Annotated in this window: 52 protein-coding genes and 3 pseudogenes (1 of these 55 cut by a window edge); 32 read left to right on the plus strand and 23 right to left on the minus strand. The window is 67.8% G+C overall.

Translation table 11 applies throughout. The features are described 5' to 3' along the window. Positions 1-383: response regulator (locus FMQ63_RS13050; protein WP_141276626.1), on the minus strand; the 383-nt coding region annotated here is incomplete at its 3' end. A 170-nt stretch (positions 384-553) separates the two neighbouring features. Here FMQ63_RS13050 and FMQ63_RS13055 point away from each other — a divergent pair. From FMQ63_RS13055 to FMQ63_RS13080, 6 genes are read left to right on the plus strand one after another with little or no spacing between them, the layout of a single operon-like run. Continuing rightward, the gene (locus tag FMQ63_RS13055; protein WP_011554146.1) at positions 554-1,036 is read left to right on the plus strand and encodes a chemotaxis protein CheW; all 483 of its coding nucleotides are present in this window, start codon (positions 554-556) and stop codon (positions 1,034-1,036) included. Then, a complete protein-coding gene (locus tag FMQ63_RS13060) occupies positions 1,033-1,407 on the plus strand; it encodes a CheW domain-containing protein (protein WP_020478840.1) in 375 nt (124 codons plus the stop codon). The genes FMQ63_RS13055 and FMQ63_RS13060 overlap by 4 nt, the downstream gene beginning before the upstream one ends. Positions 1,408-1,412: 5 nt before the next feature. After that, on the plus strand, positions 1,413-2,666 hold the full coding sequence (locus FMQ63_RS13065) for a methyl-accepting chemotaxis protein (protein ID WP_141276628.1): 1,254 nt from the start codon (positions 1,413-1,415) through the stop codon (positions 2,664-2,666). Positions 2,667-2,699: 33 nt separating this feature from the next. Beyond that, positions 2,700-5,033 (plus strand): hybrid sensor histidine kinase/response regulator, encoded by a 2,334-nt coding sequence (locus tag FMQ63_RS13070; RefSeq protein ID WP_141276630.1) that lies wholly within the window; start codon positions 2,700-2,702, stop codon positions 5,031-5,033. Positions 5,034-5,070: 37 nt separating this feature from the next. Beyond that, complete coding sequence (locus tag FMQ63_RS13075; protein WP_011554142.1) at positions 5,071-6,075, plus strand: protein-glutamate methylesterase FrzG; 1,005 nt, start codon at positions 5,071-5,073, stop codon at positions 6,073-6,075. Continuing rightward, entirely contained in the window at positions 6,069-7,850 is a 1,782-nt protein-coding gene (locus FMQ63_RS13080; RefSeq protein WP_011554141.1) for a protein-glutamate O-methyltransferase, read from the plus strand. The genes FMQ63_RS13075 and FMQ63_RS13080 overlap by 7 nt, the downstream gene beginning before the upstream one ends. A gap of 27 nt (positions 7,851-7,877) precedes the next feature. Here FMQ63_RS13080 and FMQ63_RS13085 read toward each other — a convergent pair whose 3' ends face one another. Both FMQ63_RS13085 and FMQ63_RS13090 read right to left on the minus strand, forming a co-directional pair. After that, the gene (locus tag FMQ63_RS13085; RefSeq protein WP_011554140.1) at positions 7,878-8,198 is read right to left on the minus strand and encodes a polyhydroxyalkanoic acid system family protein; all 321 of its coding nucleotides are present in this window, start codon (positions 8,196-8,198) and stop codon (positions 7,878-7,880) included. A 104-nt stretch (positions 8,199-8,302) separates the two neighbouring features. Further along, a complete protein-coding gene (locus FMQ63_RS13090; RefSeq protein ID WP_011554139.1) occupies positions 8,303-9,769 on the minus strand; it encodes a deoxyribodipyrimidine photo-lyase in 1,467 nt (488 codons plus the stop codon). Between the two features lie 159 nt (positions 9,770-9,928). Between FMQ63_RS13090 and FMQ63_RS13095 the strand changes: the two genes are divergently transcribed. The 3 genes from FMQ63_RS13095 (at position 9,929) to FMQ63_RS13105 (ending at position 13,089) form a co-directional block, all read left to right on the plus strand. Next, on the plus strand, positions 9,929-11,416 hold the full coding sequence (locus FMQ63_RS13095) for a hypothetical protein (RefSeq protein WP_225909307.1): 1,488 nt from the start codon (positions 9,929-9,931) through the stop codon (positions 11,414-11,416). Between the two features lie 68 nt (positions 11,417-11,484). Then, positions 11,485-12,630 (plus strand): DUF1015 family protein, encoded by a 1,146-nt coding sequence (locus FMQ63_RS13100; protein WP_026114238.1) that lies wholly within the window; start codon positions 11,485-11,487, stop codon positions 12,628-12,630. A gap of 183 nt (positions 12,631-12,813) precedes the next feature. Then, the gene (locus tag FMQ63_RS13105; RefSeq protein ID WP_225909306.1) at positions 12,814-13,089 is read left to right on the plus strand and encodes a hypothetical protein; all 276 of its coding nucleotides are present in this window, start codon (positions 12,814-12,816) and stop codon (positions 13,087-13,089) included. 1,093 nt (positions 13,090-14,182) lie between these two features. Here FMQ63_RS13105 and FMQ63_RS37395 read toward each other — a convergent pair. Beyond that, positions 14,183-15,499, minus strand: coding sequence for a hypothetical protein (locus tag FMQ63_RS37395; protein WP_011554134.1), 1,317 nt, complete (start codon positions 15,497-15,499; stop codon positions 14,183-14,185). Positions 15,500-15,685: 186 nt separating this feature from the next. Here FMQ63_RS37395 and FMQ63_RS38690 point away from each other — a divergent pair. The 3 genes and pseudogenes from FMQ63_RS38690 to FMQ63_RS13115 form a co-directional block, all read left to right on the plus strand. Further along, a pseudogene (locus tag FMQ63_RS38690) lies at positions 15,686-16,141 on the plus strand (AAA family ATPase); the annotation flags it as partial. A 96-nt stretch (positions 16,142-16,237) separates the two neighbouring features. Beyond that, positions 16,238-19,816 (plus strand): SIR2 family protein, encoded by a 3,579-nt coding sequence (locus tag FMQ63_RS13110; protein ID WP_225909978.1) that lies wholly within the window; start codon positions 16,238-16,240, stop codon positions 19,814-19,816. Positions 19,817-19,945: 129 nt separating this feature from the next. Continuing rightward, the gene (locus FMQ63_RS13115; protein ID WP_225909305.1) at positions 19,946-20,305 is read left to right on the plus strand and encodes a winged helix-turn-helix transcriptional regulator; all 360 of its coding nucleotides are present in this window, start codon (positions 19,946-19,948) and stop codon (positions 20,303-20,305) included. Between the two features lie 18 nt (positions 20,306-20,323). On the opposite strand, the gene FMQ63_RS13120 is transcribed toward FMQ63_RS13115, so the two are convergent. The 3 genes from FMQ63_RS13120 to FMQ63_RS13130 form a co-directional block, all read right to left on the minus strand. Beyond that, complete coding sequence (locus FMQ63_RS13120; protein ID WP_011554131.1) at positions 20,324-21,730, minus strand: IS66-like element ISMxa3 family transposase; 1,407 nt, start codon at positions 21,728-21,730, stop codon at positions 20,324-20,326. A gap of 243 nt (positions 21,731-21,973) precedes the next feature. After that, entirely contained in the window at positions 21,974-23,218 is a 1,245-nt protein-coding gene (locus FMQ63_RS13125; RefSeq protein WP_011554130.1) for a cytochrome P450, read from the minus strand. A 58-nt stretch (positions 23,219-23,276) separates the two neighbouring features. Further along, positions 23,277-24,914: an FAD-dependent oxidoreductase gene (locus FMQ63_RS13130; RefSeq protein ID WP_020478326.1), complete on the minus strand. Its 1,638-nt coding sequence runs from the start codon at positions 24,912-24,914 to the stop codon at positions 23,277-23,279. 350 nt (positions 24,915-25,264) lie between these two features. On the opposite strand from FMQ63_RS13130, the pseudogene FMQ63_RS13135 reads away from it, so the two are divergent. Next, positions 25,265-25,800: pseudogene (locus tag FMQ63_RS13135) on the plus strand (efflux RND transporter permease subunit); the annotation flags it as partial. 82 nt (positions 25,801-25,882) lie between these two features. Here FMQ63_RS13135 and FMQ63_RS13140 read toward each other — a convergent pair. Continuing rightward, on the minus strand, positions 25,883-26,899 hold the full coding sequence (locus FMQ63_RS13140; protein ID WP_020478327.1) for a nitrous oxide reductase family maturation protein NosD: 1,017 nt from the start codon (positions 26,897-26,899) through the stop codon (positions 25,883-25,885). 289 nt (positions 26,900-27,188) lie between these two features. On the opposite strand from FMQ63_RS13140, the gene FMQ63_RS13145 reads away from it, so the two are divergent. The 7 genes and pseudogenes from FMQ63_RS13145 to FMQ63_RS37400 all read left to right on the plus strand — a co-directional run bounded on the left by FMQ63_RS13145 (position 27,189) and on the right by FMQ63_RS37400 (position 29,921). Further along, on the plus strand, positions 27,189-27,704 hold the full coding sequence (locus tag FMQ63_RS13145; protein ID WP_141276634.1) for an amidohydrolase family protein: 516 nt from the start codon (positions 27,189-27,191) through the stop codon (positions 27,702-27,704). Continuing rightward, positions 27,705-27,899, plus strand: a complete 195-nt coding sequence (locus FMQ63_RS13150; RefSeq protein ID WP_011554126.1) for a hypothetical protein — start codon at positions 27,705-27,707, stop codon at positions 27,897-27,899. A gap of 42 nt (positions 27,900-27,941) precedes the next feature. After that, a complete protein-coding gene (locus tag FMQ63_RS13155) occupies positions 27,942-28,256 on the plus strand; it encodes a hypothetical protein (protein ID WP_011554124.1) in 315 nt (104 codons plus the stop codon). 4 nt (positions 28,257-28,260) lie between these two features. Continuing rightward, positions 28,261-28,626 (plus strand): IS66 family insertion sequence element accessory protein TnpB, encoded by a 366-nt coding sequence (gene tnpB, locus FMQ63_RS13160; protein WP_011554123.1) that lies wholly within the window; start codon positions 28,261-28,263, stop codon positions 28,624-28,626. Positions 28,627-28,672: 46 nt separating this feature from the next. After that, positions 28,673-29,263, plus strand: coding sequence for an IS66 family transposase zinc-finger binding domain-containing protein (locus FMQ63_RS13165; RefSeq protein WP_011554122.1), 591 nt, complete (start codon positions 28,673-28,675; stop codon positions 29,261-29,263). A gap of 26 nt (positions 29,264-29,289) precedes the next feature. After that, positions 29,290-29,760 (plus strand): annotated as a pseudogene (locus tag FMQ63_RS37895) (transposase); the annotation flags it as partial. Between the two features lie 53 nt (positions 29,761-29,813). Continuing rightward, entirely contained in the window at positions 29,814-29,921 is a 108-nt protein-coding gene (locus FMQ63_RS37400) for a PQQ-dependent sugar dehydrogenase (protein ID WP_011554121.1), read from the plus strand. Positions 29,922-29,998: 77 nt separating this feature from the next. Here the strand turns inward: FMQ63_RS37400 and FMQ63_RS13175 are convergent, their stop codons facing one another. The 8 genes from FMQ63_RS13175 to FMQ63_RS13215 all read right to left on the minus strand — a co-directional run bounded on the left by FMQ63_RS13175 (position 29,999) and on the right by FMQ63_RS13215 (position 40,281). Then, complete coding sequence (locus FMQ63_RS13175) at positions 29,999-31,288, minus strand: mechanosensitive ion channel family protein (protein ID WP_020478328.1); 1,290 nt, start codon at positions 31,286-31,288, stop codon at positions 29,999-30,001. A gap of 48 nt (positions 31,289-31,336) precedes the next feature. Beyond that, positions 31,337-31,726: a dihydroneopterin aldolase gene (locus tag FMQ63_RS37900; RefSeq protein ID WP_196942294.1), complete on the minus strand. Its 390-nt coding sequence runs from the start codon at positions 31,724-31,726 to the stop codon at positions 31,337-31,339. 325 nt (positions 31,727-32,051) lie between these two features. Beyond that, positions 32,052-32,990, minus strand: a complete 939-nt coding sequence (locus FMQ63_RS13190) for a pirin family protein (protein WP_011554117.1) — start codon at positions 32,988-32,990, stop codon at positions 32,052-32,054. A 60-nt stretch (positions 32,991-33,050) separates the two neighbouring features. After that, the gene (locus FMQ63_RS13195; protein ID WP_011554116.1) at positions 33,051-33,986 is read right to left on the minus strand and encodes a LysR family transcriptional regulator; all 936 of its coding nucleotides are present in this window, start codon (positions 33,984-33,986) and stop codon (positions 33,051-33,053) included. Positions 33,987-34,036: 50 nt separating this feature from the next. Then, positions 34,037-34,348, minus strand: coding sequence for a hypothetical protein (locus tag FMQ63_RS13200; RefSeq protein WP_225909304.1), 312 nt, complete (start codon positions 34,346-34,348; stop codon positions 34,037-34,039). Positions 34,349-34,393: 45 nt separating this feature from the next. After that, complete coding sequence (locus tag FMQ63_RS13205) at positions 34,394-35,791, minus strand: DUF1552 domain-containing protein (protein ID WP_026114235.1); 1,398 nt, start codon at positions 35,789-35,791, stop codon at positions 34,394-34,396. A gap of 5 nt (positions 35,792-35,796) precedes the next feature. Continuing rightward, positions 35,797-38,124 carry a DUF1588 domain-containing protein gene (locus tag FMQ63_RS13210; protein ID WP_011554114.1) on the minus strand — a complete coding sequence of 776 codons (2,328 nt, stop codon included), beginning with the start codon at positions 38,122-38,124 and terminating at the stop codon, positions 35,797-35,799. Positions 38,125-38,616: 492 nt separating this feature from the next. Next, positions 38,617-40,281, minus strand: coding sequence for an Ig-like domain-containing protein (locus tag FMQ63_RS13215; RefSeq protein ID WP_011554113.1), 1,665 nt, complete (start codon positions 40,279-40,281; stop codon positions 38,617-38,619). 225 nt (positions 40,282-40,506) lie between these two features. Here FMQ63_RS13215 and FMQ63_RS13220 point away from each other — a divergent pair, with 225 nt between their 5' ends. Beyond that, positions 40,507-40,887, plus strand: a complete 381-nt coding sequence (locus FMQ63_RS13220; protein ID WP_011554112.1) for a DUF4190 domain-containing protein — start codon at positions 40,507-40,509, stop codon at positions 40,885-40,887. Positions 40,888-41,007: 120 nt separating this feature from the next. Continuing rightward, on the plus strand, positions 41,008-41,661 hold the full coding sequence (locus tag FMQ63_RS13225; RefSeq protein ID WP_011554111.1) for a hypothetical protein: 654 nt from the start codon (positions 41,008-41,010) through the stop codon (positions 41,659-41,661). A 77-nt stretch (positions 41,662-41,738) separates the two neighbouring features. Here the strand turns inward: FMQ63_RS13225 and FMQ63_RS13230 are convergent, their stop codons facing one another. Genes FMQ63_RS13230 through FMQ63_RS13240 form a run of 3 tightly spaced genes read right to left on the minus strand, consistent with a single transcriptional unit; the run spans position 41,739 to position 44,573 of the window. Continuing rightward, a complete protein-coding gene (locus FMQ63_RS13230) occupies positions 41,739-42,851 on the minus strand; it encodes a hypothetical protein (RefSeq protein ID WP_011554110.1) in 1,113 nt (370 codons plus the stop codon). A 1-nt stretch (position 42,852) separates the two neighbouring features. After that, complete coding sequence (locus FMQ63_RS13235; RefSeq protein ID WP_011554109.1) at positions 42,853-43,689, minus strand: ABC transporter permease subunit; 837 nt, start codon at positions 43,687-43,689, stop codon at positions 42,853-42,855. Then, on the minus strand, positions 43,686-44,573 hold the full coding sequence (locus tag FMQ63_RS13240) for an ABC transporter ATP-binding protein (RefSeq protein WP_020478330.1): 888 nt from the start codon (positions 44,571-44,573) through the stop codon (positions 43,686-43,688). Before FMQ63_RS13240 ends, FMQ63_RS13235 begins: the two co-directional genes overlap by 4 nt. 299 nt (positions 44,574-44,872) lie before the next feature. On the opposite strand from FMQ63_RS13240, the gene FMQ63_RS13245 reads away from it, so the two are divergent. From FMQ63_RS13245 to FMQ63_RS13275, 7 genes are all read left to right on the plus strand, one after another. Continuing rightward, entirely contained in the window at positions 44,873-45,082 is a 210-nt protein-coding gene (locus tag FMQ63_RS13245; RefSeq protein WP_043613047.1) for a hypothetical protein, read from the plus strand. A 64-nt stretch (positions 45,083-45,146) separates the two neighbouring features. Then, positions 45,147-46,115: a porphobilinogen synthase gene (gene hemB, locus FMQ63_RS13250; RefSeq protein WP_225909303.1), complete on the plus strand. Its 969-nt coding sequence runs from the start codon at positions 45,147-45,149 to the stop codon at positions 46,113-46,115. Positions 46,116-46,307: 192 nt separating this feature from the next. Continuing rightward, complete coding sequence (locus FMQ63_RS13255; RefSeq protein ID WP_225909302.1) at positions 46,308-46,697, plus strand: hypothetical protein; 390 nt, start codon at positions 46,308-46,310, stop codon at positions 46,695-46,697. After that, the gene (locus tag FMQ63_RS13260; protein WP_011554104.1) at positions 46,694-47,341 is read left to right on the plus strand and encodes an RDD family protein; all 648 of its coding nucleotides are present in this window, start codon (positions 46,694-46,696) and stop codon (positions 47,339-47,341) included. Before FMQ63_RS13255 ends, FMQ63_RS13260 begins: the two co-directional genes overlap by 4 nt. Further along, positions 47,326-49,515 carry an ATP-grasp domain-containing protein gene (locus FMQ63_RS13265; protein WP_011554103.1) on the plus strand — a complete coding sequence of 730 codons (2,190 nt, stop codon included), beginning with the start codon at positions 47,326-47,328 and terminating at the stop codon, positions 49,513-49,515. The genes FMQ63_RS13260 and FMQ63_RS13265 overlap by 16 nt, the downstream gene beginning before the upstream one ends. Before the next feature lie 110 nt (positions 49,516-49,625). Beyond that, positions 49,626-50,978, plus strand: a complete 1,353-nt coding sequence (locus tag FMQ63_RS13270) for a P1 family peptidase (RefSeq protein WP_011554102.1) — start codon at positions 49,626-49,628, stop codon at positions 50,976-50,978. Positions 50,979-51,020: 42 nt separating this feature from the next. Next, complete coding sequence (locus FMQ63_RS13275; protein WP_002636551.1) at positions 51,021-51,140, plus strand: hypothetical protein; 120 nt, start codon at positions 51,021-51,023, stop codon at positions 51,138-51,140. A gap of 31 nt (positions 51,141-51,171) precedes the next feature. On the opposite strand, the gene FMQ63_RS13280 is transcribed toward FMQ63_RS13275, so the two are convergent. Further along, positions 51,172-51,645, minus strand: coding sequence for a hypothetical protein (locus FMQ63_RS13280; protein ID WP_020478332.1), 474 nt, complete (start codon positions 51,643-51,645; stop codon positions 51,172-51,174). A gap of 109 nt (positions 51,646-51,754) precedes the next feature. Between FMQ63_RS13280 and FMQ63_RS13285 the strand changes: the two genes are divergently transcribed. Genes FMQ63_RS13285 through FMQ63_RS13295 form a run of 3 tightly spaced genes read left to right on the plus strand, consistent with a single transcriptional unit; the run spans position 51,755 to position 54,591 of the window. Then, the gene (locus tag FMQ63_RS13285; protein ID WP_011554100.1) at positions 51,755-52,912 is read left to right on the plus strand and encodes an AI-2E family transporter; all 1,158 of its coding nucleotides are present in this window, start codon (positions 51,755-51,757) and stop codon (positions 52,910-52,912) included. Between the two features lie 60 nt (positions 52,913-52,972). Continuing rightward, complete coding sequence (locus FMQ63_RS13290; RefSeq protein ID WP_216608423.1) at positions 52,973-54,028, plus strand: hypothetical protein; 1,056 nt, start codon at positions 52,973-52,975, stop codon at positions 54,026-54,028. Positions 54,029-54,078: 50 nt separating this feature from the next. Next, the gene (locus tag FMQ63_RS13295; protein WP_011554098.1) at positions 54,079-54,591 is read left to right on the plus strand and encodes a hypothetical protein; all 513 of its coding nucleotides are present in this window, start codon (positions 54,079-54,081) and stop codon (positions 54,589-54,591) included. 16 nt (positions 54,592-54,607) lie between these two features. Here FMQ63_RS13295 and FMQ63_RS13300 read toward each other — a convergent pair whose 3' ends face one another. The 3 genes in view from FMQ63_RS13300 to FMQ63_RS13310 are tightly spaced (each overlapping or abutting the next) and all read right to left on the minus strand, a layout consistent with a single transcriptional unit that may run on beyond the window. Continuing rightward, positions 54,608-54,943 (minus strand): antirepressor protein CarS, encoded by a 336-nt coding sequence (locus FMQ63_RS13300; RefSeq protein WP_011554097.1) that lies wholly within the window; start codon positions 54,941-54,943, stop codon positions 54,608-54,610. After that, positions 54,940-55,605: a carotenogenesis protein CarR gene (locus tag FMQ63_RS13305; protein WP_011554096.1), complete on the minus strand. Its 666-nt coding sequence runs from the start codon at positions 55,603-55,605 to the stop codon at positions 54,940-54,942. Before FMQ63_RS13305 ends, FMQ63_RS13300 begins: the two co-directional genes overlap by 4 nt. Next, positions 55,602-55,687: the 3' end of an RNA polymerase sigma factor gene (locus FMQ63_RS13310; RefSeq protein ID WP_020478333.1), read on the minus strand. It continues 466 nt past the right edge of the window; only the last 86 of its 552 coding nucleotides appear in the window; its start codon lies off the right edge, out of view — the gene reads right to left on this strand; its stop codon occupies positions 55,602-55,604. Before FMQ63_RS13310 ends, FMQ63_RS13305 begins: the two co-directional genes overlap by 4 nt.

Consider the following 55,687-nt stretch of genomic DNA (forward strand, 5'->3'; position numbering starts at 1 on the left):
GCGGTGGGGATGCTCAGGGCGGGGGGGCCAATGAGACCCATGACCCCGCCGAGCACGGCTTCGAGCCCACCGCTCTTCAGGATGTACCCGTCCGCCCCCGACGCCTTCGTCTTTCCGTCCAGCTCCGCCTCGGAGATGTCGGAATAGAGGACCAGCTTCGCGGTGACCTTCTTCTGCCGGCGGAGGTACTCCACGACGTCGTCGCCGAACATCTCCGGCATGTTGACGTCCATGAGGATGAGCGAAAACGGCCCCTCGGCGAGCTTCAGCTCGAGGCTGGCAAGGTCCTGCGCGCCGCTCGCCTGGTAGCCGGCGGCGGTGAGCGCCCGGACGGTGAGCTCCACCAGCATCGGGCTGTCATCAATGACCAGTACGCGCGACATCGTCCTCCTCAAGGGCTTCGCGGTAGAACCCTACACCTTTGGTGCAGCGCGGACCATCGAAACGGCGACCAGACGGGCTGGTCGTCAGGTCCTCTTGACCGCTATTCATCGCCTCCGGATACTTTGGCGCCTTGACCACGACCTCGACTCCCCTCCAGCGAGCACTCCGGATGGCTCCGGACCGCGCCTTGGCCGCCCAGGCCCGGCCGGAGCAGGAGTTCTTCTGCTTCCGCGTGGGCGACCTCCGCCTGGGCGTGCCCAGTGAGAACGTGCTCGAAGTGCTTCGGGCCGGTCTGCTCACGCCCTTGCCCCGGACCCCGTCCTTCATCATGGGCGTCACCGGCCACCGGGGCGAGGTGCTTCCGGTGCTGGACCTGCTGCGCTTCCTCTCCAAGGGAGAGGCCCGCATCGGCCCGCGCACCCGCCTGTTCGTCGGCGTCACGGGCAGCTACGTGGCCGGCGTCGTCGCGGATACGGTGCTGGGTCTGCGCCGCATTCCCGTGGCGGACATCCTCCCTCCGCCCCTGGGCGGCGACGCCGCGGCCGAGCACCTGCTGGGCGTGGTGCAGGCCAGCGGCAATCAGGAGGCCATCAACCTCCTCAACTTCTCCAAGCTGCTCCAGACGGCACGGCAGCGGGCGGTGGCGCGGTGAACGACGACGCCTTCCATGAGAAGGAGGAGGAGGTGGACCTCCTCTTCTTCGACATCGGCGCCACGCTCTACGGCACGGATGCATCCCAGGTGCTGCGCATCGACCGCGCGCTGCCGGAGGACCTCACGCTGGCGGAGCTGGGCCTGCCTCACCGAGGCAACCGCGCCATCGTCTTCGACACCCCGGAGGGTGAAGCCCACCTCAAGGTGGACGCCGTGCACGGCGTGCGCTCCATCCCCGTCAATTCCTTGCGCCGGATGCCTCCCACGGCCGGCGCCGCAGCCTACGCAGTCGGTGTGTGCCTGGAAGAGGCCCGCACCGTGTTGCTCATCGATCTGGTCGAAACCGCAAGGACTCAAGGAAGGCACTGAGACACATGTCCCTGGACACCCCCAACGAGAAGCCCGCTGGCAAGGCTCGCGCCCGGAAGGCCCCCGCCTCCAAGGCCGGCGCCACGAACGCGGCGTCGACCTCTTCCTCCACCAAGGCCATCACCGACACGCTGCTGACGGTGCTGTCCGGCAACCTGCAGGCCCGCGTGCCCAAGGAGCTGGTCGGTGAGTCCGGCGTGGAGCTGGCGCACCTGCTCAACCAGGTGCTGGACCAGTTCGCGGCCTCCGAGCACCGCAAGCATGTGGCGGCGCAGGAGATCGACCAGGCGTTGGATGCGCTCATCGGCCTGGTGCGCGAGGGCGACCTGTCCCGGTGGAACACCACCACCGAAGACCCGCAGCTCGGGCCCCTGCTGGAGGGCTTTGGCAAGGTCATCGAGACGCTGCGCACCTTCGTGCGGGAGATCAACGAGGCGGCGTTGAGGCTGTCCTCGTCCGCCAACCAGGTGCTGGCGGCCTCCACGCAGCATGAGACGTCCTCCACGGAGCAGGCGGCGGCCATCCACGAGACGACCGCCACCATGGAGGAGCTGAAGCACGCGTCGGCGCAGATCGCCGAGAACGCGGGCAGCGTGGCGCGCGTGGCGGAAGAGACGCTGGGCGCGGCGCGCGCGGGCCGGGGCGCCATTGGCGAGTTCATCCAGGCCATGCAGCAGATCCGCAGCGACGGCGTCGCGGTGGCGGACTCCATCGCGAAGCTGTCCAAGCGCGTGGAGCGCATCGGCACGGTGGTGGAGGTCATCGACGAGATCGCGGACCGCTCCGACCTGCTGGCGCTGAACGCGGCGCTGGAAGGCAGCCGCGCGGGTGAGGCCGGCAAGGGCTTCTCCATCGTCGCGGCGGAGATGCGGCGTCTGGCGGAGAACGTCCTGGACTCCACCAAGGAGATCAAGAACCTCATCACCGAGATTCGCGAGGCCACGGCCGCCGCGGCCGGCGCCGCCGAGGCGTCCAAGTCCGCCACGGAGTCTGGTGAGAAGCTGGGCGCGGTGGCGGCGCAGGCGGTGGAAGGCATCCTCGCCGGCGTCCAGGAGACGAGCGACGCGGCCCGCGTCATCAACCTCGCCACGCAGCAGCAGCGCACGGCCACCGAGCAGGTGGTGGCCTCCATGGCGGAGATCGAGGACGTGACGCGCCAGACGACGCAGGCCTCGAAGCAGGCCACGGGCGCGGCCGCGGAGCTGACGCAGTTGGCCGGACGGCTGGCCGACCTCATCAAGCGGTTCAAGGCCGACTAGCGCTTCCTGGAAGGGGAGGGGCGTACGCCGGCCATGGACACCGAGGCTCTCAAGAAATCCCTCCTGAAGAAGTTCCAGGAGGTCACCGCCGACCGCCTCCAGAAGATTCAGCTGGGGGTATTGGACCTGGAGAAGGAGACCGCGGACCAGGCCGCGGAGGACGTCGCGCGCGAGCTGCACACGATGAAGGGCGAGGCCCGCATGTTGGGTCTGGCCGCCATCGGGCAGCTGGCGCACGCCGCCGAGGACGTCCTGCGCGCAGAGCGCGAGGGCAAGACGGCCACCGAGGTGGCCACCGACGTCCTGCTCAGGGCGTGCGACGTCCTCTCCGATCTCAACGAAGACCTGTCCGGCGCCAACACGGGCAACCCGGCCAGCGAGGAGATGGTCCGCATGCTCGCGGAAGTCTCCGGACAGACGCCGCCCGCCATCGCTGGCGCACGGCCCGTGGCGCCGCCTCCTGCACCGCCGCCGGCCCCTGTCGCCGCGCCCGTGGTGACACCGGCAGCCGTCGCCGCGCCGCCCGCGCCGGTGCAGGCTCCGGTGGCTCCGCCCCCGACGCAGGCCCCCGTGGCCGAGCCGGGGGCGCACGCCGCCGCAGCCGCGCCTCACCCGGCTGCCGCGCATGGCCGTGACGAGGAGGCCCCGAGCGCCGCGAAGTCCGCGGTGGCCGACCGGAGCATCCGCGTCAACGTGGAGGTGCTCGACGCGTTGGGGTTGCTCGCGGGCGACCTGCTGGTGGAGAGCGCCCGCGGCCGGCTGCGCAGCTCGGAGACGGAGGCGTTGTTCGAGCGCTTCAGCCGCCTGGGGGACCGCTTCCTCCGGCTGGCGGAAGAGATCGACATCTCGAACGAGGTGCGTGAGCAGTTGGACCGCGTGGAGAGCGACCTCCACATGCTGCGCGACGACGCGTTCCGCTTCGTGCGCCGCAACGACGACGGCATCAACACGCTGCACGGCAACCTGGCGAAGATGGCGGACCACGTGGCCGAGGCCCGGCTGGTGCCGCTGTCCACCGTGTTCGACGCCTTCCCGCGCGCCGTTCGCGAGATGTCGCGCACGCAGGGCAAGGAAGTGGACCTGGTCATCGAGAACGCCGACATCGGCGTGGACCGGTCCATGCTGGGCGACGTGCGAGACGCGCTGGTGCACCTGCTGCGCAACTCGGTGGACCACGGCGTGGAGTCCCCGGACACGCGCCAGCAGTTGGGCAAGCCGCTCAACGGCCGCATCCGCATCCGCGTGCGCGTGGACGGCGACATGCTCCACATCGAGGTGGAGGACGACGGCCGCGGCATCGACCCGGAGCGGCTGCGTCAGGCGGCCATCTCCAAGCGCCTCATCAACGCGGTGCAGGCCGCCGCGCTGTCGGAGCGCGAGGCCATCGAGCTCATCTTCCGCCCCGGCTTCTCCACCCGCGACCAGGTCAGCGAGCTGTCTGGCCGTGGCGTGGGCATGGACGTGGTGAAGCGCAAGGTGGAGACGCTGGGCGGCTCGGTGGGCGTGAGCAGCCGAATCGGCCGTGGCTCCACCATCACCCTGCGCCTGCCGCAGTCGCTGGCGTTGATGAAGGTGCTGCTGGTGCGCCTGGGGGACGACGTCTACGGCATGCCCGCCGCGGACGTGGAAGCCGTCATGCGCGTCAAGCCGGATGACCGGCTGGAGATCTTCGGCACGCTGGCCGTGCGGCACCGTGGCAAGCCCACGGCGCTGGTGGCGCTGGGGCCGCTGTTGGGCCTCAACGGCGGCAATCGCTTCGACAAGCCACCCGCGGTGGTGGTGCGTCACGGCGAGGACCACGCGGCGCTGGTGGTGGACGGCTTCGTGGACGAGCGCGAAGTGGCCGTGAAGCCTTGCGGCGGCGAGTTCCTCAAGGCCGCGCCCTTCATCGCCGGCACCGCGGCGCTGGAGGACGGGCGCATCGCCGTGCTGCTCCATGTCCCGGACATCATGGCGGAGGTGCGACGGATGGCCCGCCCCGTCACCCAGGCCCCCGCCGCCAAGCGCCTCCGGGTGCTGCTGGTGGACGACTCGCCCATTGCCAGCGCTACGGAAGGGGCGCTGGTGAAGGCGCTGGGGCACTCGGTGGAGGAAGCCCAGGACGGCGAAGAGGCCTACGTGAAGGTGCAGAACAACACCTACGACCTCATCCTCACGGACGTGCAGATGCCCAAGCTGGACGGGTTCTCGCTGGCGCGGCGGCTCAAGTCGACGCCCGCGGTGGCTCGCATTCCGGTCATCATCCTGTCGTCGCTCGCCTCGCCCGAGGACAAGCGGCGCGGGTTGGATGCCGGCGCGGACGCGTACCTCGTCAAGGGCGAGCTGGGCGTGGAGGTTCTCGCGCAGGCCATCGACCGGCTGACCTGAGGAGCCAGGCTTGGGCGGTGGCGCGGTAGTCGCAGGAATGGCGTTTCGGGTGCTCATGGTGGGCAAGGGGCTGCGTGCGCTCGCGGCCCGGGGCCTGTTCGATGGGGAATCCCTGGTGCCCGTGGGGCCGGCGGAGGTGGACTTCGCCGGCGCCCTGGTGGCCGTGCAGCGGCACTTCCCGGACGTGGTGCTGGTGGACCTGAGCGCGCTGGACGCGCTGCCCGCCATCGAGCACGTCATGGTGGAGCGGCCCGTGCCGGTGCTGGCGTTGCACCCCGGCGTGTTGTCCGGCCAGGAGGCCTTCCAGGCGATGGTGGCGGGCGCGCTGGACGTGCTGGAGCGTCCGGCGAACCCCGGGCCCGAGTTCTGGACGCACGTGTCGCGCAAGCTGGTGCTGCTGGCGCAGGTGAAGGCGGTGCGGCAGGTGCAGACGCGGCCGCCACCGCAAGCGGCGCGTGAGGCGAAGCCGCCTCCTCCGTATCCGCTGGTGGCCATCGCCGCGTCCCTGGGTGGCCCCAAGGCGGTGGCGCAGGTGCTGCGGATGATTCCGCGCGCCTTCCCGGCGCCCATCGCCTACTGCCAGCACATCAGCGACGGTTTCACGGAAGGGCTGGCGCACTGGTTGTCCAATGAAACGGCGCTGCGCGTGCTGGAGGCCGAGCATGACGTGCTCATGGCGCCGGGCACGGTGTACATCGCTCCGTCGGGCAGTCACCTCTTGGTCCGACCCGAGGGCAGGTTGGAGCTGGACGCGGGCCCCGCGCTTCGCGGTTTCCGGCCGTCCTGTGACATGCTGCTGACTTCAGCGGGTGAGTCGTTCGGCCCGCGCTGCATCGGGGTCATCCTGACGGGCATGGGGCGCGACGGGGCGCGAGGGTTGAAGGAGATTCGAGAGCGCGGCGGTCGGACCATTGCCCAGGACGAAGCGTCGAGCGTCGTCTGGGGCATGCCGCGCGAGGCGGTGTTGATGGGCGCGGCGCACGAGGTGCTGCCACTGAGCCGGATTGGCGCGGCGCTGATGCAGTGGGTGGATGTGTGTTGACGGCGAGCCAGAAAGTCTTGCAACAACTCGCGGCGCTGCTGCTGGAGCGCGCGGGGCTGAAAATCACGCCGGATGGCTTCCACAGCCTCCGACTGGCGCTGTCCGCGCGGATGCCCGTGCTGGGGCTGGAAGAGCCCGAGCACTACATCCAGCGACTGACGGGCGCCGGTGGCGAAGAGGAGCTGCGCTCGCTGTTGCCGCTGGTGACGGTGGGGCACACGGAGTTCTTCCGCGACGCGAAGCAGTTCCGCGCGCTGGAGAAGAGCGTGCTGCCGGACCTGGTGTCCCGTTCGCGGCGCGAGATGCGCAAGGTGTCCATCTGGTCCGCGGGCTGCGCGACGGGGGAGGAGCCCTACAGCCTGGCCATGGTGCTGGCGGAGCTGGGCGCGCTGTCGCTGGAGGTGGACCTGTGGGCCACCGACCTCAACCTGGCCGCGGTGGAGGCCGCGAAGCAGGGGCGCTTCACCTCGCGGCGGGCCATCAGCATCAACCAGGCGCGGCTGACGCGCTTCTTCAAGCCCGTGGAAGAGGGCTATGAGGCGCTGCCCGCGCTGCGTGAGTACATCCGCTTCGATGGACAGAACCTGGCGGTTCCCGTCTTCGACAAGGTGGCCCTGTCGTCGCTGGACCTCATCCTCTGCCGCAACGTCATCATCTACTTCGACCTGCCCACCATCCGCGGGTTGATGGACCGCTTCCTCGCCGCGCTGCGGCCGGGCGGGCTGTTGTTCCTGGGGTACTCGGAGAGCCTCTTCAAGGTCTACGACCGCTTCGAGATGATCGAAGTCGATGGGGCGTTCGTGTACCGCCGCCCGCTGAACGACAAGAGCATGCGGGCGCCGCCGCTGCGCATCACCCCGTATCCTGGCGAGCCCGATGTCGCCGCGCGCAGGCCCGTGCCTGCGGACGCGTTCACCGCGGACCTGCGCAAGCGGATGCTGCCCGAGGACGTCCCGTTGACGACGCGGCTGCCCGCGGTGTCAGCGTCGTCGGTGGCGGCGCCTGGCTCGCCCAGCGTGACGCTGCCGGCGCTGGGGGCCTCTTCGAGTCCGCGTTCCGTGGTGCCGGGGCGGCTGCCCGCGGTGTCGCCTCACTCGCCGCTGCCGGCCATCGCCGCGCGCTCGCGTGTCACCGCGGAGTTGCCCACGGTGGGAAGCGTGGACTCCGCCCGTCCGCGCATCACCACCGAGCTGCCGGCCGTGGCCACCACGCCGCGCGCGCCCACCGTGGAGGTGCCCGCCTGGCCCACGCTGCTGCCTCCGGCGGAGCGGCTGGCCATGGCGGTGCGGAAGATGGCGCAGGGGGATTTCTCGGCGGCCATCGCTGGCGTGCAGCGGCTGCTCGCGGACGAGCCCAGTGACTTGGATGGGCTGCTGACGCTGGGCAACCTGTTCTCGCTCACCGGCCGCATCCCCGAGGCGCGCGAGGCCTTCGCGCAGGCCATTCAGCGCGAGCCGCTGTGCGTGGAGGCGCGGGTGTTCGGCGGGGTCGCCGCGTTGCAAGCAGGGGAGTTGAGCGAGGCGCGCTCCGAGCTGAGCAAGGCCCTGTTCCTGGAGCCCACGCTGGCCATTGGCCACTACCTGCTGGCGCAGGTGCACGAGCGCACGCAGGACCATGAGGCGGCCCGCCGCAGCTACCGCAACGCCATTGCCCAGCTTCGCTTCCCGCAGCGTCCCCTCGCGGGGCACTACCCGGAGATGCCGGACTCGGCGGATGCCATCTCTCGCGCGGCGCGTTACGCCCTGGCCGCGCTGGAGGAGCAGCCCCTGCGCTGAGGCAGGGGCCGCGTCCCAGGCTTCACGTCAGTCCAGGCTGCTCTTCACCTGGTCCAGGCTCTTGCTCGGGTCGAGCACGGAGCCGAACTTCTTCTGCAGGTAGCTCTTGGCCTGGCCGCGCAGCAACATGCCAGGGTCGGTGCCCTCACCCTCGACGGCCTTGTCGGTGATGACGAACGAGGCGTCCATTTGGATGCCCATCACCTTGCCGACGATTTTCGCGCCTTCCCCCTGCCAGTCCGCCTTCACGCCGTACTTGCCGCCCCAGTACTGGAGCAGCTGATCGACGCGCTGCTTGACCTCCTCCTTGGGGAGGGAGTGGGGGATATCGAACTTCATCATTCCCATGGCTGGCTCCTGATCTCGGTGTCCCGCTTCGTGCGTTTATCCGTGCCCGAGCGGGAATGGAACCGCCGTGTCACTTTTGGGCGCGCGGATGTCAACAGGCTTGCTCACGGGCCTGCCGTCTTGCGAACGCGCTTGAGCTTCACCGGTGGGTCCTCCGGGCGGCCCCAGCGCTCCAGGTAGGGTGCCAGGTTGTACCTGGCCGCCGTGCGCAGGGAGCTCATGGGCCGCACCTTGCCCAGCACCTGCCGCTCCTGGAAAGGGCGGTCATGCAGTCCCAGCACCCACATGAAGTTGGCGACGCTCGCGGGGTCCCTGCCATCCACCGCGTACTTGTCGTTGAGGAACGCGATGCGTTGCAGCGCTTCCTGGGGGGATGGAGTCCACTCCAGGATTTTCTTCCCCCACAGCATGCGCAGGTAGTTGTGGATGCGGCCACGCTCCACCAACTCGCGCTGGGCCGCGTTCCACAAGCCGTCCGCGGTCCGCGCTGTCTCCAATTGCTTCAACGAATAGCGGTGCTCGCGCGCGTCCTTCTGGTGGCGGGTGAGTGTCTCCTTCGCCCACGGAGGCAGGGAGGCCACGGAGAGCTGCTGCGGCCCCGGCGTGTGGAAGCAGTAGTTGAAACCCAGCTCACGGCGGACGAGCAGCTCCTCCAGGAAGCCCTGCACCGAAGCATCCTGCGCGCCGCGTGCGCGGATGGCGGCGCGCGCGGCCTCTCCCGCGAAGAGGTTGCCCCAGTGGAAGAAGGGGGACAGGTTGGACTGTCGCGCCAGGCCCGGGTCGTTGCGGCCTTCGTCATAGCCCTCCAACCGTTGGTGCACGAAGGCCTGGAGCGCATCGAGGCCCGCCTTGCGTCCTCCGCGCTCCTGGATGGGCGCCACCGAATGGTCGAAGTCGAAGGCGTCCAGGGACTCGCGGGACTCGCGTGCGTCTGACGTGGCGAAGTCCGGCTCCAGCTTGCGTCCGGCCGCGGCGGCCTTCACCGCGCGGTTGGGCACGGCGCGGTCCAGGTACTCCGGCCACAGCTTCTTCAGCTTGGGCCGCAAGGTATAGGCGCCAATCTGCCGCGTGGCGATGCGCTGCATGGGCACCACGCATGACGCATCCACGGCGAACAGCGGCACGTCCAGGGCCTTGGCGGCGCCGCGCAGGTGGCCCGGGATGATGTACGTGGGGAACAGGTCCGACACGATGGCGGCGGCGCGCCGGCCGAGCTGGGCCAGCCGGGGACGGTGCTCCTTCGAGGTCCGGGGCAGCTCCAGCCAGTAGGGCAGCCCGCGCGCGGCGCAGCCGGTGGCCATGTCCATCATCCCCTCCAGGGCCCAGGCGTGGAGCCTGTCGGAGGCATGAGGGTAGTCCGGACGGATGGCCTGGTAGACGACGACGGGCAGGCCCAGGTGGTTGCCCAGACCGATGGCGGCATCCAGCGCGTGGTTCTGCTCGGCGCGATGGTTGACCATGCACCAATAGAGGACGAAGTCGCGGCGGCCGGAAGGAAGCGGGAGGTCCTTCACCACCTGGACGCGCGCCGAATCGACGCCGAGTTCGGACCACGAGAAGCCTTCAGGCATGGGGCCTCACTGATACGCGAGCCGTATTCGCGTCGCGGAGGAAAAGAAGTGCGTGGCTGTGAACGAGGGGACAGGGAAGGTCGGATGGCGCTCCAATTTCCCGCACCCGAGGACAGGTTGTGGTTTTCTGCCGTCCGGCCGGACCGAAGGAGTCCTTGCGTGTCATCATTGAGAAGCTGGAGCTATCTCCCCATCACCGCCCTCGCTCTCGCGCTGGTCCTTCCGGAGCCCGCGAAGGCGCAGGCTGACGGAACCTATCCATCCCCGGGGGCTGCGCAGCCGCCGTCTGCCCCCGCGGGTTATGCGGCCCCTCCGCAGCCCACGTATCGCCAGACGGCGCCGCAGCAGCCGGCGGATCCGTACGCGCAGCCGCCGCAGACGCAGCAGCCCGCGGACCCGTACGCGCAGCCGCCGGCGTCCGCGCAGCCCGCGGACCCGTATGCGCAGCCGCCGCAGACGCAGCTGCCGGTGGACCCGTATGCGCAGCCGCAGACGCAGCAGCCGTCAGCGGATCCGTATGCGCAACCGCCGTCGTCCACGCAGCCGGTGGACCCGTACGCGCAGCCGCCGCAGACGCAGCAGCCGGTGGACCCATATGCGCAGCCGCAGACGCCGCAGGGCTATCCCCCGGCGCAGAATGCCTATCCCCCGTCGGATGCGCGGGACCCGGCTCGCTATCCGGGCGATTCCGCGACGGCGAGCGACGCGCCCACGCTGCCTCCGGATCCGGACTCGCTTCGGACGAAGCCGCAGTCGCCGCTGACGCCGGACGACCGGGCCATGGCGAAGCGGGGCGTGCCTCCCATCGAGGACACTGGGGTGATGCTGGACGGCAGGCCGCGCCAGGGTCCGTTCCTCTCCGGTCCGGGCAGCTTCACCTTCATCGTGCACCACACGACGCTGGGCGCGCTGGGTGGCTTCTTCACGCAGGCGTTCGCCAGCGACTTCAACTTCGACAAGAGCTCGCGAGAGGCAATGCTCGCGGGCACGCTCATCGGCGCGGGCCTGGGCTTCGGTGCCTCGTCGTGGTGGCAGTTCAACAACTGGGTGGACCGCCCCATGGCCACCTTCAGCATCGCCAACTCGGTGGTGGGCGGCATGTTCACCGCGGGCCTGATGGACCTCTTCACGCAGGACGCGGGCGTCCTGACGTGGTCCGCCTTCCTGGGCGCGGAGCTGGGCGCATGGCTCACGGCGGGTATCGGCGGTGGCCAGCTTCCGCTCAACGACGGCTTGCTGATTTCGTCCGGTGCGGGCTGGGGCGCGGCCTACTCGGCGCTGCTGTTGGCCATCATCCACTTCTCCGGGACGCCCGTGTCCGGCAAGACGTGGCGGGACACGCTGCTGCTGGCTCCGGGCATCGGCGCGGGCGCGCTGGCGCTGGCCACCATGCGTTACAACCCGACGCCGTCCCAAATCGTCCGAGCCAACATCTTCGGCGGTGGCGTGGGTGCGGTGGTGCTGCTCCTCTCCGGCGTGGTGCTGGGTGGTTTCGATCAGTCCACGCCGTACGTCCTGTCGTTCCTCGGTTCGGCGGGGGCCATCACCACGGTGAGCCTGCTGTGGGAGGAGAGCGTGGACCGCTCCGCCCTGAAGATGGCTGGCCGCTCAGAGAAGGACCGGCCGTACACGAACGTTTGGTGGTAGACGCGGCTTAGCGCAACCTGGCGCGCGCCATGGCATGGCGGGGCAGGAGGCACCACCTTCCCCCCGACATGGCGCGCGTCAATCCATTTTCGGCCCTTCTTGGCTCGCTGGATTCCTCGCTGGAGCCCAGCGGCTACGTGCCGCGTGGCAATGCGGTGCCCCAGCCGTCTCACGTCCGTCCCCTCTTGGAGGCGGCCAATCCCACGGCCGAGCTGCGGCGCCTGCGGGACTCGGGCGCGCTGCTGAGGGACACACGCCCCGCGATGTATCTGGTGGAGGTGCAGGGGCCCACTGGCAAGCTCGGCGGCCCGCCGGTGCGCTTCCTCCTGTGTGCTTTGAATCCGGACGCGGGCGCCTCGCTGGAGCATGACCCTTACCGGCCCAGGGCCTGGGAGGCGGAGCCCGCTGTCACGCTGACCGCGGACGACCATGGCGTGCTGCGCGGATTGTTGGCGGAGGCTTCTGCGCGCGCCATCGTCGTGTGGGAAGGGCGCTACGGACAGAACACCCTGTCGCTGCGGCGCATCGAGCCTTCTCCCGTGTCGAAGCGGCTCCAAGCCGTGCTGGATGAAGCGCCCATGCGCCCGCTGGCGGCGTTGCATGAGCGCAGCCCGACGCTGGCGGCCGTCGTTCCCCTGTCCGACCCGGGCCTGGAGTTGCTGCCCATCCACCGCGCGCTCAAGGGCGTGGAGACCTTCAAGGAGGAGACGTTCCTCACGCTGGTGACGGCGTATGCGCGCGTCTACGAGCTGGATGAGCCCCTGAATAACCCGCGCGGTCTGGCGGTGGCGCGAGAGCGACTGGCCACGCTCATCACCGGGCACCACGCGGTGCTGCTGGTGTTGCCGGGAGGACGAGGCCGCATTCTCCGGTTCCGTCAGGGGTTGGACCTGGCGCACCTGAAGGGGGCGCCGCGCAATCCCACGCTGCGGAGCTTGGACCTGGCGTTGCTCAACGCGCTGGTGCTGCGGACCGTGCTGGGCATCAAGGACCCGGAGGCGCCGGGGCACTCGCAGGTGTACCCAGTGCAGGGCCTGGAGTCGCTGGTGCAGGGCGTCGAGTCGGGGATGTTTCAGGCGGGCTTCGCCCTCAATCCGCCGCCGCTGTGGGAGGTGCGCGCGGTGATGGAGGCGCAGGCGACGCTGCCACCCAGCACGCTTCGGGTCGAACCGTTGCCGCCGGCGGGGCTGCTCTATCTGGACCGGGAGGCCTGACCTCTTGGCGTGACGGTTCTGAGCCATGACCTGCCGGAGGACCGACCCCGGCGTGTTCCGCTTGAGCTCCAGCCTGGGCAGGGGAGACGTTGGACTCGATTTGTGGCGGTGGAGTGCACGGGCAGCTTCGCGCACGTGCTGTGCAATCCGCCGTATCGGACGCGAGCATCCGGACGCAGCAGCATGTTCATGGAGAAGGCGATTGCCCGGCACGAGCTGACATGTGAGCTCCAGGACGTGGTGCGCGCCGCGGACCACCTGCTGGTGCCGCGCGGCGCGCTGTTCATGGTGTATCCGGCGTCACGGTTCGGGGAGTTGACGTCCGTGCTCAGGCTTCACCGGATGGAGCCGCGCACCGTGCGGTGCGTGCATCCCTTGGCGGACCGGCCCGCGAAGCTGGTGCTGCATGGGGATGACGAGCACGCGTTCACGGATGAGGTGAACGCGATGTTGATGTGAATGAAGGACGCAGGGGCGCAGGGGAGCACCTGCTCGGCCGTCCACGGCTCTTCAAGCGTGCCCTGGCTGGCAAGATATTGAGCGGAGGCAGCGCAGATTTTCATGCCGGAGCCTGTTGGCAACCAGCCTCCGCCGGTGAGAGTTGGAGGCGGCGGGAATCGAAGCCGCACAGGCGGATTTGGTCCCTACTCGGACCAGAGGTTGCCCGCCCGGTTTTCCCTCTGAAAAGAGGGGTGGCCTTCCGTCCAGGTGAGTCCAGGACCGTCCATTGGATTTGGTTCTTTTTTGGTCCCTGCGGGGAACTAAACCAGCCGGAGTACAGCGCCGGATAGAACCCCGGGCATCGCGCCACCTTCGGGCCGTGGTGCCCATCCAGCGCGCTGTGGTGGTCAGCATACAAGCCCCCGCGCACTCCAAGCCAGGATGCCCGCTTGCGCCGACTGCCACCTCGGACCGTGGAGCCTGCCCAGTGCATGGTGAACGCCACGCGCGCCGAGCGCCACCTCGAAACCGTGAAGCCTGCCGGTGCGTGGTGGGCTCCACCCGCGCCAAGCACCGCCTCGGCCGTATGAAAGCCATCCCCGCTGAGCGTCACCTCGGGGCCGAAGAGATTGCCGGCGTGCATTGGCGGCCCCCTGGCGCCGCGCACCACCAGGGATCGTGGATCCCGTCCGGTGCGTAGTGGCGGCCACGGGCCCATACCGAGCCCCACCTCAGAACTGTGGAGCTTGCCTGAAGCGGGGTAGACGCTACCGGCGCCGCGCATCGGCACGGGTACCGGGAGGGTCATCCGGACGGGTACCGGCGAACTCGCGCTGCGTCAGCCCGCTCGCTTCGAACTACTCAGCGACCCGTAGCCACTCCGGCTTCACAACTCTCTTCGGCATCCGTCGAGGGATGACCGAAACCGCTCAGGTCGGCAATGCCCCGCAGCACGGCGTCCGCCGGACGGATACGGGCCACCCACCCCACGGGTGGCCCCGTGTGCCCCTGACGATGGCTTGGTCCCATGTAGCTGGCGAAAGTCCCCGTCCCCTGGCCCTATGAGACTGGAGACCGACACAAACCTCACGAGATTCCACACGCTTTAGGATTATCTCCTACGAATCGGTGGCGGAATTGATTGCTGCCCCTGTCTCCCAAAAACCAATTTCTGAGTCTGATATAAAAGCTCTGCGACATCCTGGGCCGCAAGAAATAGCTCTAGGCATCTATGAGTGAATTCAACCAGGAAAACACTTCGTTTATTCGCTTCGTCTTTGAGCCCACCCGCGTAGTAAATCACTCGCTGCTCGACACCCTCATACTTGTGAAAACCATGGGCGATGCTACTGCAAAGTGGCTCATCCCAATAGTTATGCAAGAGACGGTCGAAGACCTCTGAACCGTCCAGATATTGTGCGCGCGCATCTAGCGACTTGTCTTCATATTGAGAAAGAGTCTGGACATCTTCTCTGCGCGGAGCCATCCGGGACCAGCCTCCGCGATTGCGCACGTTGTTCCAACCGACAATGAGCGTGAGCGATTCAGAAATAATCTCATGGGAGAACAGAAACAACTGCTTAAGATCCTCGAAAGAAGTCGTAGTAACTCCCTTGCGCTCAAGCAAGTCTGGGTCTCTGCTCTGATAATAACGCAAGCCAAACACAGGAATTAAGAATCTAAAACGCTCCACAAACAACTCAGTAAGACAAAGGAACTTCTCCTCAAGCTGCTGAAGGTAACCCCTCTGATTCAGCATCTCACCAAAATCCATGAGATCTGCAATTTGGGCTGCCGAAAATTTCTTGAGCGCCTTGAATATCAGCTTGGTTATCTCTTCAAAGCGCTCGGGATTACGAATCGGGCTAATGAAGAGCAGATTCAGACGATGCACAGCCATAAGTGATTGTAATTCGTTGCTTATGGACAGCTGATTGGGTGCTAGGAACTCCAATCTCGCCTGCATGGTCAAAATTTCCCGCGCAAGCTGAGGAAGCGCCCTACTGAGCCATAGCTGATTTATGCGCTGAATCTGCGGCCAAGACGTCTTAAGGATGTGAGAAAACCGCTGTATGTTTCTACCAAACTCCTCATATCCCTTGTCGCCCATCACCGCGAATGCTTTTATAAATGGACTAAAGTCGAGAGGTGGCGCCCTTCTGTCTAACTTCTGGAGTTTCTCGGTCAGAAATTCTGGCGAGGCTTCGATGTAGAAGTCGCCTGATTCATCATCCACCAGCTTGGCATTTCGATAGTCCACCCAAAATTTGGGCTTGCTTTGGCTGACGAAAGCTGTAGCAGAGATCAAGACGCCGCAGGATCCGCAGGGCACGCGGATCGGATGCTGCTCTAGATAACCAATTTGGATGCGGATCAATGTTGTGGCTGCACAAAACTCACACTGCACAATTTGTCGGAAGACGGCCATGGCGCTGAGGACTGGCTCGGGTATTGGTTGAGATGATTCTGCCGAAAATAGGGAACTCTAGTACGCAGGAACACGGACCTCCAAGCCCCTTTGGAGGTCTAGTAGGCAGGCACAGAGGTGCAGCTCTGCTTCCTACCTCAATTGCCTAGGGCCACATTCCTCATAGCTGTAGAATACTGGGCCGCTATGCCGAAGGATATCATCGACTTCCAACTAGAGCGTGGGCGCCACGAACAACTGTTAGGGAGGCAGGATGCGCTGACCACGCTGGATTCGTTCCTGCTAAGCGGAGAATCGGCACGTGGGTGGTTGCTGGTCAAGGGAGGGCCCGGGAGAGGTAAAAGTGCGCTGCTCTCGAGTTGGCTGGGGGCTCGGGAGTTAGCGGGGCAGAGAGTTCCGCACCATTTCCTCCGCCGGGGCGTGGAGGACTGGGACCGTCCCGAGGTGGTAGTACGCAACTTAGCGGCACAGGTGGAGGCACTCTATCCCCTGCATGCCGATTTGGAGGCGAAACCCGAGTCGCGGTTGCGAGAGGTGCTGCAGCGGGTATCCACCGCAGTCCTGGTGCCACAGAGGAAGCAGCTCGTGCTGTTAGTCGATGGACTCGACGAGTTGGATGCGAGCGGTCCAAACCCACTGCCGCGCTTCCTACCGCATGCACTGCCTCCAGGGGTGAAGGTCCTGTGCTCTTCTCGCCCTATGTACCCGCACCTGAGTTGGCTAGAGGCTCGGGATAACGTGCGTACCCTCGATCTAGATGGGCAACGATGGGCGGCTTCTAACGAGGAAGTGGTGCGCGAGTACTGGGCGCACGTGGCGCCCAAATTCACACCATCGCTTGAGCCATCCTTAATGGCCCAAGCAATAAAGAATGCACAGGGAAATGTACTTCACGCGGTGAAATTGGCGGAGTGGCTGTTGGAGCAACCCGCCGAGGAACGGCGGGCGGCGATGCTGCCCAGCGGCCTGGATGCCTTCCTTGAGGATGCTTGGCAACGCATCCAAGATCAACCCATGGAAGTCCGGGGGATAGTGCTTGAGGGATTGGAGTTGGTGGCGGTAGCCCGCGAGGCACTTCCTTTATCGGTACTGGCCGATGTCGCAGAATGGAAGGGTATAAGTGCTAGGGAACAGTTCCTACGTGTGGCGCGGCCGTTCCTACTGGAGGAGTCAGGTCACTGGGGCGGGGAGAAGGCGTGGCGCCTCTTCCACAAGGCATTCCATGATTTCATTCTATCGAAGTTAGGAGAGCAGGGGGAGCTACAGCAGCACCGCCGGTTGGCGGAGAATATCTGCAAATGGTCGGTGGATGCGCCTATCAGTGGTTTTCGTAGAAATTATACTTTACGCCATGGCGTGACACACTGGCTGAAGGCACAGGAATGGCAACATGTGCGCAAGCTCTGCATGGATCTAAGTTTTTTGGAGGCAAAGTGCCAGGAGATTGGCATTTTCGCCGTCGAGGAAGACATGCCGCAGGCGGTGGATGGGGTCGGAGAACTCTACAAGACGGCACTGCGGGATCTACACCAAGCTGTTCGAGCGGAGTCTCACTGGTTACGCGAAGACGCAGCGGCCTTCCCGCGATTAATTTACAATCGACTACTCTCCCAGGGATGGAAAGCTGCACGGATTGCAGAGATGCTGCATTTTCCCGGCGGCTTGCCTGCACTCCGTCTGCGACATCCCGTGAGACTAAGGCACGGGGAGGTTCGGACACTCAAAGGGCATGATGGTCCGGTCAATGGCTGCACGGTGACACCCAGTGGGTGGGTGGTGTCGGCCTCGGACGACAAGACGCTTCGGGTGTGGGAGTTGGAAACGGGGAAGGAACTGGCACGAATGGAAGGCCATGAAGGTTGGGTGCGAAGCTGCGCAGTAATACCGGATGGGCGGGTGGTGTCGGCTTCGGATGACAAGACGCTTCGGGTGTGGGAGTTGGAAACGGGGAAGGAACTGGCACGGATGGAAGGCCATAAGGGCCCAGTCTGGGGATGCTCGGTGACTCCGGATGGACGGTTGGTGTCGGCTTCATTCGACGAGATGCTCAGGGTGTGGGAACTAAAGACGGGAATCAAACTGGCGCAGCTGGTGGGCCATAAAGGGGCAGTCAATGGCTGCGCGGTGACTGTGGATGGGCGGGTGGTGTCAGCTTCGTCCGACGGGACGCTTCGGGTGTGGGAGTTGGAAACAGGGAAGGAACTGGCGCGGATGGAGGGCCATGAAGGGCCGGTCAATGGCTGCGCGGTGACTGTGGATGGGCGGGTCGTGTCAGCTTCGTCCGACGGGACGCTTCGGGTGTGGGAGTTGGAAACGGGGAAGGAACTGGCGCGGATGGAGGGCCATGAAGAGCCGGTTAATGGCTGCGCGGTGGCAGCAGATGGCTGGGTCTTGTCGGCCTCGAACGATAAGACTCTTAGGGTATGGGAGCTGGATACAGGGAGAGAGGTAGCACAGCTGGAAGGCCATGAGGGCCCAGTCAAGAGCTGTGCTGTAACGGAAGATGGATGGGTGGTATCGGCATCGGACGATAAAACACTAAGAGTATGGGAGTTGGAGACGGCTAGACAGTCAGCTCGGCGACAAGATCATAAAGGCCCGGTGTGGGGATGCACAGCAACATCAGATGGGCGGCTAGTGTCGGCCTCTTCCGACAAGACGTTGAAGGTATGGGAGCTGAAAACGAAAAAGGAGTTGGCGCGGCTAGAAGGCCATGATGGATGGGTGAGGGGCTGCGCAGTGACAGCGAATGGGCGGCTAGTGTCGGCCTCTTCCGACAGGACACTTCGGGTCTGGAATTTGGAGGCAGGGAAGGAACTGATGCGGCTGGAAGGCCATGCCGGGCCGGTTAATGACTGTGCAGTAACGGCACGTGGGCAGGTGGTGTCGGCCTCTTCCGATAGGACACTTCGGGTCTGGGATTTGGAGACAGGGAAGGAGCTGATGCGGCTGGAAGGCCATGACGGGCCAGTGTGGGACTGTGCAGTAACGGCACGTGGACAGGTGGTGTCGGCCTCTTCCGATAGGACACTTCGGGTCTGGGATTTGGAGACAGGGAAGGAACTGGTGCGACTGGAGGGCCATGACGGGCCAGTGTTGGGCTGCGTAATGACTGCGGACGGTCGATTGGTGTCGGCCTCATCTGACAAAACTCTGAGAATATGGGAACCAACAACAGGCAAGGAACTCGCTCGACTAGAAGGCCATAGAGGGCCAGTATGGGATTGCGCGATGACGGCAGATGGAATGGTGATATCAGCTTCAGACGACAAGACGCTGGGCGTGTGGGATATCGCTTCTGGTCAACGCATTCATACATTTCATGGGATGAGTGGATTTCGTTCAGTTGCCGTCACTAGGGATACCGTTTGCGCAGGAGATACCCTAGGAAACATCTGGATGACGGAAATAGAACCGGCACGAGTCAACCAAGAGCGAAGCCCCAAAGAAAAGCTCGAATCAGGAACTACCGTGAGCGTCAAGATCCCAGCACCCGTTCTCGAAGCATATCGTTCCAATAAACTAGCCCTCTTCGTCGGCTCCGGTCTATCTCTCGGTAAAGACGTTCAAGGCGACTTCCCCACCTGGGGGAAACTCCCTGAACGACTGCTCGATGCTTGCAAGCGCTATGACTCGCTCGATGAAGAAACCATCCGGTTGAAGCACGCGCTATTTAGGAACCGCATGCGGCTCGAATCCATGCTCTCCGAACTGGGGACGCTCCGCACCAGCCTGGGTCGAGATTATCAAAATGCCCTCAATCATATTTTTCGTCCCCCCGATGCTGCTCCGGGCAAAGCACAACATGCCGTGATACAACTCGGCGTCCGCGCCATACTTACGACCAATTACGATCAACTTCTTGAGCTGACTCCAGAAATGCCCCGCAGACAACCATATACATGGAAAGATTCTGACAAGGCGCTCGCCGACCTGCGCGCTGGCCGTAAGATCCTACTCAAAGTCCATGGGACGTCGGAACATCACGATACCGTAGTTATGTCGGAAGTTGAGTACCGCGAGGCTCACTCCAACTCGGGTTATCAAGCAGTTCTACGGCATCTACTCCAAGAACATCTTTTTTTGTTTGTAGGCTACGGGATGAATGATCCGCTTGATCTTGATTTGGCGCTCAAAAGCAATGTTGAGTCATTCGGAATCACCACGCAGCGACACTATGTGTTGCTAAGAGACGCGGCAGCTAACGACCATGACCGTATTGAGCGTGAATACAATATTCGAATCATTGATTGCAGCCGCCATGAGCAAGTTCCCGAGTTCTTAGAGAGCCTCGCCGCGGCGAAGGCAATCCCGTGACTGCTTTTGAGGCCCGAGCCGCAATAGCCAAGAGGCCCAGGCCCCTACCTCGCACCTCATGGGATGCGGTAACCGTTCAGGGGTGGTGTTGAGGCCTCCGTCGCGGTGTGCAACCCGTGGCGGATGAGCATGAAAGCCCTTGGGACGCTGGAATCGAAGATTGAACGATTGGTCCACGAGCACCTGGTGGAGCAGCAACGCTTGGTAAAGGCTGCGGTGGAGCGCGCGTTCTCGGTGTTGGCTCCCGCGCCCTCCGTGGCAATGCAGCGGCGCGGGACGAGAGTCCGACGCTCTTCAGGTGCCCTCGCTGACCTCGCGGAGCGGCTGCTCGAGGCGGTGCAGGAGTGTCCGGGCGAGACGATGGCTGCCCTGGCCGCGCGCGTCGGAGAAAAGCCACGGGCGCTTCATCGGCCGATGATGCGCCTGAAGCAAGAGGGCCGTGTGCGCAGGGCGGGTGAGCGAAACGCGACGAGGTACTTCCCGATGTGAAAGAAGGCCGCGTAGCGCTCAGGGCGCGGCGAAGAGCGAGGGCGCGGGCATCCCCGTCCGGGCGGCGGTGCAGCAGGCCGTCAGGAACTCGAGCACATTCTTTTCCTGCTTGCGGGCGGTATGCGCCACCGTCATCACCCTCTCGGCGAAGAGGTTCCCCCGAGGGCTCTGGGTGCCGAAGCTTCGCTTGCGCCACAGGACGAAGGCCCGCAGCTCGCGCTCGGCATGGTTGTTGGTGGGCTCGACGCCCTCCCTGTCAACGAAAGTCCACAGCGCCGCCCGGTGCTGGAGGATGTCCTCACAGGAGCCAGAGACGTGCGGCAGCCTCGCGGCCACGGCGCGCTCAAGCAAGGCTTCCACCTGCGTGCGCACCGAGGCCATGCGCTCACGCAGCGTGTCCCGCTGCAACTCGCCGCTGCGCAGTCGTCCCCAATAGTCGAAGAGGATGCCGATGTAGTCGAGTAGCTCGCGCCCAATCGCTCCGGCTGGCCCGTCACGCTCCGAGAATGAAACGGCCTTCCTCAAGAGGTGGGCCCAGCACACCTGCCGCGCTTCCATGGCCCAGAAATTCAGCGCGGTGGCGCGGTCGCTCACGAGGACGCCGAGTTTCTGGCCGAAGAGCGGCGCAAGTGTCCGTGACTTGCTGTCCGCCAGAATCTTGAAGACGGTGGCCATTGACGAGGCGATGGTCCATAGCGTGCGCGCCAGGCCGGCCTCAAGCCACTGCGTGCCGTCCGTGTGCTTCACCGGCGCCAACAACACCCGGGACCAGGCCTCGTCCACCGCGGGCTTCACCGCCTCGCTGACGCGCGCCTCGACGGCGCTCACTGCCCCCAGCGAAATGTCGATGCCCAGCACATCCCCCAGAAGCCTCACCGCCGAGCGCCGACTCAGGTGGTAGACGCCCGTCAAAAGGCCAACGACGGCGGACAGCCGCGGGCCGAAGGCCGACGTCGGAATCGCCGCGGTGCTTGCCCACGTCTCATGCTTGCACCTGGGGCACTCCACGCCATGGCGCATCCACTGCGTGACGTGGGCCTTGAGCGGCGGCAATTCCACGGACTGGTAGCGCCGCACCCGCGTGCCACCTTCGGGCGAGAGAGGAGCCCAGCAATTCCCACACGCGGACGGGAAGAGGTGCTTGAACTCGCTCACCTTCTCCTCGGCAACAAGCGCGCGTGTCAGTCCCACGTGCCCCGGCTGGCCACCGCGCTTCTTCTCACTGCCGCTCTGCCTGCGTCGCACGGCCTTCTGCCCCGGCGTATCGCTCGACGGCGGCCGGTTCGAGTTGCCCGAATCTCGCCGCAACTGCTCCCGCAGCTCCTGCACCAGTCGAGTCAGCTCCTCGACCTGACGCTCAAGTTCCGCGATGCGCGCATCCTTGGGGTCGACCTCGGCCACGACGGGGTGTGTCCCATGTCCCACGCCGCGTCAGCGAGCGACAGGCCTCCCGCCGACTGCTGGCCTGCTCCTTCTTCAGCCGCCCATCACCCCTGAACGCTTACCGAAACCTCTAGCAGAATCGCGCCCTTACCTCGTAACCGCCCGGAATGCTCAGGAGTCGATATCCCGCCGCGTCCCGTCCTGTTCCAGCCCATTCCGCACGTTCCTGCGACATACGTGCAACATGGCGAAGCCCGTCGCCTGGTCAGCGAGCCGGGGCAGACGCTATCGCACGCCCGCCGCCCGGATGCCGTCGACCTCGACGAGGAGGTGGAGGGGACCTCGCAAGGCCGGGTTGGGCCGGTAGGGGGGCGGGTCGGCAACGAGCCTGGGGTGCTCAAGGCGGCAGGCGAGTTCGGTCAAGGCGATCTGTGCCTCCAACCGGGCAAGCGGTGCACCAAAGCAGTAGTGAATGCCACTGCCGAAGCCCAGGTGCGAGTTGTTGGGCCGGTCGGGCATGAAGCGGTCGGGGTCGTCGAAGCGCTCTGGGTCGCGGCTGCCCGCAGCGAGCATCAGCACGAGCGGCGAGCCCTGGGGAATGGTGGTGCCGGCAATGTCGATGTCGGCCAGAGTGACTCGGTCAGGCAGGAACTGCACCGGTGGTTCATAGCGCAGCAGCTCCTCGACCAGCGGGATGCTCAGCTCGGGCTCGCGGCGCAGCCGCTCGAACACGCCGGGGTGGCGCAGCAGGGTGAGCATGCCATTGGCGATGAGGTTGACGGTGGTCTCATGGCCAGCGACGAGCAGCAACGCGGCGGTGCTCAACACCTCTTCCCGCGACATCCGCCCGTCGGGGCCGTTATCCGTCAGGAACCCGGAGAGCAGGTCGCCGCCCGGCTGGCGCAGGTGGGCATCGGCGAGCGCAGCGAGGTACTGCCCCAGCTCCGCTTTCGTCCGGTCGCGCTTGGCCTTTCGCTGCTCGATCGTCCCTGTGGTGGGGTCAAGGGTCTCGACGCCCGCGTCGGCCAACTCGTGAAAGCGCGCTTCGTCCTCGCGAGGGACTCCCAGCAGCTTGCAGATGACAGTCACAGGGAATGGGTAGGCCACGTCGCCGACGATGTCGACTTGGTTCTTGCCCGCGAGCGCGTCAAGCAGGCCCGTCGTGGTCTCGACCAGCCAGGGACGAAGGGCATCAATGCGTCCGGGGGTGTGCGGCGGCCCGAAGGGCCTCATCGCCAGCTTCCGGAGCCGGTCGTGGTCGGGAGGGTCGCGCCGGATGAAGGGCTCTGGCAGCCCTGGAGGGCCCTCCTGGGGGGAGGGCGTGGCACCGGCCTGCCGGACGAGGTTGCGTATGTCGGAGCTGACCCGTGGGTCGTGGAGCAACGCGACAATCTCATCGTAGGTGCTGACGATGTACGTGCCGTCGGCCTCGCGCGCCACGGGAGTCTTCCGCAACTCGGCGTAGAGCGGGTAGGGGTTGGCCCGGTTGGCCGGGTCGAGGATCTGCTCGAAGATGCTGGCCTGTGCCATGAAGCGGTCTCCTTGAGTCCGTTGGAGGGGTGGGGTGACGCGGCTGCCGACATTCGGCTCAAAGGTGCCGGTACACCCACCGGACCCGCCGCTCGTAGGGTTCACGGCCGGTGACCATGACGGTGGCCTCGTGCTCGGACACGGCCCGTTTCGGAAATTCGGGAGGGACGGGCCGCATCTCGGCGGGCTGATGGACGGTGCGGAAGGCGGGCGGGAACGGCGCGGCTGCATCGATCAAGCCCTGGTAGAACTCCAGCCATTTGGGCTGGTCGAAAGCGACCGCGGCGGTGACACGCCCCTTGTAGCCATAGACGGCGACGAATCGGCGCTCGGCGAGTGAGCCCTGGGTGATGACGAGCGCGTCCGAGAAGGTCGGCACACCCACCGATTTGATGTTGACGCCGAATTGCGTGGACCAGAAGGTGGGGATGGTCAGGTGTGGCCAGCGGTCCGCTTCCGGGCTGAGCATGTTGTGGGCCGCAATCTTGGCCTGGGTGACCGCGTTGCCCCAGTGCTCGAGGGACAGGAACTGGTAGTCGTAGATCGGGTGAGGGACGCGGGCCACGTCCCCGGCGACGAAGATGTTCCTGGTCACCAGGCCGTTGATGTCGAACGCGTGGCAGGCCGCATCACAGGCCACTCCCCATCGAGTCACCGCCAGCCCCGAGTCGCGCAGCCACTCCACGTTGCGGATCGCCCCTAGCGCGACCACGGCCACGTCGACGTTCAGTGTCGAGCCGTCGGAGAAGTGGGCCCGCCGCAGCCTCCCGTTTGCATCCCCCTCCAGCCGCGTGACGGTGACGCCGCAGCGCAGGTCGACGCCATGGTCGCGTTGCAAGGCGGCTGCGACCGCCCCGACAACTCCGCCGAGCGCCCCCACCAGTGGAGTGGCCCCCCGCTCCGTGACGGTCACCGGCAGACCCAGCTCGCGGCACGCGGAGGCGACCTCCGAGCCGGTGAACCCGCCGCCGATGACCAGAACCCGGCCGGGTCTGGCGGCCAGACGGCGCTGCAACTGGGCCGCATCGTCGCGGGTGCGCACCACCTCTACGCCCTCCAGCGACGCCTCCGCGTCGTTGGGCCACGGCCGGGCACGCGCCCCCGTCGCAATCAGCAACCGGTCGAACTGGACCCTGTTCCCGTCAGCAAGGAGGACCTGCCTGCCGGCTAGGTCCAGTCCCATGGCACGGACTCCCAGGTGCCAGTCCGCATCGAGCTCGTCGCTGTAAGGCAATAGGGTGTGGTCTGCCTTCACCCAACCTGTCAGGACCTGCTTGGAGAGCGGCGGCCGGTCGTACGGGTCGCAGGCCTCATCCCCGATGAGGGTCAACGACCCAGCAAAGCCTTGGGTGCGGAGCATGAGGGCGGCAGTCAACCCGGCCAGGGATGCGCCGACGATAACGATGCGGCCACCGCGCTTGAACGCCGCTTCCGCGTCGGTGAGACGCACGGGCCCCCTGGGCTTCCGTCGCTGTGCAGGCTCTTTCCGCATCGCCGCCAGGGTGCCCATCCCGCCAATGTGGATGGCCTGGACGGGGCACGCCGCAGCGGCTCGCTTGATCTGCTCACGAAGGGCGTCGTCGGGGTTGGAGTCGTACAGCAGCGCATCCCCGCTCTGCATCCTGAACACGCTCGGCGCAAGGAAGGCGCACTGCGCATACCCCTGGCAGCGGGTGAGGTCGACGACGACTCTCATGGGCACACGGCCTCCTCAAAGGGGTGGCATTTCGCATGGGAGGCGCACGGGAGGAATGGGCCGGAAGTTCGAAGGGAATGACCGGTGGTGTCCAGCGAGCGGCGTATGAACGCAATCTCCTCGCGCGTGAGCAGCCTGCTCTCCGCGTGTTTCCAAGTGGACCCGCACCTCTACTGGCAGCAGGTCGATCCGTATCCGTCCGGCCAAGGACGTGCTGAGAGACGTTGAGTGAGGAGTCGGCGCCGTGGACCCTGGCGTGCATGTCGAAGCCGGAATGGTGGCGGGTTGCTGAGGCCTTCGAGGCGAGCGGACTGACGCAGAAGGATTTCTCCGCGCAGCGAGGCGTGCGGATGGTGCTGGGGGCGCAGTTCAACTCGTTCCTGCACCCCGTCACGGTGCTCACCATTCTGCCGCTGTCGGTGGCGGGCGCGGCCTTCGCGCTGCTGGCCACGGGCAGTACGCTGAACATCTTCAGCATGATTGGCCTGCTGCTGCTGATGGGCATCGTGAAGAAGAACTCCAGCATCCTGGTGGACTACGCGCTGCAGGAGCGGGAGCGCGGGGCGGATGCGTTCCAGGCCATGCTGCGCGCGGGCCCGGTGCGGCTGCGGCCCATCCTGATGACGTCCACCGCGACGATGATGGCGGCGGTGCCGGCGGCGCTGGCGCTGGCGCGGGCTCGGAGACGCGCGCGCCCATGTCCATCGCCGTGCTCGGCGGCCTGTCCGTGTCCACCGTGCTCAGCCTGCTGGTGGTGCCCGCCTTCTACGTCATCGCGGACCGGATGAAGACGCGGGTGGGAGCGAGGCTGGGGAAGAAGCCGGATGCCGAGTCGGGCCCGCACCCGCCTCGCACCGACGAGCCCCGGCCGGCCACGCACGACTGAGAGGCGGAACGGAGCTTCCGTTCCACGCACGCCGCCAGCACCCCCGTGAGTCCAACCGGGTGGGGCTGGCGGCGTCCTCGTCTCAGGGGGCCACGAGCCCCAGGCCCTCGAAGGTGACGTCGACGTCACCCAGGCAGTCGGCGAGCTTCAGCGGCGAGTCGGGGCGGAGGCGGAAGTCGCCCGCGTCGGCGTCCCTGAAGAGCGGCTCCAGCACCACGTTGCCGTTCTCACCCAGGACGACGCGCGGCGGGACGGCGTGGGTCTCCGCGACGTGCTGGTCGTTCTGGAAGAAGACGTTGCAGCGGATGTCCCCCGTCTGCACGTACATGTGGCTGAGGCCCACGGCCGAGCCGGCGATGACGTTGCGCCGGATGTCGACCTGGCCCGCCTGCACGCCGAGGGCGAGCGAGGTGTTCTTCCAGAAGATGTTCTCTTCGACGACCGCCGCGTCCTGGAGGTGGTTGAAGGCGAGCGCGTAGTCATTCCTCCAGAAGAGGTTGCGGCGCACGTCCGCGAGCGCGTGGAAGTAGAGCAGCACCCCGGTGCCGTTGCCCTCGAAGATGTTGTTCGTCACGAGCGCGGACGTCGTCGCGTCATGGCCGTCCGCGAAGATGGCGGAGGCGTACCAGTTGCCGCCGCACCAGCGGTCCAGGTCGGACGTCATCGTGCACCACGTGTCGGAGCCCACGTTCCGGAAGGTGAAGCCGGAGATCTCCACGTCGCTGGCGCCGGAGTAGTCGATGAGGTTGAAGGGCTCGCCCAGGCCGTCCCAGAGGGTGATGGGCGCGCCTGCGCCGATGAGCCGGATGCCGCTCTTGAGGACGACGTGCTCGGAGTAGACGCCCGGCGCGACGTACACCGTGTCTCCGTGCTGTGCGGCGTCGATGGCGGCCTGGATGGTGTCGTAGTGCTTGGGCACCACGAGGGTGCGCGGCTCCCGGGGCTCGGGCTGCTCCGGGGCCGCTCCCGCGGGCTGCTGCACGTCAGGTGTGTCGAGTGCCGCGCCCTCGGCGTCGAGAGACTCGTTGCCCGTGGGGCTTCCACAGGCGGCCAGGCAGAGCGTGAGCAGCGTGAGTGAGCCAGGGTGCTTCCAGGACATGGTTTCCCCTCCCAATGGAGTCACGAGACAGTCGGCCCCTGTCGCACCACGAAGTGTTACCCGAATCCGAAGCGGAATGGCTCCTCGAAGATCTGAGGCTCGCGGCCGTTGAACCCTCAGAGTTCTGAGAGAGTGTGTCGTGTCCTGAACGCGCCGCACGCTACGCTGCGTTCCTGATTCCCTTCGGAGGCTTCGTGAAGCGGCTTGCCCCTGTGTTGTCCCTGCTCACCCTCATCCTGGGAGCTGTCGCCACGGCCCAGCCCGCCGCGTCGCCGTGCGCGCCGCGCGGATGCTCGACGTGAAGAGCGGCAAGTACGTGGCCCAGTCGGTCATCCTCATCGAGGGTGACCGCATCGTGAAGGTGGGCCCCGGGCTGCAAATCCCCGAGGGTACGGAGGTGGTGGACCTGGGGACGTCCACGTTGCTGCCGGAGCTCATCGACTGCCACACGCACCAGATGGCGCGCGAATCGGAGACGCCGAACGGCTACGAGCTGGCCCTGCTCACCAAGTCCCAGGCCACCCGCGCGCTGGAGGGCGCGGCGAATGCGCGGGCCACGCTGCGCGCCGGCTTCACCACCGTGCGCGACGTGGAGAACGAGGGCAGCGGCTTCGCCGACGTGGCCCTGCGCGACGCCATCCGCCAGGGGCTCGTGGAGGGGCCTCGCATGCTGGTGGCCACCCGTGGCATCGCGGCGGTGGGCGCCTACCACCCGTTTGGCACCTCTCCCGACGTGAAGGACCTGTCCACGGGAGCGCAGTTCGTCAGCGGTGGGGAGGAGGCCCGCCGCGCCGCACGTGAGTAATTGGGGCAGGGCGCGGACCTGCTGAAGGTCTACGCGGACTGGGCCATGCCCACGCTCACCGTCGACGAGCTGCGCATCATCATCGACGAGGCGCACAAGGCGAAGCGCAAGGTGGCCGTCCGCGCGATAACGCCCGAGGGCATCCGCAATGCACTCGCCGCGGGCGCGGTATCCGTCCGGCCAATGACGTGCTGAGAGGCGTTGAGTGAGAGGCCGGCGCCGTGGACCCTGGCGAGCATGTCGACGCCGGTGGAGAAGCAGGAGTGGTTTCGGGTCGCCGAAGCCTTCGAGGGGAGCGGACTGACGCAGAAGGCGTTCTCCCAGCAGCGAGGCGTGAGGTTGAGCACGCTGCAGTCGTGGGTGTACCGACGACGACGCCAGCAGCCTGAGAAAGCTGAGACGGTGCGCCTGCTGCCGGTGGAGGTGGCTGGCATGGCGCAGCCGGGGCCGGCGTTGCTGGAGGTGGTGCTGGCCAGCGGTGCGTGCCTGCGATTCGCCTCCGGCACCAACGTGGAGTACGTGGCCCGCCTCGTCGCGGCACTGGGGCGGTGAGGCGGTGTTTTCGCTGCCCGCGTCGGTGCGCGTGGTGCTGGCCACAACGCCGGTGGACATGCGCAAGTCGATAGACGGCCTCATGGCGCTGGTGCGCGCCGAGTGGGGCGAGGACGTCTACTCGGGGCACCTCTTCGCCTTCGTCTCGCGCAGGGGCGACAGAGTCAAGGTGCTGACGTGGAGCCGAGGCGGCTTCGTGCTGCTGTACAAGCGGCTGGAGACGGGGAGATTCTGGCTGCCGCCGGTGGACGCGGGTGCCCAGGTGGTGCACCTGGACGCCACGCAGTTGGCGATGCTGCTGGACGGCATCGACGTGGCCCAGGTGAGGCGCCAGCCCGCCTGGACGCCTCCCGGGCGCACGGGCACCTGAGACGAGAGGCCCGGGACGCAGTGCGGCGGCGACGTGTTGTGGCGGAGTGCCCCGCGAGCTTCCGCAAGACCACTTCTGCCCCTGGCGCGAGGAGGCCGAGGAACTCAAAGAGCGCCTGACGTCGCTGGAAGCAAAGATGGCGACGCTGGAGCGCCACGTCTTCAGCCGCAGGACGGAGAAGCTGCCGACGGTGGCCTCCGAGCTGCGAGGGGATGCGGACACCACGGCGGCCCAGGCCGAGGCCGCGAAGAAGAAGCGCCGAGAGAGAGCGGCCCGGAAGGCCGAGCAGGCCCCGGCGCGGGAGATTCGCCACGCGGTGCCCGCCGAGGAGCGCTGCTGCCCCGCATGCGGCGGCGAGGACTTGAGGCCGCTGGGCAAGGGCCGCGCCTCGGTGCTCTTCGAGCACATTCCCGCGCGCTTCGAGCGGCAGGTGCACGTGCAGGAAGTGCTGGCATGCACGTGCGGCAAGGGCGTCGTCACCGCGCCGCCTCCGCCCCGCGTGGTGGACAGGGGCGAGTACGGCCCTGGCTTCATCGCGCACGTGGCGCACGTCGAAGTGCGCGGACGCCATGCCGCTGCACCGGCTGGCCCAGCGGGTGGAGAGAAGCGGCGTGCCCATGAGTCGCAGCACGCGTAACGGACCTCTTCCACCAGGCCGCCTCGGTGCTGCTGCCACTGTCCCAGCACCTCTTGCAGTGCATTGCCTCGGCGGACGTGGTGTGGGCGGACGAGACGCCCTTGCACGTGCTGGACGTGAAGAAGACGAAGCTGGGCTACCTCTGGACTTTCCTCACCCAGAATGAGGAAGGGCAGTGGCTCATCGGCTACCGCTTCAGCATGGGCCGGGGCGGCAAGACACCCAGGGAAGTGCTGGGCGGCACCGCGGGCGCCCTCGTGGTGGACGGGTACACCGGCTACAACGCGGTGACGCTGCCAAAGGGCCGGGTGCGCGTCGGCTGCTGGGCCCACGTGCGTCGTCGCTTCTTCGACGCGCTGGCCACCGCCCCCGAGGCGCGTGAGGCCCTGGACTTCATCCTCGAACTCTACCGCGTGGAGGCCCAGGCCAAAGACGCGGACCTGGTGCGCACGGCCGCCCACCGCGAGCTGCGCCAACTGCGCAGCGCCCCCATCCTCGCGCGGCTGCGCGTCTGGCTCGAAGCCCAGGCCCCGCGTCACCCGCCCAAGACATGGGCGAGCGCATCCGCGAGGTCGGACAGGGCCCGGATGGCGCCATCTGGCTGCTCCAGGACGGCAAGGCCGGCCGCCTGCTCAAGCTCACGCCCAAGGGCCAGTAAGCGCCTTCGCACACGTAAAAGGCCGGGCATTGCCCGGCCTTTTGCGTGGATGACACCGGGTCGGCAGGCCCGGCCTCTCAGCCGCGCACCACCGGCGTGGCACAGTCCTGGGCGCGCTGCAGGCCCATGAACATCGCATCGGAGGACTGCTGGAACACGCGCAGACCGAACTCGGGCAGGATCGCCAGCAGGTGGTCGAAGATGTCCGACTGGGTCGCCTCGTACTCGGCCCAGGCCGTGGAGGCGGTGAAACAGTAGATCTCCAGGGGCAGGCCGTGCTCGGTCGGTGCCATCTGACGCACCAGTAGGGTCATGTTCTGGTTGATGCGCGGGTGGGTGCGCAGGTAGCGCTCCACATAGGCGCGGAACGTGCCCAGGTTGGTCAGCCGGCGGGCATTGACGGGCTCGGGATGCACGGCGGCCACTTGGGCATTCCACTGCCCCAGCTCCTCGCGCTTGCTGGCCAGGTAATCATCGAGCAATGCGAACTGGTAGATGCGTGGCTGCAACGCATCATCCAGGAAGCGCACGCTGTGCTGATCCAGGTAGATCGAGCGCTTGATCCGGCGGCCACCGCTCTGCCGCATGCCGCGCCAGTTCTTGAACGAGTCGCTGATCAACTTCTTGGTCGGGATGGTGGTGATGGTCTTGTCCCAGTTCTGCACCGTCACCGTGTGCAGGGCAATATCGATCACATCACCGTCGGCGTTCTGGCTGGGCATCTCGATCCAGTCACCGATGCGCACGCGACCATCGCCGCTGATCTGCACGCTGGCCACCAGCGACAGGAGCGTGTCCTGGAAGATCAGCATCAGCACCGCCGTGGCCGCGCCCAGACCGGTGAGCACATGCAGCAGCTTCACGCCGGCCAGGGTGGCCACGATGGACAGGCCGGCCAGTACGAAGACGATGATCTTGGCCACCTGCAGGTAGCCCTTGATCGGCTTGTTCCGCGCATCCGGGCGGCGTTCGTAGAACGCGTTGGAAGCGTCGAAGGCATGGCTGGCGGCCAGCGCGAGCGTGGCCACTGTCCACACGTGGCAGGCGCCCTGGAGCAGGACCACCAGCGCTGCCGGCAGACCCGGCACCAGCGACAGCCCGGAGGCGATCACCACCGACGGCACCACGTTGGACAGGCGCTCCACCGCGCGCAAGGCCAGCCGGGTGTCGTGCTCGGGGCCGGACAGCCGCTCGATCACATGGTGCAGGCCGCGCAGCAGGATCTTCTTGGTGACGAAGTTGGCCAGCCAGGCCACCCCCAGCAGCGCCGCCAGCACAGTGACCGGCCAGGCCATCGGCCAGGGCTCCAGCTGGCGTTGAAGCGCGCTCAGCCACGGCAGGATCGTCACGGGTTGTTGCACATTCATGAGCAGGTAATACCTCCTTGGCTTGGGTGCGGTCAGCCGTCTTGACGGCTACGTTCGATGAGCACCCCCACCGCGCGCGCCACGTACCGCGCCGGGCTTGGACAGCTTCAGGCGCAGCCACTGCACGCCGAACTCCTCCAGCACGATGGCCGCGCAACGCTCGGCCAGGGTCTCCACCAGACCGAAGTCAGACTGGCCGACGAACTCGATCAGTCGCTTGGAGACGGCCTTGTAGTTGAGGGTGTGCGCGATGTCGTCGGTGGCGGCGGGCTTGCGGTTGTCAACGCCCATTTCCAGATCGAACACCAGGGTCTGGCGGATGCAGGAGGACGTCGACGTGTTCGGCTGCGTGAGGTGTGGAGGCAGGCGGCGGGTCTTGGCGTACGTGAAGTGGGCCCCCGGGGTGCGGGCGATTCTGGAGCACCTGGGCTTGCCCACGGCCTGTGCGAGGTTGGCCCCGGCACGAGGGCCACCCCAGGCCGCGTGGTGTTGAGGCGCAAGACAGCCACCGGGCCGGCGGCCCCTGCCACGCACCTGATGGGAGCGCGGCCTGGGCAGGCGTGTACCCCAAGGGGGTTCAAGCGGTCTGTCCACCGGCCGGGAGCATCGCTCGGGAGGCCCCGTCAGCGGCCCTCCTCGGCCCCTCCGCTCCAGCCCTCACCCTCAACAGGGCCTCTATCCCGCCGATACGTTGACGCCCCCGGGACGGTGTGTCCCGGAGGCGCCAGCACACCTTGCGCGACGTCAGCTGCCGCGCGCCCCGTTACTCGGGAATCCCACCGAAGGCGCCCGACTCGAAGTCGTGGATGGCCTGGATGATCTCCCGGTGGTTGTTCATCACGAACGGCCCGGTGTGGGCGATGGGCTCGTGGATGGGCTCGCCCGCGAGGACGATGAAGTGCGTGTCCTCTTCGGCCCGGAGGGAGAGGGTCTCCCCGTCGTTGGCGAACACCGCGAGTTCACCGCTCCGGATGCTCTCCGCGTCCACCGTCACGCGGCCGTTGGCGACGAGCACCAGGGCGTTGTGGTTCGAGGGCAGCGACAGGTTGAAGTCCTCGCCCGCGCGCACCTTCACGTCGAGCATGGAGATGGGCGTGAAGGTCCTGGCGGGCCCCTTCGCGTCACCGTAGCTCCCGGCGATGATGCGCACCCGGCTGTGCTCCGTGGCCTCCCCGCCTCCTTGAACGGGGACCACCGGAATCTGCTCCTTCGTGATGGGCTGGTAGCCCGGAGCGGACATCTTGTGCTGGCGAGGCAGGTTCACCCAGAGCTGGAGCATGTGGAACGTGCCCCCGCGCCGGGAGAAGTCGTGCTCGTGGTACTCCTCGTGGAGGATGCCGGACGCCGCCGTCATCCACTGCACGTCCCCGGGACTGATGACGCCGGAGTGGCCCGCGTTGTCGCGGTGCGCGACGTGACCCTCGAACGCGAGCGTCACCGTCTCGAAGCCACGGTGCGGATGCCAGCCGACGCCCCGCTGGCCCTTCGCCAGCGCGGGGTAGTCATGGGGCGGATGGTAGTCGAGCAGCAGGAACGGACTGGTCCGCTCCTGGCGCAGGCCGCCGCTCGGCACGAGGGTGTGGACGCGGAAGCCGTCACCCACCCAGTGCAGCTCGCCGCCACCATGGACACTTTCCAGGGTGCGGGGGCGGGAAGTGGTTCGAGGAGAAGTGGGAACGCTGACTTGGGTCGTGGTGCTCATGGTTCCAAACCTAAGAGCCGAGCCCCGTCTGTAAATCGCTCCAGGTCGTGATGCTTTTCATCACGTCGTGTGATGGTCCGCGCCCCCGAGCGCGAGCTGGCACAGCGAGGTGAGCCGGTTCGAGGCCCACGTCGCCACCGGGCCCAGCGGCGTGCCCTTGCGGCGCACCAGGGCGAGCGGGCGCTGGGGTGGGGGCCCCCCCTCCCAGGCCGCCAGTCGCAGCGCCACCAGCCGTCCTGCGGCGAGGTCGTCGCGGACGAGGTGCTCGGGCTCGAGGCCCCAGCCGATACCGCCGACGAGGAGTGAGTGCTTGGTCATCAGGTCCGCGACACGCCAGAGGCGCGAGCCGATGACGCCCCGGTCCGCCGTGCCCGTCTTGCCCTCCGGCAGTCGCTCGCTCAGGACGATTTGGATGGCGGAGGCGAGGTGCGCCTCCGTGAGGACGCCCTTCACCGCCGCGAGCGGATGCGAGGGCGCGGCGACGGGAATCATCTTGAGGAGCGCGATGGGGCGCTGCTCCAGGCCGGTGAGGTCCAGGTCCGCGCCGGCGATGCCCAGCGTCGCGCGCCGCTCGCGCACGCGCTCCGTCACCGCGGACAGCAGCTCCACCTCCAGCGCCAGCTCCACACCCGGGTGCGTGCGCGCCAGCTCCCGCACGAAGTCCAGCAGTGCGTCGGTGGGGAACATGGCGTCCACCACCAGCGCCAGCTTCGTCTCCTCGCCGCTCTTGAGCCGGCCCACCACCGCCTGGAACGAGGCGATGTCCTCGTGGAGTCGCTGCGCCGCCGCGACGACGGCTTCTCCCTTCGCCGTCAGACGCGGGACGCGCCCGCTCCGGTCGAAGAGCCGCAGGCCGAGCTGCTTCTCCAGCCGCTGCATGGCTTGACTGACGGCGGGCTGCCCCTGGCCGAGCTTCCGGGCCGCCGCGGAGAAGCTTCCCTCCTCGGCCACCGCGCGGAGCGTGCGGAGCTGGTCGATGGTGACGCTTTCGAGCACCGCGCGACTGCATCACATCGACGGCGATGATGCACGCGCGCGCCCTCGCGCTACTTCTTCGAGGACAGCCAGGAGACGACGGGCGAGGCCAGTGTCGCGGCGGCGGTGCTCTCCGGGAGGGCGCCCCGGAGCATCTCGCGGGAGATGGCCACCGCGCGCGCCGATGATGCCCCGCAGCGCTGTCGCAGCGTGTCCCGGGGCAGCTTACAGAAGGGCAGGAGGACGTTCGACTTCGACGTGTTCGGCTGCGTGAGGTGTGGCCATCCGCACGCAAGGGCGCGGGACTTCGCGAGCCCCCTCAATGCCGAGGCCAGCGCACGGCGGGGAGCACCGCCGGCCCAGGAGTGGCACCAGCGAGACATGCCTGCCAAAAATGACGTGGAACCCGCCCAGCCCGCTCTCACGGCTCAGCCATACAGCTCGCTCAGCGGTCCCGGCGCGATGCGCGTGCTGCCCTCCTGCCCGAAGGTGTTGAAGTCCGCGTCTCCGAACGCGTGGCCGAGCGTGTTGAAGAGGTTCGAGACCTGCCGGTTCCGGGCCGCGTCGTACTTTGGGTACACGACCGTGCGTCCGTCGGTCTTCAGGCCCAGCGCGTTGCCGCCCACCACGAGCTTCGGCCACTCACGCGAGGTCGAGTGGTGCTGCTCGCCGTTGTCGGACATGAAGACGATCGCGGTGTGATCCAACATCGAGCCGCTCGCGCCGACCTCGGGCGTGGTGGCCAGCGTCCTCGCCAGGTTCGCCACCAGTTGCACGTGACGGCGGGTGACCTCGGCGACGCGATCCCAGTTCTGCCCCGCATCCAGGCCGTGCTGCAGGCTGTGTCGCGGGATGTCGGTCACGTCCGGGCCGTAGGCCACGTCGAAGCCCGAGGTACCCGTCGCCAGCACCACCGTGTTCGTCAGCCCGCCCAGGAGGGACGCCGTGGCGATCTGGAACTGCGCCTCGAACCACTTCAGCGAGTCGGGCGGTGAGCCCGCGCCGGTGATGAGCGGGTTGTCCTTCGGCGCCGGTGGCAGGTAGGGCCGCACGCGGTCCGCCATGCCTTCGAGCTGATCCTCCCGCGTGCGCAGCGACTCGAGCGAGGAGACGTAGCGCTCCAGTTTCAGCCGCTCGTTGGAGTTGCCGCTGAACTCCGCCAGTGCCTTCCGCGAGTCGGCCAGCGCGAAGTCGAAGAGCATCTTGCGATCGCGCCCGTTCGTCGAGCCACCGAGCAGCGAGCCGAAGGTGCTGTCGAACGCGAGCGACGGGTTGACGATGATGCCCGCGGGCTTGCGGGGTCCGAGCGCGCAGGTCTCGTACACGATCGACACGCGCGCGGAGCTGGTGCCCAGGCGCAGCACGTCGAACGGTGCACCCCGGCGCAGGCGAGGTGCGATCACCGCGTCGAAGGTCGCGCCCGCGCCGTTCACCGCGCAGCTCAGCCCGCCCGTCCCGCTGGAGTGCCCGCCGCCCGCGATGAGGTTCGAGAGCCCCAGCAGCACGGCGGAGCGGTTCACCAGGTCGATGTTGCCGGAAGACGCCGCCAGCGGCCCGAGACTGATCGCGCTGGCGAGATTGTCGCCCTCGCGCACCATCGGCGTGTCCTTGTACGCGTCCCAGAAGATGCGGTCGGAGGTGTTGGCTCGCCCCCCCAGCGCCGCGCGGGTGCCCGTGCTCAGGAGCGCGCGGGGGTAGACGCCATTGCACTCGAGGACCAGCACCAGGCGCGCCGGCAACGCTGACGACTGGGCGTAGACGTCGTGGAAGTAGGGTGCGAAGAGGCCGGCGGCCATGCCCTTCAGGACGGTTCGTCGCGAGAACATGGCGGTCACTCTCCAGCCTGCGGCACACGCCGCGTCTTCCAGGTGTCGCTGGTCATCAGCGTGGTCAGCATCTTGGAGAACGAGCCGTTGTTCTGGTCATAGGCCTGCTCCATCTGCGTCAGCGTACATGCGTCGCTCGCGTTCTCCGGGCGGCCCATGAAGTAGCGGAAGGCCTGTCGCAGGAAGCAGCGTTTCACGTGCCGCGAGGCAGCCAGGCGCTCGCTCAACTCCACTGCGTCGCGCACCGGGCCGTCCAGCGCGGGGTCCGGCATCGACGTGAGCGTCGAGCTTCCGTCCGGCGTGGTCCAGCCTCCGCTGGTCGAGTGATCCCGCGCGCGCAGGAAGCCCGCGTGGTTGTAGATCTCGAAGGGCAGGCCGAGCGGCTCCATCAGGCGGTGACAGCTCTGACACTGCGATCCGGCCGTCGCCTCCTGCAGGCGGCGGCGCGCGTTCTTGTCGGCAGCGTGAGCGCCGACCTGGGCTGCCACCTGCACGCTGCTGAGCGGTGGGACGAAGCCGCACAGAAGGTTCTCGCGCACCCACTTGCCGCGGTGGACGATGGACGGGTCGTCCTCGAAGTTGCCGCCGTGCGCGGCCAGCCACACCGGGTGGGTCAGCACGCCCGCGCGCTCGGTGGCAGGCAGCGTCTTCCAGCGGCCCGCGACGGTCGCCGGGAGAATCTCGCTGACGTTGTAGGGGTGCGAGAGGCCCTTGTGCGAGTCGTACGCCGCGTGCTGCATGGAGGGCACGTAGAAGGTGCGCGTGGTGAGCAGGTTCGCCAGCACGTCTTTATCCTCGACGACCACCCGCGCGATCAGATCGTCGAACTGCTGGATGAAGGTCGGCTCCAGCGGATGGAAGTTGGTGAGCAGGTTCTCGTATGAGACCGAGCTGATGTAGCCGAGCCCCTCGAGCTCGAAGCGCGAGGTCGCCGCGGGGGACTCCTTGAACACCGCGGCCACGTGCCCGTAGCCGAGCCACTCGCGGAAGAAGCCCGCGACGCCGTCACCCAGCCAGTACTGCCCGCGCTTGGAGCGCTGCTCCTCGTTGTAGTCCTGCACCAGATCGAAGCGCGGTGTCCCGTTCTGGTGGGCGTCGACGCCGCCCAGGTACTTCTCGATCAGGGCGGTGGTCGTCGCATCCTGCGTGAGCGATCCATCCTTCGCGGCGGTGGCAACGTCCGCCAGATGCCCCTCGAGGGGCGCGGAGAAGTAGGGCCACACGAAGCTTGGCGTGGCTGAGGGCGCGCGCCCCGCCAGCGCGTAGGCCAGCTGCGAGCCCAGCTCGAGGCTGGTCAGCTCCACGCGACCGTCGGCCGGCTCGGCGCCCATCTCGCGGCGGAACATGGCGCCGGTCATCATCCACGCGGCGTTGGAGATCCGCGTGATGGAGTCCGCGCGGTTTCGCGAGGAGTAGCTCGGCTCCTGCGCGATGACCTCGGTCGCGAAGGCGGTGATGCGGGTGAGCTCATCCTCGGTGGGCGGGCGGAAGAAGACGCCGAACTCGAGCATCTGGCCGAGGTGGAAGCGCTTGCAGGAGTCGCTCGGGTTCGCGTCGTCGAACATGCACCTGAAGCGGCTGTTGGTGTAGACACGCTCCATCCGGTTTCCGTCCGGGTAGTTCATCGTCCACGGCGCGGCGGCCTCGCCGACCACCGGCAGGAAGAGCTCCACCGTGGCCTCGTCCAGCGTCTCGTCCGTGGCCCAGGAGCTGTACTGCTCGATGGCGCTGGGATCGAGCGGGTTGTCGTAGAAGCTGAACCCGGTCCAGCTGCGCTCGACCGAGCCACCGACGTTGCGGGTGAACTCGCGCCGGTTCAAGCGGCGGATGCGCGTCGGCGCATCCGAGCGCACGCCTTCGGTGCAGCTGAAGAGCGCAGACTGATCGAGCAGGTTGGGCTCGGGCACCACGGTTACGGGCGGGCCGCCCGTGCCACTGCAGAGGGGCATCCCCTCCCCGATCCAGGTCTCGAGCGCGGCGAGGTCGGCTGCGCTCGCGCGCTCATGCGGGGCCGGCGGCATCGGAGATGCGTCGTCGCGCATGCGGATGAGCGCGCGCTGGGCGTTGCTGAGCCCTCCATCCATCACCGAACTCACCCGCATGTCGTGCAGGGTGCGCAGCGGCATCGTCGCCCCCTGGGTCGGCAGCGCGCCGTGACAGCTGGCGCAGCGCTCGGCGAGCACCGACTGCACCACGCACGCGGCGCCCAGGTTCCCCCCGGGCCCACCGGGCTCCCCTGGGTTGTTAGGGCCTCCGGTGTTGGTGTTTGGCTCGTTGGAGCCCTTGCACGCAACGAGGCTCAACAGTCCGGCCAGCAGGAGGACGCGGTTCATCCGGCCAGACTGGCACGGACGGCAGGTGGGATAGCAAGCAGTCCCTGCAAATCGGGCTCAGTCCTGCCTGGGCATGGCAGCGGGCGTCGCCCAAGCGCCCCACCTGGCAGCATCCGTATTTCTTCCCCCGCGCCGGAAGCATCGCGGCACCATCTTTCACCAGGTGCGGCAGGTGAAGACCGGAGACACCACGGCGCTGGGCGAGAGCGCGATGTCGGAGCGCAGCCGCACCCTGGAGCCGCGCACCGCCCGAGCCGACCGCGTAGAACGCTTGAACCCCGGAAGCTCGCGCCGGACCACGCCTTCTCGCCCAGTCCTTTTGCAACGCTCGCCGAGCACGGCACCCAACCGTCTTCAACATCTCACGCCACGTCATTCGCCGGACGGTTGCGGAGAGAGGCCGCGCCAGCAGGTCTGGCGCGGCCCTTCGACGGGGCACCCGGACAAGGTGAGACCCGGGGGGCTACCGGGGCGTCAGTGCCCGCCTGTGGCTCACGGAACGGTGACCGTCACTGCGTTGCTGCGTTGGCTGTTGCCCACGCGGTCATACGCGATGGCGACAATGACGTGCGTGCCGGACTTGCCCGTCGTGTCCCACGTACGGGTGAAGGGCGCGGTGGTCGAATAGGGTGTCTGGATGACACCGTCGATCTCGAAGGCGACGTAGTAGAGCGATTGGCTGTCACTCGCATTGGCCGCCAGCGTGACGACACCACTGACGACGTCTCCGTTGGCCGGTGCGGTCAGGACGGACGTGGGCGGCGCGTTGTCGACGATCAGCGAACGGGTGTGCGTCGCGACATTGCCTGCCCTGTCAGTCGCGCGCAGGGTCAGGCTGTAGGATCGATTGGCCAGCACCCGCGTGTCCCACGGGAAGGTGTACCCAAGGCTGGTGGGGCTCGTCAGCGAGCCCTTGAGGTACCCCTCCTGGAAGAACTCGGCCAGGACCACGCCTGAGAGGGACTGGTCCGTCACGGTCCAGCCCACGGTGATGTTGCCGCGCACATAGTTCAGGGTCTGCGGGTTGTACTGGGGCGTGCCCGAAAGAATGATGGGAGCGAAGTTGTCCACCATGACGCTCACCGGGTCGGAGATGCCCATGTTGCCGTCCGCGTCGAAGGCCTGGGCTGTCAGCGCCCGGGTGCCGGAGGGGGACGTCGTCGTGTCCCAGTCCACGATGAAAGGGGGCTGGGCGTCGGAGGCGATGAGGGTGGACCCTGAGAAGAAGTCCACGCGCGTGACGCCGACGTCATCGTAGGCGCTCGCCGTCAGGGTGATGGTGCCGCGCACGGCACTGTCCGGGCTCGGCGAGAGGAGCGTCACGGTAGGGGCTGCGCTATCGGTGCACAGCAGGTTTCCGAAGTCCTTCGCGAGGCGCCGCGCGTCGGTGGATTTCGAGCGCGCTGAGTCGAGGACCGATTCCGTCGTGCTCACCTGGAGCCGGCCTGGGGCGGCGGTGAATCGGTCGGTGACGGCCTGGAGGGTGGTGTTGAATGCCTCCGTACCCGGAGTCTGCGTGGCGAGTGCATGCCATTGCCGGGCCCAGTGGAGCGCGTCCGAGGGCTTGGATGCATGCAGGTCGTACACGAGGGTGGCGGTGAGGGGCAGTGGCTTGCCGTCCGCATCGATTGCATCGAAGACCAGGTGGCCCTCGCCAGCGCTGTGCCGGTCCGAATTGTGGGTGTCCACGTGGTTGACGATGGCCTTCAGCCGCATCGGTGCCTTCGTCATGTCCAGGGTGCCATCCGCGAGTCGGGGCCACGCTTCGAGGAGCTGGGGCACGAGCGTGCGGGCGACCGCGTCCTGTTCCGCACCCCGCTGGAGCCTGTCGCGGACGAACTCGGAGGGCGCGACGTCTCCGCTCATCTCCGCCAGTCGTCGGCCGAAGCTCCACGCGCCGTCCGCGGCCCCGCGCACCATGGGCATCGCTCCGGACCAGGCCGTACGCACCGGGTCATTCAGCACGGTCGCATCCTGGATGAGCAGCTCCCGCTCCGGTTTGATGGAGGAGAGGCAATCCAGAGGCGCGCTTGTCTGCAGGAGCTCGGCCTGGGAGCTCTCCGACGCGTCCGGGACATCACCACAACCGATGGATGCCAGGGCCGCCGCGCCAAGCAGTGCGGAAAGGCCACGGGCCCCTTTCGAAACGATGCGCATGTGGATTCTCCCTTGAGGAGGCTGTGCTCGCATGGAATTGAGAGCGGCAGCGCGCAACGATATATCAAACAATCGGCTGGGGCGCGCCAGGGGAGGGGAGTGGATGTCGCGACCGAGCCCTAGTGAGGGCCCGTCCTATTAGTGCCTGTCATTGTGGGGTGTAATTCTTCAGGGAAAGCCCGCCGCGAGGACTGTCTCTGTCCCGGGGCGTGATAGAGAACGGGCATGGATGCGACGGTCGCGCTGTGCCCCCTTCATCCCGAGCGGCCCGCGGAGGGGACGTGCAGCCGCTGCGGCACCTTCTTGTGTGAAGGCTGCCGCAGGTGGCAGGTGGGGCGCATGCTCTGCCTTCACTGCCACACCGTCGCGCTGGGAGAGAAACCCTCCAAACGCGCCACGCTGGCGCTCATCTTCGCCACGGTGGGGTTCATCGGGTTCGTGCCGGGCCTCGTGGGGCTCGTGCTGGGCTACCAGGAGCTGGCGGCCATCCGGCGCGGTGCCGCTCCTGGCTCAGGGGAGGGATGGGCCGTGCTCGCTCGCAACGTTGGCTGGTTCCACATGGCCATGCTGGTCATCATCGGCCTCGGCGTGGCCCTGCGAGGCTGAGCCGGCCCCGGGGCTTCGCCACGGCGCCGCCTGAAATCGCCCGTGACTTTGCAATGTCATTCATAGGACAGCTAGCTTCGCCCCCCTGACCCGGTTTGGGGTCGACAGAGGGGGATTCACGTGGGGTCGAAAAAGCTGGCACTGGAGGCGGGTGGCCCGCCTCGCTTGGAGTTGTCGTGGGGCTGGGGGTGGAAGCAGTTCACCGTCACCCTGGATGGAAAGGTCGTGGGAACGTTGAACGGTGGGGCGGCCGAGCTCAAGCGGGGCGTGTTCTTCACGCTCCCTGACGGGAGTTCCCTGAACGTCCTGCTCCTGAGCGGCGTCTTTCGCACGGGCCTGGCGGTGTCGCGCGACGGGGAGGCACTTCCAGGCTCGGACACGGACCCGTCGCAGCAGGTCAAGCGCGCGGCGAACATGCTCTACTTCCTGGCCGGGGTGAACACCTTGCTCGGCGTCATCGGGCTGCTGGTGGAGAGCGAGGCCCTGGAGGCCGCGGGGATGGGGCTGGGCTCCATCCTCTTCGGCGTGGTGGTCGCGGTGCTTGGCTTCTTTACCTACCGGGGCACCCGGGCGGCGCCCATCCTCGCCGGCATCCTGTACATCGCCGATGCGCTCACCACGGTGGTGGATACCGTCACGGAGGGAGGGCGCGTGCCCGTCGTCGCCCTCATCATCCGCGCCTATATCATCATCACACTCTTCACCGCGGCGAAGGCTGCGGCGGAGCTGCGCCGTCGCGAACAGGAAGGCGCGGGCGTGTCGCTTCAGCCCTGACTCCAGGAACGATGACGCCCCCGGGCCAGAGAAGGCCAGGGGGCGTCATGGACAGCGCGAAAGCAACGACTCCCGGCCTATCGCTCAGCCGCCTCCGCCGCGCTCCGCTCTTCCTTGCAGAACGCCAGTCGCTGCTTGATGACGTCGAGCGGCACCGCCATCTCCAGCTTGAAGGACGTGCCATCCGGCTGGACGCGGGCGAAGTCGAGCAACTGCGCCAGGTCCTTCTCACCCTCCGCCTGCGCCTTGATGCGCGCCATGCTCAGCGCGGCGCCCAGCGTCTTGCCCAGGTCCGTGACTTCGTCGCCATTCGCGCCGCGGACCTCGGCGACCATCGCCACATCGCCGCTCGCGTCCACGTGGAGCTCCACGTTCTGGGCCACCCGGCGGATGCGGTCCGCCAGCTCCGCCTGCTCCTTGGGCAACAGCCGCGCGAGCTGGTCCACGGACAGCACGCCATACATCTCCCCGTAGGTGCTGCCCTCGGAGATGGCGGGGGGCTCGTCCGGACCGCGGCCCTCCACCCGGTCCACCACCGCCTTCACCTCGTCCGGCGACTTGCCAATCACCAGCAACTCGTTGTTCCACGTCGCCACCGCGGCCTCGCTTCGGCCACGCGCCGTGCTCCCATCCGGCCGCGTCACCGTCATGTCGCCCGGCTCGTACACCCGGGCGCCTTCGCCGTAGTCCATGGACACGCGCTCGCCCAGCAGCTCCTTGAACTTCGCGTTGCCGAAGTTGCCCGACAGCATCATCCCTTCATCGGTGATGACCAGGCGGTCCAGGTCCTGGAGCGGGTCCACGCCACTGAGGTTCCGCAGCTCCTGCAGCCGCTTTCCGCCATCCCGCATCAGGCAGTCCAGCAGCAGCTCACCAATGGGCGAGTGCCGCAGTGCGTTCGCCTCGATGACCACCGCCGTCTTTCCCTCGCCGCGGGGCAGGGCGGCCAGCAGGGGGTCCCTGGGACGCGCGCGCTCCTGCGTGCCCGCGTCCACCTGCACGGGCATGACGTGTGTCCGGCGCCGCTCCGCGCGCTCCCGCTCGGGGGCCCGCATCCGCCGGGGGAATTCCACCTTCGGCGTCTCCATGGCGGGCTCTTCACCCTGCCCGGTGAACATCAACACCGCGGCCACCACGAACAGCATCGCCGCCACGACGAGCCACACCCGGCGGCGTCCACGGTTGTCCATGTCAGTAATCCTTTCCCTCGAAGCGCCAGAACCCCACCGCCAAGGCTCCGAATCCAAACACCAGCACACCGAGCAACAGCAAGCCCAGCGAGCGCACCTCCAGCGGCGTGGACGCGGCGATGTCGCCCGCGGCCACGGCCAGCGCGGACAGCCGCGGCAACACCAGCGTCACCGCCCGGAAGGCTTCGCGTCCAAATCCCTCCTCGAAGAAGGGCGTCATCTGCTGCCGGTAGCCCGCGATGATTCCTCCCACCAGGAAGACGAAGCCGGAGGCCGCGCACAGCGCTGCGCTGCGCACCAGCGTCGCCGCCGTCAGCATCACCGCGTACACCGCCGCGAATCCCACGCACGCCAGCAATCCGGCGATGAGCGGCCCCGCCGTCCAGTACCCCGCCTTCACGCCGAAGATGAGCACCAGCCCCGTCGTCCCATACAGCGTCCCACCCAGCGCCAGCACCATCACGCCCAGGAACGTCCCCGCCAGCAGGTGCCAACGCTGGATGGGCAGCGCCAGCAGGTGCTCGATGCGCCCGGGTGACATCAGCGACGGCGCGAAGTCCGAGCACGCGACGATGCCGAACAGGATGCCGCCGTAGAACACCAGGAACGCCGCGGCCTGGTACACGGGCCGCAGGGCCACGTCGACGGAGCGGATGCTCGAGCGAATCTCCTCGCCGAACAGCCGAGACGCCGCGAGCGCTCCGTCCACCACTTCGATGCGCAAGCTCAGCGCCACCACGGTCAGCACCAGGGTGATGCCCACCATGAACGCCAGGATGAACTTGCGCGACATCGCCTCACGGAGCACGTAGCCCGCGATTCCCAGGACGGGCTTCACGCCGCGGCCTCCACTGTTCCCATCAGCACCGACTCCAGGTCCGTTCCGTCACGCCGCAGCTCCACCATCAACGCCCCCGCCGCGCGCGCCCGGTCCAATGCCCGGTTGAGCGCCGCCGGGTCCTCCGCCTCGACGACGTATTGTCCCTCCGCGACGCCTCGGACGAAGCCTGCCGTCACCAGGGCCTCCGCGTTGGCGCCCGGGGCGAAGCGCACCAGCCACCGGACGCCGCCGCGCGCCAGGTCCTCCAGCCGGCCCTCGCGCACCACGCGGCCTCCCGCGAGGATGGCGACGCGGTCACAGACACGCTCGGTCTCCGCCAGCAGGTGGGAGTTGAGGAACAGCGTCGTGCCTCGCTGCACCTCGTCTTGGAGGATGCGCCGCACTTCCATCCGCCCCATGGGGTCGATTCCGTCCGTGGGCTCGTCCAGCACCAACAGGGAAGGGGTACCCACCAGCGCCGCGGCCAGGCCCAGCCGCTGACGCATGCCCTTGGAGTACCCGCCAATGCGCCGGCCCACCGCGTCCGACAGGCCCACGCGCTCCAGGAGGCGCAGGTTCACCGCGGGGTCCACGGGGAGGCCCTTCAGCCGCGTCACCGTCGCCAGGAAGGCGGGCGCCGTCCAGGTGCCGGGCAGGTGCAGGCGCTCGGGCAGGTAGCCGATGCGGGCGCGGATGCGCGGGTCCTCGGGCGAGCCCCCCAGTACCCGGATGGACCCCTCCGTGGGCTGGACGATGCCGAGGATGCTCTTGATGAAGGTCGTCTTGCCCGCACCGTTGGGGCCGATGAGGCCGAAGGCGCTTCCTTCCGGCACCGTCAGGTCCATGCCTCGGAGGGCCTCGGTGCCGCCCTTCCGGAAGGCCCGGTGGTACGTCTTCCTCAATCCCCTCACTTCGATGGCGGGTTCCTGGTTTGTCACGGTCGGGACTGTAGACGACTGGACGGTCCATCCATTGCGTCAGGTTGCCGGGCGGTCGTCGGGACGGGCGGAACGGTCTCCTGGCCGCGCGCTGCGGCGCTCCGTTCGCGCCCGTGGGAAAGCCGCTTCGCACGCCTGCGGTGCCTGCCGCGCCGCGGTAGCTCGTTGTTCCGGGGACTTGGCGGCTTGCAGATTCTTTGGAGCTCCACGGTCCGGCCCATGCATCGGCCGGCGGCACACTCAAGCCACGAGGAGCACCAGACATGACGTACGAGGACCGCATCGAACAGCAGCTGCTGGATGCCCGCCGCGAGCTGGAGCAGGCCGACAAGGACCTGGCGACCGGGACGGAGGCGGCACGCGTGCGCTACGCCCGCGCCCTGCACGAAGCGGACATCGCCGAGCGCCGCGCCCTGCGGCACGCACGGGAGGCTCGGAACCATCAGAAGAGCTGGAGGCTCGTCGCAGGCTGAGCAGGCGGGCCGGGGGCGCAAAACGATGAAGGTGCGGCGCCGCCGGTTTATACCGGCGACCGCCATGGCCTATCCCATCCACCGACCCCGCCGCCTGCGCCGCAACGCCGTCCTGCGTGACATGGTGCGCGAGACGCGCCTCGACCCGGGCGACTTCATCTACCCCCTCTTCGTCGTGGAAGGCCGGGACGTGCGCCGTCCCATCGTCTCCATGCCGGGGATCTTCAACCTGTCGCTGGAGCACGTCGTCGCCGAGGCCAGGCACGCCCGGAAGCTGGGCGTGCCCGCCGTCCTCCTGTTCGGCATCCCCAACCACAAGGACGCCCGCGGCACCCAGGCCTACGCCGACGACGGCATCGTCCAGCGCGCCATTCAGGAGATCAAGGCGGCCGAGCCGGACCTCCAGGTCATCGTCGACGTCTGCCTGTGCGAGTTCACCGACCACGGCCACTGCGGCGTGTTGGAAGGCGGCCACGTCGTCAATGACGCCACGCTGGCGCTGCTGGCGAAGATGTCCGTGAGCTGCGCCAAGGCGGGCGCGGACATCATCGCTCCGTCGGACATGATGGATGGCCGCGTGGCCGCCATCCGCGCCGCCCTGGACGAGACGGGCTTCGGCGAGCTGCCCATCATGGCGTACTCGGCCAAGTTCGCGTCCGGCTACTACGGGCCGTTCCGCGAGGCCGCCCAGAACACGCCCACCTCCGGTGACCGCCGGGGCTACCAGATGGACCCCGGCAACGTCCGCGAGGCCCTCAAGGAAGTGGCCCTGGACGTGGAGGAGGGCGCGGACATGATCATGGTCAAGCCCGCGCTGGCCTACCTGGACGTCATCCGCGCCGTGCGCGAGCGCTGGGAGCTGCCCGTCGTCTCCTACAACGTGTCCGGCGAGTACTCGATGCTCAAGGCCGCCGGGCAGAACGGGTGGATTGACTACGAGCGGGTGATGCTGGAGACGCTCACGTCCATGAAGCGCGCCGGCTCCGACCTCATCATCACCTACCACGCCCTGGAGGCGGCGAAGCTCCTGTAGGCAACAGCCGGGCGGACCCGCGGCGGGTTGAGTCTTGATCCGCCGCGCGCGTTGCGTCCAAATGTGCGTCGCACGATGCCAACCAAAAAGCGGCCTGGACGAAAGTCCCAGAAGCCCCCGCCCCAACGCCGGTCCACCGCGAAGAAGCGGTCCGGCGCCGGTCGCGCGGCCCGTGTCACCCCCCCAGGACCCTTGCAGTACAAAGTGGTCGAGCTGTCCACGGTGGACGAGGGCTCCCTGGAGCGCACCCTCAACGAGTGGGCGGCCAAGGGCTGGAACCTCGACGGCATCCAGTTCGCGATGCGCGAGTCCTCCAAGCGCCCGGCCATGGCCTTCGTCCTCTTCACGCGCCAGGGCAGCCCCGCCCAGCATGATGAAGACGCGGCGCGCGGGCGGCTGATGCGAATGTCGGAGACGGGCAGCCCCACCGCGGCGCTCGCGGCCGAGTACACGCGCGAGCACGTCGAGTGGGCCGCGCCCATGATTTCTCCTTTGAGCGCCCACGAACGGCTCGCGCGTCTGGCGGGGCTGGATGAGCCCGAGCCGCGCGAGGAAGGACTCACGCTGGAGCCGGAGGAGTGAGCACCCCGCGAAGCCGCGTGTTCATGGCGGCAAGCCGGCAAGGGGGTGGCCGCGCCTTGCGGTTGGTGTCCGGAGACGCGCAACCCGATTCGCCCTATCCCAAGGCCTCGCTCTGGCTGCGCGGCGGCGCGCGGGCGGTGGACGTGTCGGTGGCGTGGGGCCTGTACGTCGTGGGAGGGGCGGCGGGCGCGGTGGTGGCGCTGCTGTTCCTGCTGCTGGCGGATGGGATGCTCCAGGGCCAGAGCGTGGGCAAGCGCATCTTCGGCGTGAAGGTGATGCATCTGCCCACGCGCTCGGCGGCGCGGCACCGCGACAGCACCCTGCGCAACGCGCCGCTGGCGCTCATCGTGCTGCTGGGAATGATGCCCGCGCCGCATGGGACGGTGGCCGCGGCCGCGGGGCTCATTGTCATCGGCAGCGTGGAGGCATGGTGCGTGCTGAGGGATCCGCTGGGCTGGCGGCTGGGCGACACCTGGGCGCAGACGCAGGTGGTCGACGGGAAGGTCGTCGCGGGCGTAACCGTTGCAGCTCGCACGCCGGTCGCGCATGAGCGCGCCTCCGGCAGGCTCATGTCCGCGGCGAAGGTGCGCCGTGGACGCTCGTCGTTCAGGAAGCGAAGGGGGTACCCATGCGCATCGCGCTGACCCACAACCTCAGGCTGTCTGATTTGGAAGAAGAGGCGGAGTTCGACACGCAGGAGACGGTCAACGCGCTCGCGGCGGCCATCGAGCGCATCGGCCACCGGCTGGAGCGCTTCGAGGTGAGCGGCCCGGCCTCGCGCACCGTGGCGCGGCTGGAGGCCTACAGCCCGGACCTCATCTTCAACACCGCCGAGGGCCGCCGCGGCCGCTTCCGCGAGGCCTTCTATCCGGCCCTCTTCGACGAGCTGGGCTTCCCGTACACGGGCTCGGACGCGTACGCGCTGGCGGTGACGCTCGACAAGCAGCTCACCAAGCTGGTGCTGTCCAAGCAGGGCATCCGCACGCCCGGCTGGCAGTACGTGGAGAAGCTCAGCGAGCTGTCCGCGGAGAACCTGCGCTTCCCTGTCATCGTGAAGCCCAACTTCGAGGGCTCGTCCAAGGGCATCAGCCAGGACTCCATCGCGGAGACGCTGGACGAGGTTCGCGCCAAGGTGGCCGCCGCGCTGGAGAAGTACCCGTCCGGCGTGCTGGTGGAGGAGTACATCTCCGGCCGCGACCTCGCCGTGCCGTTCCTGGAGTCGGTGGACAATGACTACGACGGCGTGCTCTCCCCGGTGGAGTACGTCATCGACCCGGCCGTCACGCAGGGCCGCAAGTACGCCATCTACGACTATGCGCTGAAGACGTCGCGGGAGGGCACGGTCAGCGTGCGCGCCCCTGCGCAGATTCCGCCTCGCACGGCGGAGGACGTCCGGCGGATGGCGCAAAAGGTGTACCGGGCGCTCGACTGCCGCGACCTGGGCCGCATCGACGTGCGCCTCAGTGACGCCGGCGTGCCGTACTTCCTGGAGATCAACGCGCTCCCCAGCCTGGAGCCGGGCGCGGGCATCTACGCGGCGGCGGAGCTGGACGGCCTGCACCTGGATGGGGTCATCAACTCCATCATCACCAGCGCGGCGAAGCGGTACAAAATCAAGGACTCGTCGCGTCGCCAGGGCAAGCCAGCGCGCAAGAGCGGTCCGCTGCGCGTGGGCTTCAGCTTCAACGTGAAGCGCGTGAAGCCCACGGCCACGGCGGAGGCGGTGGAGGACAGCGAGGCCGAGTACGACTCGCCGAACACGCTCCAGGCCATCCGCGAGGCGATTGCGTCGTGGGGCCACGAGGTCATCGACCTGGAGGCCACGGCCGAGCTTCCCTCGGTGCTGTCGAGCACGCCGCTGGACGTGGTGTTCAACATCGCGGAGGGCTTCAAGGGCCGCAACCGAGAGAGCCAGGTCCCGGCGCTGCTGGAGCTGCTGGACATCCCGTACACGGGCTCGGACCCGGCCACGCTGTCCATCGCCCTGGACAAGGGCCTGGCGAAGAAGATTGTCCGGCAGGCTGGCATCCTCACGCCCAACTTCCAGCTCATGGCGACGGGCAAGGAGCGCCTCAACAAGGAGTTCACCAGCTTCCCGCTCATCGTGAAGCCGGTGGCGGAGGGCAGCTCCAAGGGCGTCGTCACCAAGAGCGTCTGCCACAGCGAGGCGGAGCTGCGCGAGGTGGTGCGCGAGATTGCCGGCAAGTACCAGCAGCCCGCGCTCATCGAGGAGTACATCCGCGGCCGTGAGTTCACCGTGGGCCTGCTGGGCGAGCGGCGTCCCCGCGTCCTGCCGCCCATGGAGATCGTCTTCCTGGACCGGGAGGAGAAGAACCCCGTCTACAGCTTCCAGCACAAGCTCGATTGGACGGACCGCATCCGCTACGACGCGCCGGCGAAGCTGGAGCCCGCGCTGCTGGAGCGGCTGCGCACGGCGGCGCGCAACTCGTTCATGGCGCTGGGATGCCGCGACGTCGCGCGCATCGACTTCCGCATGGATGACAAGGGGCGCATCTACTTCATCGAGTGCAACCCGCTGCCGGGCCTGACGCCGGGCTGGAGCGACCTGGTGCTCATCGCCCAGGGCGCCGGCATGGACTACCGGGGGCTCATCGGCGAAATCATGGCCCCCGCCATCCCCCGCTACAAGGAGCGCGAGGCGCGCCGCGCCGCCAGCGAGCACCCCGCTTCGGTGTTGCGCAAGAGCGTGCCCCTGGAGGAGGGGACTCCCGCCGCCGCGCAGCCCGTGGCCGCGACGGCCCCCGCACCGGCATCCCCAGCGCCGGAGCCGTCTCCGCGCATGGACGCGAAGGCCTGAGTCCCACGCGACGCCCTGGCCGCCCCGTCCCATGCCTCCTCTTCGAGGGGGCGGGCGGGGCTGCCTGGAGTGGTTGACTGTGGGGATCGGTCGGTTAGTGTCCTCCCTCTATGGTGCACATCCCCGAGGAGACGGGTCCGCGCGTTCGGGCCCGTGAGCTGGGCCTGCCGCTGGGGCGCTTCAAGCCCGGCAAGTTCAACGCCATCACCGACGTGGAGGGGGTGCTCGTCGGGCACAGCACGTTGATACGTGGCGAGGGCCCGCTTCGTCCCGGGCACGGTCCGGTGCGCACGGGGGTCACCGCCATCCTCCCCAACCAGGGGAACATCTTCATGGAGCGCATGACGGGGGGCGGCTTCGTGCTCAACGGCGCGGGCGAGGTCGCCGGCATGACGCAGCTCATGGAGTGGGGCCTCATCGAGACGCCCATCCTCCTCACCAACACCATGGCGGTGGGCGCGGTGTCGGACGGCGTGGCGCGTTACCTGGTGGACCGCTACCCCGGCATCGGTGACGAGCACGATGTCATCATCCCCGTGGTGGGGGAGTGTGACGATTCCTGGCTCAACGACATTTCCGGGCGCCACGTGCGCGAGGAGCATGTCTTCGAGGCCATCAACAACGCCTCCACTGGCCCCGTGGCCGAGGGGAACGTGGGCGGCGGCACTGGCATGGTGACGTGCGACTTCAAGGGCGGCATCGGCACGTCGTCCCGCAAGTTGCCGGAGGTGCTGGGCGGCTACACGCTGGGTGTGCTGGTGATGTCCAACTTCGGGAAGATGCACAACCTGCGGGTGGGCGGCATGCCCGTGGGTGAGGTGCTGGCGGAGAAGTTCAAGGGCACGCCCAAGCGCGGCCAGACGTACGGCTCCATCATCGCGGTGGTGGCCACGGACGCGCCGTTGCTGAGCCATCAAATCAACCGCCTCTGCAAGCGCGTGGCGCTGGGCATTGGCCGCGTGGGCAGCTACGCGGCGCACGGCTCAGGGGAGATTGTCGTCGGCTTCTCCACGGCGAACATCATCCCCCGGCGCACGCAGAAGATGGTCTACAAGCTGAAGCTCCTCCTGGATCAGCGCCTGGACCCCCTCTATGAGGCGGTCATGGAGGCCACCGAGGAGGCCATCCTCAACGCCATGTGCATGGCCACGTCCATGACGGGCGCCAACGGCAACCACTGTCCGGCGCTCCCCCTGGGCGAGGTCCGGCGCTTCCTGGACGCCTACAAGCCGATTTTCGCGTCCGTGAAGAAGCGCCCCCAGCAGTCGAGCGCTCCGGCGGCCAAGGAGCGGCCCAGCAACGAGGACCGGGAGGGGGACGTGACGGTGTCCACCGCCCGGCCGACCCAGGTCCGGAGCGCCGAGGGAATCCCGTTTCCCACCCGTCCGGCACCGGACGACACCGGCGAGCCGGGGGGGCCCGAGGGTTCCTCTTCCGGGAGCCCGCCGGGTTCTGATAGTTAAGCCCCTCTTTTCACGTCTCCGTACGGAGCACAGGAGTCAAAGATGGCCCGCAGCAAGAGCAAGCACCGTCGCGTGCAGATGAAGATCAAGCAGGCCTGGAAGAAGCGGGCCAAGAAGAACAAGGCCGAGGCCAAGGCCGCCGCGGAGTCGAAGAAGAAGTAGTCGTTCCGACCGCGCTCGTGCGGCCCGTGGCTCAGTCCCGGGTCGCCGAGAACGGACTGTTGACGTTGCAGCGCTGCCCCCCCGTGTCGGATGCGCGCACGTAGCTGCCCGTGAGGACGCCGTTGATGGACGCCGTCCCGCCATCCGTCAGCGGCGCCAGGTAGCTGCCGGTGAGCGTCAGGGTGTCCGTCCGGTTCGCCGAGGGCACTCCCGTTCCCGTCATCAGGAAGGTCCCCTGGGTGGTGATGGTGCCCCGGACGGGGACGCCCGCCAGCCGGCTGGTGAGGTTTTCGCCCGAGCGGGCGATGTCCAGGACTTCACCCGTGGGAACCTCCACCCCCAGGAGCGCGCACTCCGGAGGCACGCCCGCGCCTGTGTCGAATTGCAGCCGGTAGCGGCCTTCGACCGCGGGGCATTCCGTGCAGCGGGGGGCTTCTCCGCCACAGCCTCCGGTGGTGAGCAGGAGCAACCCGGCGAAGAAGGGGGCGAAACGTCCAGAAGTCATGACTTGGTTCTCCTTGAGGCGGAAGCCGGACTTCCCGGTGGGACGGCCGGTTCCTACGTTGGGCAAGGGCGGCGTTCGGTGGGCTCGCAGGGCGGGGTGGGGTGAGGCGGTGGCTGACTCGAGGCGGTGGTCCAATTTTGTATTCGCCGGGCTCTTTGCCCTGGCGCTGATTCTCTTCTCCAGGATTCTGCTGCCGTTCCTGATGCCGGTGTTGCTGGGCGGCTTCCTGGTGGTGCTGTTCATGCCGGTGCAGGACTCCCTGTGCCAGAAGCTGGGGGGCCGCAAGTCTCTCAGCGCCGGGGTGTCCACCGTCACCGTGTTCGTCCTCATCCTGGCGCCGCTGGCGCTGGTCGGGTGGATGGTGGCGCGCGAGGTGTTCCAGTTCGTGGGCCAGGCGCAGGTCTTGCTGGAGCAGCAGCACCTGCGTCACCCGTTCCTCGCCAGCCTGCCGCTGGGCTTGGAGCGCTATCTCCGGCTGGGCGTGGACAGCGCGGAGACGGAGCGGGCGCTCCTGGCCGCGATGACGGGCGGCGCGTCGTTGCTGCGCGACGTGGCGGCGGCGGGCACGGACCTGGTCATCAACCTGTTCCTGATGTCCGTGGCCATGTACTACTTCTTCCTCGACGGGCGCCGGCTGGTGGCCGAGGTCATGCGGCTCATCCCGCTGGACAGGCGCTATTTCGAGGCCTTCGCGCGCGAGTTCACCGACGTCGCCTACGCCATCATCTATGGCAACACCGTCACCGCGCTCATCCAGGGCGCCGTGGGCTTCGTCGGGCTGCTCATCGCGGGGGTGCCGCATGCCGGCGTGTGGGGCGCGGCCATGGTGCTGGTGGCGCTGGTGCCCGTGGGCGGAACGGCCCTGGTGTGGGGGCCCATTGGCGTGGTGCTCATCGCCGCCAACCAGGTGAGCGAGGGCGTGTTCCTCCTGGCCTGGGGCGCCTTCCTGGTGGGCAGCATCGACAACGTCATCCGGCCCCGGCTGTGTGGTTCGCGCATGGCGCTGCACCCGCTGCTCGTCTTCCTGTCCATGTTCGGCGGGCTGGCCGTGTTCGGGATGATGGGCCTGCTGGTGGGGCCGCTCATCGCCTCCATCTTCATGGCCATGGTCCGCATCTACCGCCGGGACTTCCTGGGCATCGGCCGCGCCGAGCACCTGTCGGCCCATGATGAGAACACGTCGGCGCCTCCCATGTCCGAGCCCGCCTCCTCCCGCATGTCTCCCGCGGCGCCGGCGATGGGACCTGCCGCGACGCTCAACGCCTGAGCGGCGGGAGAACCGCCGAGCCTGGACTTCCCCGACGGGGTGGGTGAACCTCCCTGGGGAATGACGACCGCCCGACACTCGATGGTTCGCTGGGGGCTGTGGTGTGCCCTGGTGGTGGCGCTGGCCTCGCCGCAGGCCCTGGCTGCCGCGGCGAAGCGGAAGGACTCGGGACCGGCGAAGCCGAGCGTCGTGGTGCTGGAGGTGGAGGGAGATGCGCGGCAGCGGCAGGCCCCTTTCCTGGAGGTGGCGCTGGATACGGGCTCTGGCGGCACGGTGGGAGACGCGCCGGCGCGCCCGCCCCTGGCGCGGCTGACGTTGGGGGGCACGACGACGTGGCGCAACTTCTGCGCGCGGCCCGGCGTGAAGTCCTGTGGCGAATATGACCGGCTCCCGGCGAACGAGCGCCTGGGGGACACGGTGAGCTATGCGTCGTCGGTGCCGTACCTGGGCATCGCCGCCGAACTGGAGCTGCTGCCGCTGGCGAACAGCGAATCCCTGCTGCGCGGCCTGGGCCTGTCGCTGGGGTATCGGCGTGGGTATTCCTCCACCAACGTGACGCTGGTGAGTGACGCCGGCCGGTCGACCACGCGCGAGGCGGTGGCCACCGACTCGGTGCTCACCGCGCAGGCGCTGTACCGCTACTTCTTCGGCATGGGGGAGGCGAACGCGTCGCTGGGCCATGCGGGGCTGCGCGCGGGGCTTCTCACCCGCGCCTTCGACGTGGACGCGTCCTCCAACAGCCCGCTCACCGGGACGCACCGCTTGTTCCCCGCCGTGGGGTTGGAGGTGTCGGTGCCGCTGGTGCGCTGGGTCCGGCTGGAGGGCGCGGGTCAGTTCTTCCTGAGCCCGAAGCCGGGCAAGGGCCTGGGCGCCGGCAGCGCGGCGTTGGACGCCGAGGTCAGCGACTACGGCACGTCGGTGTCCAGCTTCGGCTGGGAGGCGGAGCTGGGCGTCGGGGGCGACATCTGGGGGCCCTTCGGTTACTCGGTCCGCTTTCGCCTGTCCCGCTTCCAGGACACGTTCTCCGGCGCCGGCACGAAGCTGGGCTGGGATGAGGGCGGCGTGGCGGCGGAGACGTACTCCAGTCTGCACTGGGGCATCACCGCGTCCTACTGAGGCGCGTTGTCGGCTCCCACTCTGGCGCGGCGGAGGCGTAGGGTGCGGACATGTCTGAGCACGTGTCCCCCCAGGAGCTGCGTAGGAAGTGGAAGCTGGCGAACGCGGAGCCGCTGGAGGGCGGTCACCGGCTCGAGGCGTACCGCGCGCTGGCGCAGAGCTGTCCCGCGTTCGTTCCCAATCTCCTGTCGTTGAGCCGCACGTTGCTGGCCGGCCGGAACGAAGCGGCGGACCCGGAGGCCGCGGTGTCTGAGGCCGAGCAGGTGCTCCGCTCCGCGTCGGACGTCTCCGCGGGGGCCCCGGAGCCCCTGCTGGCGCTGGGACATTTCCTCGTCTCAGTGCGACAGGCGCCCGATGAGGCGGAGCGCGCCTTCTCCTCCGCGGCCAGCGCCGCGATGGCCTTGCTGGAGGAAGCGTGGGCGGGCTGGATTCACGCGCTGGGCGCGCAGGGACAACTGGAGGCGGCGCTGGAGGTGGAGGAACGGGCGCGGAGCCTCTTTCCCAGCTCCAAGGCGATTTCTCAGGCGGTGGCGTTCGCGCGAGCGCAGTCGGGTACGCGCTGACGCGGGGCCCGCCACGTCAGGGCAGGCGCTCCAGCGAACTCCGGCCGCCGGTCCGCACGGCCTGACGGTGCTGGGCAATCCGGTTGCGGGCCCACTCCGGGGCCAGCTCCAGCTCCTCCGGGAAGAAGAGGTCTTCGCCCAGCCCTTCGACGAGCACCTGGATGAGCGGGTCATCGGGGTACTGCGTGGCCGGGTCGTCGAACACCAGCCCCACGACGATTCCCGTCTGGCCCAGGAAGCGCTGGCTGATGGTGCCGTCCTCGGAGTGCGGAACGACCTTCACCTTCGCGCCAATGCGCACCGGTGCGCCGTCCACGTCATGGCAGATGATGAGTGAGGGGTCCTGGATCATGGCGCGTAGGAACGGGGTTTGAGCGACTTCGAGATGACCACCAGTACGACGGTGATGACGACCCATGCGAGCAGGTGGTGGGAGAGGACGTGCCGCCAGTCCTGCTCACAGGCGAGCTCTCCGAGCAGCGCGCCCGTCGAGCCCACCGACAGGCCCGCCACCACGGCGCGCAGCGGCTGGAAGAAGGCCCCGCGCAGCGCGAACAGCGCCACCACCAGCGGCACCACGCCGATGGCCAGGTGACTGACGGTGCAGACCCAGCCCGGGAACGATGGGGGACTGTGCGGCGCGCCCCGGGCGAGCACCAGGGCCGCCGCGCTGACCACCGCCAGCCCCACGCCCAGCCGGCGCATCCAGCGGCCCTTGGGAGACAGCGCGCCCCAGGCGCACACCGCGCTGGTTCCCACCAGCATCGCCAGCAGGGGCGCGCGCGCCAGGAGCAGGGGGCCGGTGACCGCGCCCACCGCGAGCAGCACCACGGCCGCCAGCAGGCCCAGTCCCGCCGACGCCGCCATCAACCCGACGGCCTGCGTGCGCCAGCGCCGCACCGGACGACGAAGCGCCAGTTCACCCCGGGCCGCGGCGAGCACGCGCTCCAGCGCGGCGTTGTCCTTCGCGGGCGTCTGGGTGAGCAACGAGTCCAGGTCCATCGGTGGCTTCATCGCGCCACCTCCAGCTCCAGCTCGCCCAGCAGCTCGCGCAGCTTCTCGTAGCCCCGGTGCGCTCGCAGCCGCGCGGCGCCAG

It is taken from the genome of Myxococcus sp. CA005 (assembly GCF_006518205.1).
Taxonomy (GTDB): domain Bacteria; phylum Myxococcota; class Myxococcia; order Myxococcales; family Myxococcaceae; genus Myxococcus; species Myxococcus xanthus.

What these genes read in the sequence shown, in the direction of transcription:
- FMQ63_RS13055 (WP_011554146.1), top strand. Translation starts at nt 554, where the DNA reads ATGGCTCCGGACCGCGCCTTGGCCGCCCAGGCCCGGCCGGAGCAGGAG.
- FMQ63_RS13065 (WP_141276628.1), top strand. Translation starts at nt 1,413, where the DNA reads ATGTCCCTGGACACCCCCAACGAGAAGCCCGCTGGCAAGGCTCGCGCC.
- FMQ63_RS13070 (WP_141276630.1), top strand. Translation starts at nt 2,700, where the DNA reads ATGGACACCGAGGCTCTCAAGAAATCCCTCCTGAAGAAGTTCCAGGAG.
- FMQ63_RS13075 (WP_011554142.1), top strand. Translation starts at nt 5,071, where the DNA reads ATGGCGTTTCGGGTGCTCATGGTGGGCAAGGGGCTGCGTGCGCTCGCG.
- FMQ63_RS13085 (WP_011554140.1), bottom strand. Translation starts at nt 8,198, where the DNA reads ATGGGAATGATGAAGTTCGATATCCCCCACTCCCTCCCCAAGGAGGAG.
- FMQ63_RS13090 (WP_011554139.1), bottom strand. Translation starts at nt 9,769, where the DNA reads ATGCCTGAAGGCTTCTCGTGGTCCGAACTCGGCGTCGATTCGGCGCGC.
- FMQ63_RS13100 (WP_026114238.1), top strand. Translation starts at nt 11,485, where the DNA reads ATGGCGCGCGTCAATCCATTTTCGGCCCTTCTTGGCTCGCTGGATTCC.
- FMQ63_RS13105 (WP_225909306.1), top strand. Translation starts at nt 12,814, where the DNA reads ATGTTCATGGAGAAGGCGATTGCCCGGCACGAGCTGACATGTGAGCTC.
- FMQ63_RS37395 (WP_011554134.1), bottom strand. Translation starts at nt 15,499, where the DNA reads ATGGCCGTCTTCCGACAAATTGTGCAGTGTGAGTTTTGTGCAGCCACA.
- FMQ63_RS13115 (WP_225909305.1), top strand. Translation starts at nt 19,946, where the DNA reads ATGAAAGCCCTTGGGACGCTGGAATCGAAGATTGAACGATTGGTCCAC.
- FMQ63_RS13125 (WP_011554130.1), bottom strand. Translation starts at nt 23,218, where the DNA reads ATGGCACAGGCCAGCATCTTCGAGCAGATCCTCGACCCGGCCAACCGG.
- FMQ63_RS13130 (WP_020478326.1), bottom strand. Translation starts at nt 24,914, where the DNA reads ATGAGAGTCGTCGTCGACCTCACCCGCTGCCAGGGGTATGCGCAGTGC.
- FMQ63_RS13140 (WP_020478327.1), bottom strand. Translation starts at nt 26,899, where the DNA reads ATGTCCTGGAAGCACCCTGGCTCACTCACGCTGCTCACGCTCTGCCTG.
- FMQ63_RS13145 (WP_141276634.1), top strand. Translation starts at nt 27,189, where the DNA reads ATGCTCGACGTGAAGAGCGGCAAGTACGTGGCCCAGTCGGTCATCCTC.
- FMQ63_RS13155 (WP_011554124.1), top strand. Translation starts at nt 27,942, where the DNA reads ATGTCGACGCCGGTGGAGAAGCAGGAGTGGTTTCGGGTCGCCGAAGCC.
- FMQ63_RS37400 (WP_011554121.1), top strand. Translation starts at nt 29,814, where the DNA reads ATGGGCGAGCGCATCCGCGAGGTCGGACAGGGCCCGGATGGCGCCATC.
- FMQ63_RS13175 (WP_020478328.1), bottom strand. Translation starts at nt 31,288, where the DNA reads ATGAATGTGCAACAACCCGTGACGATCCTGCCGTGGCTGAGCGCGCTT.
- FMQ63_RS13190 (WP_011554117.1), bottom strand. Translation starts at nt 32,990, where the DNA reads ATGAGCACCACGACCCAAGTCAGCGTTCCCACTTCTCCTCGAACCACT.
- FMQ63_RS13200 (WP_225909304.1), bottom strand. Translation starts at nt 34,348, where the DNA reads ATGTCTCGCTGGTGCCACTCCTGGGCCGGCGGTGCTCCCCGCCGTGCG.
- FMQ63_RS13205 (WP_026114235.1), bottom strand. Translation starts at nt 35,791, where the DNA reads ATGTTCTCGCGACGAACCGTCCTGAAGGGCATGGCCGCCGGCCTCTTC.
- FMQ63_RS13210 (WP_011554114.1), bottom strand. Translation starts at nt 38,124, where the DNA reads ATGAACCGCGTCCTCCTGCTGGCCGGACTGTTGAGCCTCGTTGCGTGC.
- FMQ63_RS13215 (WP_011554113.1), bottom strand. Translation starts at nt 40,281, where the DNA reads ATGCGCATCGTTTCGAAAGGGGCCCGTGGCCTTTCCGCACTGCTTGGC.
- FMQ63_RS13220 (WP_011554112.1), top strand. Translation starts at nt 40,507, where the DNA reads ATGGATGCGACGGTCGCGCTGTGCCCCCTTCATCCCGAGCGGCCCGCG.
- FMQ63_RS13230 (WP_011554110.1), bottom strand. Translation starts at nt 42,851, where the DNA reads ATGGACAACCGTGGACGCCGCCGGGTGTGGCTCGTCGTGGCGGCGATG.
- FMQ63_RS13245 (WP_043613047.1), top strand. Translation starts at nt 44,873, where the DNA reads ATGACGTACGAGGACCGCATCGAACAGCAGCTGCTGGATGCCCGCCGC.
- hemB (WP_225909303.1), top strand. Translation starts at nt 45,147, where the DNA reads ATGGCCTATCCCATCCACCGACCCCGCCGCCTGCGCCGCAACGCCGTC.
- FMQ63_RS13265 (WP_011554103.1), top strand. Translation starts at nt 47,326, where the DNA reads ATGCGCATCGCGCTGACCCACAACCTCAGGCTGTCTGATTTGGAAGAA.
- FMQ63_RS13270 (WP_011554102.1), top strand. Translation starts at nt 49,626, where the DNA reads ATGGTGCACATCCCCGAGGAGACGGGTCCGCGCGTTCGGGCCCGTGAG.
- FMQ63_RS13275 (WP_002636551.1), top strand. Translation starts at nt 51,021, where the DNA reads ATGGCCCGCAGCAAGAGCAAGCACCGTCGCGTGCAGATGAAGATCAAG.
- FMQ63_RS13280 (WP_020478332.1), bottom strand. Translation starts at nt 51,645, where the DNA reads ATGACTTCTGGACGTTTCGCCCCCTTCTTCGCCGGGTTGCTCCTGCTC.
- FMQ63_RS13290 (WP_216608423.1), top strand. Translation starts at nt 52,973, where the DNA reads ATGACGACCGCCCGACACTCGATGGTTCGCTGGGGGCTGTGGTGTGCC.
- FMQ63_RS13295 (WP_011554098.1), top strand. Translation starts at nt 54,079, where the DNA reads ATGTCTGAGCACGTGTCCCCCCAGGAGCTGCGTAGGAAGTGGAAGCTG.
- FMQ63_RS13300 (WP_011554097.1), bottom strand. Translation starts at nt 54,943, where the DNA reads ATGATCCAGGACCCCTCACTCATCATCTGCCATGACGTGGACGGCGCA.
- FMQ63_RS13305 (WP_011554096.1), bottom strand. Translation starts at nt 55,605, where the DNA reads ATGAAGCCACCGATGGACCTGGACTCGTTGCTCACCCAGACGCCCGCG.